The 57,671-nt window shown below is 29.1% G+C and carries 71 protein-coding genes, 1 pseudogene and 1 riboswitch (1 of these 73 running past the window's edge); of the genes and pseudogenes, 1 reads left to right on the top strand and 71 read right to left on the bottom strand.

Annotated elements, in window-relative coordinates:
* The 59 genes from recN to aroE all read right to left on the bottom strand — a co-directional run.
* Window positions 1-524: the 5' end (the start) of a DNA repair protein RecN gene (gene recN / locus KQI42_RS06050; protein ID WP_216517800.1), read on the bottom strand. It extends 1,177 nt beyond the left edge of the window; only the first 524 of its 1,701 coding nucleotides appear in the window; its start codon is at window positions 522-524; the stop codon falls past the left edge of the window.
* A gap of 27 nt (window positions 525-551) precedes the next feature.
* Window positions 552-1,358, bottom strand: a complete 807-nt coding sequence (locus KQI42_RS06045) for a TlyA family RNA methyltransferase (RefSeq protein ID WP_216517798.1) — start codon at window positions 1,356-1,358, stop codon at window positions 552-554.
* Window positions 1,359-1,373: 15 nt separating this feature from the next.
* Window positions 1,374-1,979 carry a hypothetical protein gene (locus tag KQI42_RS06040; protein WP_216517796.1) on the bottom strand — a complete coding sequence of 202 codons (606 nt, stop codon included), beginning with the start codon at window positions 1,977-1,979 and terminating at the stop codon, window positions 1,374-1,376.
* A gap of 740 nt (window positions 1,980-2,719) precedes the next feature.
* Entirely contained in the window at window positions 2,720-3,589 is an 870-nt protein-coding gene (locus tag KQI42_RS06035) for a polyprenyl synthetase family protein (RefSeq protein ID WP_216517795.1), read from the bottom strand.
* Window positions 3,590-3,592: 3 nt separating this feature from the next.
* Window positions 3,593-3,826 carry an exodeoxyribonuclease VII small subunit gene (xseB, locus tag KQI42_RS06030; protein ID WP_216517793.1) on the bottom strand — a complete coding sequence of 78 codons (234 nt, stop codon included), beginning with the start codon at window positions 3,824-3,826 and terminating at the stop codon, window positions 3,593-3,595.
* Window positions 3,827-5,038, bottom strand: coding sequence for an exodeoxyribonuclease VII large subunit (gene xseA, locus KQI42_RS06025; RefSeq protein ID WP_216517790.1), 1,212 nt, complete (start codon window positions 5,036-5,038; stop codon window positions 3,827-3,829). It abuts the gene before it with no gap.
* 48 nt (window positions 5,039-5,086) lie between these two features.
* The gene (locus KQI42_RS06020; RefSeq protein ID WP_216517788.1) at window positions 5,087-6,055 is read right to left on the bottom strand and encodes a tRNA (adenosine(37)-N6)-threonylcarbamoyltransferase complex transferase subunit TsaD; all 969 of its coding nucleotides are present in this window, start codon (window positions 6,053-6,055) and stop codon (window positions 5,087-5,089) included.
* Complete coding sequence (nusB, locus tag KQI42_RS06015; protein WP_216517786.1) at window positions 6,052-6,459, bottom strand: transcription antitermination factor NusB; 408 nt, start codon at window positions 6,457-6,459, stop codon at window positions 6,052-6,054. The genes KQI42_RS06020 and nusB overlap by 4 nt, the downstream gene beginning before the upstream one ends.
* A 43-nt stretch (window positions 6,460-6,502) precedes the next feature.
* Complete coding sequence (locus tag KQI42_RS06010) at window positions 6,503-6,739, bottom strand: DUF2273 domain-containing protein (RefSeq protein WP_343231651.1); 237 nt, start codon at window positions 6,737-6,739, stop codon at window positions 6,503-6,505.
* A gap of 18 nt (window positions 6,740-6,757) precedes the next feature.
* On the bottom strand, window positions 6,758-7,306 hold the full coding sequence (amaP, locus tag KQI42_RS06005; RefSeq protein WP_216517785.1) for an alkaline shock response membrane anchor protein AmaP: 549 nt from the start codon (window positions 7,304-7,306) through the stop codon (window positions 6,758-6,760).
* Window positions 7,307-7,368: 62 nt separating this feature from the next.
* Window positions 7,369-7,764, bottom strand: a complete 396-nt coding sequence (locus KQI42_RS06000) for an Asp23/Gls24 family envelope stress response protein (protein ID WP_216517784.1) — start codon at window positions 7,762-7,764, stop codon at window positions 7,369-7,371.
* 72 nt (window positions 7,765-7,836) lie between these two features.
* Window positions 7,837-8,526, bottom strand: coding sequence for a SpoIIIAH-like family protein (locus KQI42_RS05995; RefSeq protein WP_216517782.1), 690 nt, complete (start codon window positions 8,524-8,526; stop codon window positions 7,837-7,839).
* Between the two features lie 13 nt (window positions 8,527-8,539).
* Window positions 8,540-9,124, bottom strand: a complete 585-nt coding sequence (locus KQI42_RS05990; protein ID WP_216517780.1) for a sporulation stage III protein AG — start codon at window positions 9,122-9,124, stop codon at window positions 8,540-8,542.
* Between the two features lie 10 nt (window positions 9,125-9,134).
* Window positions 9,135-9,761 carry a stage III sporulation protein AF gene (gene spoIIIAF / locus KQI42_RS05985; RefSeq protein ID WP_216517778.1) on the bottom strand — a complete coding sequence of 209 codons (627 nt, stop codon included), beginning with the start codon at window positions 9,759-9,761 and terminating at the stop codon, window positions 9,135-9,137.
* A gap of 8 nt (window positions 9,762-9,769) precedes the next feature.
* Window positions 9,770-10,936: a stage III sporulation protein AE gene (spoIIIAE, locus tag KQI42_RS05980; RefSeq protein WP_216517777.1), complete on the bottom strand. Its 1,167-nt coding sequence runs from the start codon at window positions 10,934-10,936 to the stop codon at window positions 9,770-9,772.
* Window positions 10,937-10,947: 11 nt separating this feature from the next.
* Window positions 10,948-11,334, bottom strand: coding sequence for a stage III sporulation protein AD (gene spoIIIAD, locus KQI42_RS05975; protein ID WP_216517775.1), 387 nt, complete (start codon window positions 11,332-11,334; stop codon window positions 10,948-10,950).
* A 14-nt stretch (window positions 11,335-11,348) separates the two neighbouring features.
* Window positions 11,349-11,546, bottom strand: coding sequence for a stage III sporulation protein AC (gene spoIIIAC, locus KQI42_RS05970; RefSeq protein WP_216517773.1), 198 nt, complete (start codon window positions 11,544-11,546; stop codon window positions 11,349-11,351).
* 13 nt (window positions 11,547-11,559) lie between these two features.
* The gene (locus tag KQI42_RS05965) at window positions 11,560-12,084 is read right to left on the bottom strand and encodes a stage III sporulation protein AB (RefSeq protein WP_216517771.1); all 525 of its coding nucleotides are present in this window, start codon (window positions 12,082-12,084) and stop codon (window positions 11,560-11,562) included.
* A 14-nt stretch (window positions 12,085-12,098) separates the two neighbouring features.
* Window positions 12,099-13,079, bottom strand: a complete 981-nt coding sequence (gene spoIIIAA / locus KQI42_RS05960; RefSeq protein ID WP_216517769.1) for a stage III sporulation protein AA — start codon at window positions 13,077-13,079, stop codon at window positions 12,099-12,101.
* Between the two features lie 390 nt (window positions 13,080-13,469).
* Complete coding sequence (locus KQI42_RS05955) at window positions 13,470-14,873, bottom strand: aldehyde dehydrogenase family protein (RefSeq protein ID WP_216517767.1); 1,404 nt, start codon at window positions 14,871-14,873, stop codon at window positions 13,470-13,472.
* 1 nt (window position 14,874) lies between these two features.
* Entirely contained in the window at window positions 14,875-15,882 is a 1,008-nt protein-coding gene (locus tag KQI42_RS05950) for a cob(I)yrinic acid a,c-diamide adenosyltransferase (protein ID WP_216517765.1), read from the bottom strand.
* An 11-nt stretch (window positions 15,883-15,893) separates the two neighbouring features.
* Window positions 15,894-16,157: a EutN/CcmL family microcompartment protein gene (locus KQI42_RS05945; protein ID WP_281420321.1), complete on the bottom strand. Its 264-nt coding sequence runs from the start codon at window positions 16,155-16,157 to the stop codon at window positions 15,894-15,896.
* 19 nt (window positions 16,158-16,176) lie between these two features.
* On the bottom strand, window positions 16,177-16,986 hold the full coding sequence (locus tag KQI42_RS05940) for a flavoprotein (protein ID WP_216517761.1): 810 nt from the start codon (window positions 16,984-16,986) through the stop codon (window positions 16,177-16,179).
* 4 nt (window positions 16,987-16,990) lie between these two features.
* Window positions 16,991-17,818, bottom strand: coding sequence for an ethanolamine utilization protein EutJ (eutJ, locus tag KQI42_RS05935; protein WP_216517759.1), 828 nt, complete (start codon window positions 17,816-17,818; stop codon window positions 16,991-16,993).
* An 11-nt stretch (window positions 17,819-17,829) separates the two neighbouring features.
* Window positions 17,830-18,468 carry a phosphate propanoyltransferase gene (gene pduL, locus KQI42_RS05930; RefSeq protein ID WP_216517757.1) on the bottom strand — a complete coding sequence of 213 codons (639 nt, stop codon included), beginning with the start codon at window positions 18,466-18,468 and terminating at the stop codon, window positions 17,830-17,832.
* 20 nt (window positions 18,469-18,488) lie between these two features.
* Window positions 18,489-18,773 (bottom strand): BMC domain-containing protein, encoded by a 285-nt coding sequence (locus KQI42_RS05925; protein ID WP_216517755.1) that lies wholly within the window; start codon window positions 18,771-18,773, stop codon window positions 18,489-18,491.
* 4 nt (window positions 18,774-18,777) lie between these two features.
* Window positions 18,778-19,329, bottom strand: a complete 552-nt coding sequence (locus KQI42_RS21775) for a BMC domain-containing protein (protein ID WP_216517753.1) — start codon at window positions 19,327-19,329, stop codon at window positions 18,778-18,780.
* Window positions 19,330-19,356: 27 nt separating this feature from the next.
* Window positions 19,357-19,716 (bottom strand): glycerol dehydratase reactivase beta/small subunit family protein, encoded by a 360-nt coding sequence (locus tag KQI42_RS05915; protein WP_216517751.1) that lies wholly within the window; start codon window positions 19,714-19,716, stop codon window positions 19,357-19,359.
* A 1-nt stretch (window position 19,717) separates the two neighbouring features.
* Window positions 19,718-21,535, bottom strand: a complete 1,818-nt coding sequence (locus KQI42_RS05910) for a diol dehydratase reactivase subunit alpha (RefSeq protein WP_216517749.1) — start codon at window positions 21,533-21,535, stop codon at window positions 19,718-19,720.
* A 22-nt stretch (window positions 21,536-21,557) separates the two neighbouring features.
* Entirely contained in the window at window positions 21,558-22,088 is a 531-nt protein-coding gene (locus tag KQI42_RS05905) for a diol dehydratase small subunit (protein ID WP_216517747.1), read from the bottom strand.
* Window positions 22,089-22,104: 16 nt separating this feature from the next.
* Window positions 22,105-22,764 carry a propanediol/glycerol family dehydratase medium subunit gene (locus tag KQI42_RS05900; protein WP_216517745.1) on the bottom strand — a complete coding sequence of 220 codons (660 nt, stop codon included), beginning with the start codon at window positions 22,762-22,764 and terminating at the stop codon, window positions 22,105-22,107.
* 16 nt (window positions 22,765-22,780) lie between these two features.
* Window positions 22,781-24,442 (bottom strand): propanediol/glycerol family dehydratase large subunit, encoded by a 1,662-nt coding sequence (locus KQI42_RS05895; protein ID WP_216517743.1) that lies wholly within the window; start codon window positions 24,440-24,442, stop codon window positions 22,781-22,783.
* Window positions 24,443-24,473: 31 nt separating this feature from the next.
* Window positions 24,474-25,295: a propanediol utilization microcompartment protein PduB gene (gene pduB / locus KQI42_RS05890; protein WP_216517741.1), complete on the bottom strand. Its 822-nt coding sequence runs from the start codon at window positions 25,293-25,295 to the stop codon at window positions 24,474-24,476.
* Between the two features lie 27 nt (window positions 25,296-25,322).
* Complete coding sequence (gene pduA, locus KQI42_RS05885) at window positions 25,323-25,598, bottom strand: propanediol utilization microcompartment protein PduA (protein WP_216517739.1); 276 nt, start codon at window positions 25,596-25,598, stop codon at window positions 25,323-25,325.
* Between the two features lie 362 nt (window positions 25,599-25,960).
* Entirely contained in the window at window positions 25,961-27,091 is a 1,131-nt protein-coding gene (locus KQI42_RS05880) for a 1-propanol dehydrogenase PduQ (RefSeq protein ID WP_216517737.1), read from the bottom strand.
* 40 nt (window positions 27,092-27,131) lie between these two features.
* Complete coding sequence (locus KQI42_RS05875; protein WP_216517735.1) at window positions 27,132-28,178, bottom strand: response regulator transcription factor; 1,047 nt, start codon at window positions 28,176-28,178, stop codon at window positions 27,132-27,134.
* 46 nt (window positions 28,179-28,224) lie between these two features.
* The gene (locus tag KQI42_RS05870; RefSeq protein WP_216517733.1) at window positions 28,225-29,484 is read right to left on the bottom strand and encodes a sensor histidine kinase; all 1,260 of its coding nucleotides are present in this window, start codon (window positions 29,482-29,484) and stop codon (window positions 28,225-28,227) included.
* Between the two features lie 686 nt (window positions 29,485-30,170).
* Window positions 30,171-30,491 (bottom strand): CD1247 N-terminal domain-containing protein, encoded by a 321-nt coding sequence (locus KQI42_RS05865; protein ID WP_216517731.1) that lies wholly within the window; start codon window positions 30,489-30,491, stop codon window positions 30,171-30,173.
* A 39-nt stretch (window positions 30,492-30,530) separates the two neighbouring features.
* Entirely contained in the window at window positions 30,531-31,088 is a 558-nt protein-coding gene (gene efp, locus KQI42_RS05860; protein ID WP_216517729.1) for an elongation factor P, read from the bottom strand.
* A gap of 4 nt (window positions 31,089-31,092) precedes the next feature.
* Complete coding sequence (aroQ, locus tag KQI42_RS05855) at window positions 31,093-31,542, bottom strand: type II 3-dehydroquinate dehydratase (protein WP_216517727.1); 450 nt, start codon at window positions 31,540-31,542, stop codon at window positions 31,093-31,095.
* Window positions 31,543-31,583: 41 nt separating this feature from the next.
* Window positions 31,584-32,117, bottom strand: a complete 534-nt coding sequence (locus KQI42_RS05850; protein ID WP_216517725.1) for a shikimate kinase — start codon at window positions 32,115-32,117, stop codon at window positions 31,584-31,586.
* Window positions 32,118-32,130: 13 nt separating this feature from the next.
* Window positions 32,131-32,382, bottom strand: coding sequence for a late competence development ComFB family protein (locus KQI42_RS05845; protein WP_246566179.1), 252 nt, complete (start codon window positions 32,380-32,382; stop codon window positions 32,131-32,133).
* 34 nt (window positions 32,383-32,416) lie between these two features.
* Entirely contained in the window at window positions 32,417-33,451 is a 1,035-nt protein-coding gene (locus KQI42_RS05840; protein WP_216517723.1) for a hypothetical protein, read from the bottom strand.
* 17 nt (window positions 33,452-33,468) lie between these two features.
* The gene (locus KQI42_RS05835) at window positions 33,469-34,029 is read right to left on the bottom strand and encodes a prepilin-type N-terminal cleavage/methylation domain-containing protein (RefSeq protein ID WP_216517721.1); all 561 of its coding nucleotides are present in this window, start codon (window positions 34,027-34,029) and stop codon (window positions 33,469-33,471) included.
* Window positions 33,995-34,420: a hypothetical protein gene (locus tag KQI42_RS05830; RefSeq protein WP_216517719.1), complete on the bottom strand. Its 426-nt coding sequence runs from the start codon at window positions 34,418-34,420 to the stop codon at window positions 33,995-33,997. The genes KQI42_RS05835 and KQI42_RS05830 overlap by 35 nt, the downstream gene beginning before the upstream one ends.
* A gap of 17 nt (window positions 34,421-34,437) precedes the next feature.
* Complete coding sequence (gene comGD, locus KQI42_RS05825; RefSeq protein WP_216517717.1) at window positions 34,438-34,878, bottom strand: competence type IV pilus minor pilin ComGD; 441 nt, start codon at window positions 34,876-34,878, stop codon at window positions 34,438-34,440.
* 6 nt (window positions 34,879-34,884) lie between these two features.
* Window positions 34,885-36,900, bottom strand: coding sequence for an S-layer homology domain-containing protein (locus KQI42_RS05820; RefSeq protein WP_216517715.1), 2,016 nt, complete (start codon window positions 36,898-36,900; stop codon window positions 34,885-34,887).
* Window positions 36,901-36,914: 14 nt separating this feature from the next.
* Window positions 36,915-38,345: a LysM peptidoglycan-binding domain-containing protein gene (locus tag KQI42_RS05815; protein ID WP_216517713.1), complete on the bottom strand. Its 1,431-nt coding sequence runs from the start codon at window positions 38,343-38,345 to the stop codon at window positions 36,915-36,917.
* Window positions 38,287-38,895, bottom strand: coding sequence for a PilN domain-containing protein (locus KQI42_RS05810; RefSeq protein ID WP_216517711.1), 609 nt, complete (start codon window positions 38,893-38,895; stop codon window positions 38,287-38,289). Before KQI42_RS05810 ends, KQI42_RS05815 begins: the two co-directional genes overlap by 59 nt.
* A 2-nt stretch (window positions 38,896-38,897) precedes the next feature.
* Window positions 38,898-39,965: a pilus assembly protein PilM gene (pilM, locus tag KQI42_RS05805; protein WP_216517710.1), complete on the bottom strand. Its 1,068-nt coding sequence runs from the start codon at window positions 39,963-39,965 to the stop codon at window positions 38,898-38,900.
* A 46-nt stretch (window positions 39,966-40,011) separates the two neighbouring features.
* Window positions 40,012-40,524: a PilW family protein gene (locus KQI42_RS05800; protein WP_216517708.1), complete on the bottom strand. Its 513-nt coding sequence runs from the start codon at window positions 40,522-40,524 to the stop codon at window positions 40,012-40,014.
* 10 nt (window positions 40,525-40,534) lie between these two features.
* The gene (locus KQI42_RS05795; RefSeq protein ID WP_216517706.1) at window positions 40,535-40,843 is read right to left on the bottom strand and encodes a prepilin-type N-terminal cleavage/methylation domain-containing protein; all 309 of its coding nucleotides are present in this window, start codon (window positions 40,841-40,843) and stop codon (window positions 40,535-40,537) included.
* Between the two features lie 10 nt (window positions 40,844-40,853).
* Window positions 40,854-42,146, bottom strand: a complete 1,293-nt coding sequence (locus KQI42_RS05790; RefSeq protein WP_216517704.1) for a DUF2807 domain-containing protein — start codon at window positions 42,144-42,146, stop codon at window positions 40,854-40,856.
* A gap of 69 nt (window positions 42,147-42,215) precedes the next feature.
* The gene (locus KQI42_RS21275; protein ID WP_216517702.1) at window positions 42,216-42,977 is read right to left on the bottom strand and encodes a prepilin peptidase; all 762 of its coding nucleotides are present in this window, start codon (window positions 42,975-42,977) and stop codon (window positions 42,216-42,218) included.
* Between the two features lie 66 nt (window positions 42,978-43,043).
* Window positions 43,044-43,454, bottom strand: coding sequence for a type II secretion system protein (locus KQI42_RS21270; protein WP_216517699.1), 411 nt, complete (start codon window positions 43,452-43,454; stop codon window positions 43,044-43,046).
* 150 nt (window positions 43,455-43,604) lie between these two features.
* Window positions 43,605-43,666: riboswitch (cyclic di-GMP riboswitch) on the bottom strand.
* A gap of 75 nt (window positions 43,667-43,741) precedes the next feature.
* Window positions 43,742-44,947, bottom strand: a complete 1,206-nt coding sequence (locus tag KQI42_RS05775; protein WP_216517697.1) for a type II secretion system F family protein — start codon at window positions 44,945-44,947, stop codon at window positions 43,742-43,744.
* Between the two features lie 12 nt (window positions 44,948-44,959).
* Window positions 44,960-46,012, bottom strand: a complete 1,053-nt coding sequence (locus tag KQI42_RS05770) for a type IV pilus twitching motility protein PilT (RefSeq protein ID WP_216517694.1) — start codon at window positions 46,010-46,012, stop codon at window positions 44,960-44,962.
* 13 nt (window positions 46,013-46,025) lie between these two features.
* A complete protein-coding gene (locus KQI42_RS05765) occupies window positions 46,026-47,702 on the bottom strand; it encodes a GspE/PulE family protein (RefSeq protein ID WP_216517692.1) in 1,677 nt (558 codons plus the stop codon).
* A 42-nt stretch (window positions 47,703-47,744) separates the two neighbouring features.
* Window positions 47,745-48,611: a shikimate dehydrogenase gene (gene aroE, locus KQI42_RS05760; RefSeq protein WP_216517690.1), complete on the bottom strand. Its 867-nt coding sequence runs from the start codon at window positions 48,609-48,611 to the stop codon at window positions 47,745-47,747.
* 177 nt (window positions 48,612-48,788) lie between these two features.
* Here aroE and KQI42_RS05755 point away from each other — a divergent pair, with 177 nt between their 5' ends.
* Entirely contained in the window at window positions 48,789-49,517 is a 729-nt protein-coding gene (locus KQI42_RS05755; protein WP_216517688.1) for a YhcN/YlaJ family sporulation lipoprotein, read from the top strand.
* A gap of 163 nt (window positions 49,518-49,680) precedes the next feature.
* Here KQI42_RS05755 and KQI42_RS05750 read toward each other — a convergent pair whose 3' ends face one another.
* The 12 genes and pseudogenes from KQI42_RS05750 to KQI42_RS05695 form a co-directional block, all read right to left on the bottom strand.
* Window positions 49,681-49,884, bottom strand: coding sequence for a sigma factor-like helix-turn-helix DNA-binding protein (locus KQI42_RS05750; protein ID WP_281420320.1), 204 nt, complete (start codon window positions 49,882-49,884; stop codon window positions 49,681-49,683).
* 342 nt (window positions 49,885-50,226) lie between these two features.
* Window positions 50,227-51,784, bottom strand: a pseudogene (locus tag KQI42_RS21770) (IS3 family transposase).
* Window positions 51,785-51,913: 129 nt separating this feature from the next.
* The gene (locus KQI42_RS05725) at window positions 51,914-52,330 is read right to left on the bottom strand and encodes a hypothetical protein (protein ID WP_216517677.1); all 417 of its coding nucleotides are present in this window, start codon (window positions 52,328-52,330) and stop codon (window positions 51,914-51,916) included.
* A 193-nt stretch (window positions 52,331-52,523) separates the two neighbouring features.
* Window positions 52,524-53,021 carry a DUF1259 domain-containing protein gene (locus tag KQI42_RS05720; protein ID WP_216517675.1) on the bottom strand — a complete coding sequence of 166 codons (498 nt, stop codon included), beginning with the start codon at window positions 53,019-53,021 and terminating at the stop codon, window positions 52,524-52,526.
* A gap of 110 nt (window positions 53,022-53,131) precedes the next feature.
* A complete protein-coding gene (locus tag KQI42_RS05715) occupies window positions 53,132-53,344 on the bottom strand; it encodes a hypothetical protein (RefSeq protein WP_216517673.1) in 213 nt (70 codons plus the stop codon).
* A gap of 352 nt (window positions 53,345-53,696) precedes the next feature.
* On the bottom strand, window positions 53,697-54,251 hold the full coding sequence (locus tag KQI42_RS05710) for a GNAT family N-acetyltransferase (RefSeq protein ID WP_216517671.1): 555 nt from the start codon (window positions 54,249-54,251) through the stop codon (window positions 53,697-53,699).
* A gap of 541 nt (window positions 54,252-54,792) precedes the next feature.
* Window positions 54,793-55,155, bottom strand: coding sequence for a PH domain-containing protein (locus tag KQI42_RS05705; RefSeq protein WP_343231660.1), 363 nt, complete (start codon window positions 55,153-55,155; stop codon window positions 54,793-54,795).
* A gap of 125 nt (window positions 55,156-55,280) precedes the next feature.
* Entirely contained in the window at window positions 55,281-55,409 is a 129-nt protein-coding gene (locus KQI42_RS21265) for a hypothetical protein (protein ID WP_281420319.1), read from the bottom strand.
* 152 nt (window positions 55,410-55,561) lie between these two features.
* Entirely contained in the window at window positions 55,562-55,696 is a 135-nt protein-coding gene (locus tag KQI42_RS21260) for a hypothetical protein (protein ID WP_281420318.1), read from the bottom strand.
* Between the two features lie 620 nt (window positions 55,697-56,316).
* The gene (locus KQI42_RS05700; RefSeq protein ID WP_216517669.1) at window positions 56,317-56,640 is read right to left on the bottom strand and encodes a hypothetical protein; all 324 of its coding nucleotides are present in this window, start codon (window positions 56,638-56,640) and stop codon (window positions 56,317-56,319) included.
* 286 nt (window positions 56,641-56,926) lie between these two features.
* On the bottom strand, window positions 56,927-57,061 hold the full coding sequence (locus KQI42_RS21255; RefSeq protein ID WP_281420317.1) for a hypothetical protein: 135 nt from the start codon (window positions 57,059-57,061) through the stop codon (window positions 56,927-56,929).
* A gap of 121 nt (window positions 57,062-57,182) precedes the next feature.
* Window positions 57,183-57,512, bottom strand: coding sequence for a tRNA-binding protein (locus tag KQI42_RS05695; RefSeq protein ID WP_216517667.1), 330 nt, complete (start codon window positions 57,510-57,512; stop codon window positions 57,183-57,185).
* Window positions 57,513-57,671: the final 159 nt, after the last annotated feature.

The raw sequence follows: 57,671 nt of genomic DNA, 5'->3' as shown, positions 1-57,671 counted from the left end.
TTTTTCTCTTTCATCAAAGAATTAAGTTTTATTTCAATATCTTTTTTCAGAATTTCAAACTCAGTATCCCCAAAAGAATCTATCAACTTTATATGATTGGCTGTATCTAACAAAGACTGATGTTCATGTTGCCCATGTATATCAACTAAATAAGTAGTAATACTGTTTAACATACTGAGAGTTACAGTTCTACCATTTATTCTAGAAATACTAGGGCTATTAGAGTATACTTCTCTAGAAATAATAAGAAGATTATCAGCAGCTAAATCAATACCATACTCATCCAATAATGGCTTGATTCGACTTGAATCTTCTAAATAGAATACTCCTTCTAAAACTGCTTTTTGACAACCAGTCCTCACTAATTCTTTACTACTCCTACCTCCAAGGATAATTCCTATAGCTTCAATAATTATAGATTTACCAGACCCTGTTTCTCCAGTTAAAACATTAAGTCCTTTTGTAAAATTAACTTTTAAATTCTCTATAATTGCAAAATTACTTATATTTAACCCAACAAGCATATTATAACCCCCAAGTTAATTGAGTATTTAAATTTTGCCAAGAGTATTATGTGCCTCCTCAATTATTTCTAATATAGTGTCATTCTGAACATTATTAATTTCATTATTTTTTAAATGAATTAAAAATTCAATATTTCCTGTAGTACCCGTTATAGGAGAGTAGGTTAAATTTAAAGGCCCTAACCCTAAATTTTCACAAAACTCAACTACATTTTTTATTACTTCATAATGAGTATTTTTATCTCTAACAATACCTTTTTTCCCAACTTTCTCCCTACCTGCCTCAAACTGCGGCTTTATTAAAGCAATAATTTCTCCATCTTTTTGTAAAAGATTTTTAGCTATGGGTAAAACCAATTTTAAGGATATAAAAGATACATCAATAGAAACAAAGTCAATTGGTTCTTTAATGTCTCCTCTTGTAACATTTCTAATATTGGTTCGCTCCATTACTACAACTCGATTATCAGTCCTTAGTTTCCAATCCAATTGCCCATATCCTACATCTACAGCAAACACCTTTGTAGCCCCATTTCTAAGCATACAATCTGTAAATCCCCCTGTTGAAGCTCCAATATCCATAGCTATTTTATCTTTTAAAACAATATGAAAAACTTCTATAGCTTTCTCTAACTTTAATCCTCCACGGCTAACAAATATATTAGGATTGTCCCTTATTATTAATTCACTGTCCTCTTCCAATTTCTCTCCAGGTTTATCTATCCTTTTATCACCTATAAAAACAGATCCTTCCATTATGACTCGTCTTCCCTTTTCCCTAGATTCAACCAATCCTTTTTCAAACAATAATATATCTGCTCTCTTTTTTACCATACCATCTCTCCTATATTATTTATTAACTTTATTTTGTTTCTTTTTATTAGGGAAAATGTCTATACCAAAATTCTTTTCAATAAAATTAAATACTCTAGCTATCTGAAATATAATCTTTTCATAATTCAACATAGCTATAGATTTTCCAAAGGCTTTTCCACCAACAGTAAAAGAGGCTATTAATGAAGTTATAATAATACTTAAAATAGTCCCATTTTGAAAGTTATAAGTATTTATCAATTTATAGATTAGAGTAGTACCTACAGCTCCACTAATTATTCCACTAATATCGCCAATTACATCATTACAAAAATTTGATACCTGTCCTGCATTCCTCACTAATTTTATTGCATATTTAGCCTCTTCTACCTTATTCGCTGCCATAGCATGGAAAGGCTTTTCTTCAGAAGCAGTAACTGCAATTCCAATAATATCAAATATAATTCCAACAAAAATAATTAGTATCAATATTATAAATGCCATCAAAATGTCTAAATTTTCCACTAAATTTTCTGTAATAACACTAAAAACTATGGCCATAATAAAGGTCCATAGGCTTATTAATGAAACCCATCTTAAATTATATTTTTCGGAAAAACTTTCTTCTTCCTTCTTTCCCATTTACTTATATTACCTCCAAATAGAATATTATAATGTATTTTAAAATAATTTACCCTAAAACATCTTACTTTTTTATATTATAAAAGCTGATAGCTTATAAGCTATCAGCTCATTGAGTGGCAGTAAATTGAGTAAATCTTACGGCTTTAGGTCCAGCAGGATTTCCCTGATAGAAACTGTTTGTCGCCATAACAGCGGTTTCCCTTTCATTCTATCACTACCTTGTCGCCAAAAGTAGAACTGGATTGCCACTTAGTCCGCACTGTAATCCTCAAATTACCTCAATTAATGAACAGTCTAGGAGTTTTCCTCTACAACCAGTCTATTCCTTAGCCTCTTTTGCAAAACATGTTTCGATAACAAAACTTCTCTTATTTCGGGCCCTTACACAAGAAAAGTTGAACTTATCATCCGCATGTTTCACTCAAGGCAGGCTACTCTGCAATTGGTATCCAATACCTTGCAGGTTTATCATATAATACTTTTACTACATTAGTATTATACGTCTCCACGAAAGTAGGGTCAACGCCTGCATGCCATTGCAGATCGCCCCATCTTTCTTACTCCCAGCAACAGCCCACGACTGGGCGTCGCAAGCCGAAACAAGGAACTTCATCGATATGCCCTTCGACGGATTTTTAGCCCCGCCCTCGGGAATAGTTGTGCTGACTAGAATACTGTACCACTCCAAGCTAAGCTAATTATAACATAAAATTTTACTTATTTCAATTATATCACTTTTATTTTTTACGGCTAACTAACGCTTCTGTCAATGATTTAAAGAAACTAGTATCTCTATCTTCTAATTCATTTAGAATAGCTATAGCTTTATTGCTTAATACACTTATTTCCTGTTCTGCTTTTTCTTTATCATAATAGGCCAAATAAGTTAATTTGTTTATTTCACTATCATGTTCCATATCTAATATATCATCTCTAATTTGATATGCTAAACCTAAATAAAAACCATATTCTCTCATTATTTCTACTTCGGTTTTACTAGCATTTCCCACAATAGCACCAGAAACAAGAGCACTCTGTATTAAAGCAGCTGTCTTAGTTTTATACATAAATAATAGTTTATCTTTGTCCATAGTCTCATAATTAGACAATAAATCTACTACTTGACCGCCAATCATTCCATATATCCCAGAATACTTACTGATTTCATGAATGGCTTTCAAATATTTATCATAATCTTCTATTTTTTTAGAATCATTAACTGCATAATCCAACATAATTTCAAAAGCTAAATTTAGTAATCCATCACCAGAAAGAATTGCCATAGCCTCACCAAATATTTTATGATTTGTAGGTTTACCCCTCCTAAAATCATCATTATCCATCGATGGTAAATCATCATGGATTAAAGAATAAGTATGGATCATCTCAATTGCTAAGGCAAAAGGTATGGCAGCTTTAAAATCACTTGTAAACATTTCGCAGCTTTTAAGAGCCATTATGGGTCTTAATCTTTTACCGCCAGTAAACAAACTATAATTAATAGATTCAAAAATCCTTTCTTGATACCCGGTTTTACACTTCAATACTTTTTCTAATTCTAAATCAATTATCTTTCCAACTCTTTCTAACTCATCTTTAAAGATCATAGACTAATCCTCCATTTGGAAATCTACCTCTGATAAACTTCCTTCATCATCCTTTAGTAATATTTTTATTTCACCCTCAGCTTTATTTAATAGTTGAAGACAATATTTGTATAACTCTGTACCCTCTTTAAATTTCTCCAAGGATTTATCAAGGGTAAGGCTATCTCCTTCAAGTTCTTCTAGTATATTTTCAAGCTGTAATATGGCTTTTTCATAAGATAAATTATTCAAATCCACCTAATCCCCTCCTTTTTCAATATTAACAACTTTAGCTTTAATAATACCATCTTTAATCAAAATCTTTAATTCTTCATTTAAGTTTACTTCTTTAATAGACTTAATTAAATTTCCTTTTCCATCAGTTAAAACACCATAGCCCCTATCTAAAGAGGAGTTAGGGTTTAATAGTATTAGTTTCTGATTAAAAGCAGCTAATTTATTCTCTTCATCATTGATTTTTCTTTCTATTATATAACTTAGGTCTTTAAATAATCCATCTAATTCCTGTTTCTTATCTCTTAATTGGTTTATTGGATTATAATAAATTAAACTTGTATTTAAATATTTTAATTGGGAGTCCCAGCTTTTTTTCCACTGATAATATATTTTTAAAAGCCTATTATATTTACTATTTAACACATCTAATAAAAAACTTTGTTCAGGTACTGCTAATTCTGCTGCAGCAGAAGGAGTTGCTGCCCTTAAATCTGCTACAAAATCTGCTATAGTAAAATCCGTCTCATGACCAATAGCAGATATAACTGGAGTTTTCAAATTATATATTGTTCTTGCAACTTCCTCATCATTAAAAGCATAAAGTTCTTCAATAGACCCTCCTCCTCTGCCAGTAATTATAAGATCAATGTCTTCTCTACTATCTAAATATGCCAGACCCCTGCATATCTCTGTAGGAGCCTGAGATCCTTGAACTAATGTGGGATAAATTAAAAGCTCACAAGAGGAAAAGCGTCTTTTAATTATAGTTATAATATCTCTTATGGCTGCTCCCGTTGAAGAAGTTACAATTCCTATTTTATTTGGCATAAAAGGTATCTCTTTTTTGTTATCTTTATGAAATAATCCTTCCAACTCCAATTTTCTCTTTAATTCTTCAAAAGCTTTATATAAATCTCCAACTCCACTTTCTTCAATTGTTCTTACATAAAGCTGATAATCTCCTTCTTTTTCATAAATAGATATGTATCCTGTAACTACTACCTTCATTCCATCTTTCAATTTAAAATTAATCAGTTCATTATCTCCCTTAAACATCACGCATCTTATTTTTCCCTTATGGTCTTTCAAAGAAAAATACATATGACCACTGTAATGATGTTTAAAGTTAGAAATTTCTCCCTCTACACTAATATTAGATAAAATTAAATCACTCAAAAACACTCTTTTTATATAACTATTTACTTCACTAACCTTTAGAGGCTTTATGCTCATATAACCCCTCCACAATGTTCCATTTTTTATAACAAATAAGAATTTAATTTAAAATGCTTCAATAGAAATTTTTTTTATTTTACCTAAATATGCTACTCCTACCCCATTATCCGTACATAAGTTTTTAGGAGGAAAAATAGTCTCAATACCTTTTTTATCAAGTTTAGATGAAATACAATTTCTTATGTAAGAGTTTGAAGAAACTCCACCAGTAATAAGTATTCTCTCTACCCTTAAATGATCTAAACTATTTATAATTAGGTTTTCGACAATAATAGATATAGTGTGAAAAATCGTTAGAATAATATCTTCTATAGGATATTTATCTATTTTTATTAAATTTACAAAGTAATTTTCTAATCCAGATATATTAACCCAAGTAAGATCTTTAATACTCATAGGTACTCTAATATCTATAATATTACCTTCTTTAGATAATTGATCTAATTTTTTACCACAAGGAAATCTATATCCTAAATAAACTCCTATTCTATCAATCAATTGACCTATACTAATATCTAGAGAACCACCTATTAAATCGATTCTAAGATTATCTTCTTTATTTTCAACTAATAGTAGTTCCGTAGTACCTCCAGAAATATGAAAACTTAAGAACTTTTCACCAATCTTAAATTTGTTTCCTAGCATTCCTGCTGCTATATGACCTTCTTGATGACTAAATTCTTTATATTCAGTATTTAAAGCCTGAGAAAGTATAAGAGCCTGTCCTTTTCCAACTACAAAAACAGGCATATAAGATTTAGAAATATTTCTAGGTTTTGTACTAACAGAAATAGTATTTATTTCTGTTACATCTATATCTTTAAATAATTCTTTTCCTAAAATAGGAAAATTATTTATATGTTGAAAAACTGCATCTTGTTGCCTTAGCCCTTTTTGGTTCTCTTTGACTTCAAGAGTCTTTCGTAAATCCTTAATTATGTTATTATCTTCATCTATAAGGCTAATAGACGTAGTATATGCACTTGTGTCTATACCTAAATAATATTTCTTCATTTTATATCTCTGGATCTGACAAATCCACCTAAGACTCCATTAATGAATTTAAAAGATTCTTCTGTACTATATTTTTTAACAATTTCTATTGCTTCATTTATAGATACCTCTATAGGAATATCCTTTCTATAAAGAATTTCATATATAGCTATACGTAATACTGCTAAATCTACTTTAGCCAACCTATTTATACTCCATCCTTGCAAATGGGATATCATATTATTATCAATTTCTTCTAAATTATTTTTTATAGTTAATACTGCATCTTCTATATATTCTTTTTCACTTTCATCATATAAAAAGTTTTGAAAGAAAACTCTCATATTGTCATCAGAATAATCTTCATTTACCTCCATTTGATATAATAACTTCATAGTACCTTCTCTCGCTTGTTTTCTTCCCATTATTTATCCTCCTTAAAGAATTATATCTTTATTATATCCCATATTAATTGATTCTACCTGGAGGAAGTATTCTTTCTAATAATTCTTTTAAATTTATTTTATTATCAGACTTGCTTCCTAAAACATATCCTAAACTAGTGCATATAACAATAAACAAGGTTTTAAAAAAACCAATAGTAAGAACTAATATGGCAATTAGAAATCCGAGGAAAGATCCTAAAAATTTTCCTCTATTGTTATTTACAGATTGTAATAAATCAATTAACATTTGTTTAATCACAACAAACACCTCTATCTTTTATTTTACCACTCTAACAGGTGCAGCTACATTATGTACCTCTACTTTTACTTCATTAACACCTGCACCAGTACAAGCCTCTACATGATCTTTTACTTTTTCTTGTAGCTCTTTAGAAATTTCAGGAATATTAACTTCTGATGAAACTTCACCTTTCATAGAGATGTAAATTTGACCTTCTACTAGATCAACTTTAGTTTTAATATTTCTTATTCCAGTAAATCTATCTGCTATACTTTTTGCCAATCCTACTATTGTATCAGAAGTAATTATAACTTCTCCATGATCATTTCTCATTACCAAAAAAGAACCTGTAGGATTTTCTTTTTTTCCTTTAATTCCAGAAAATAAAAAACGAATACTTACTATAAAAAAAGCAAGTCCAATTATAGAATATAAATAATTATTCTTCATTCCTCTAACTACATTAAGAGCATCGCTTATCGAGAAGATCCCCTTGATATCAAAGGGAATTACAATAATTACTAGAGATACTACTGCTAAACATAAAGAATAAACAGCTAATATTAACCTATCAATTATTTTCATTTGTATATCATCCTCCTAAAAGTATTTAAAATTACCCCCTGAATTATCAGAGGGTAAATATACTATTTTACTCTTGGTTCTAATTCAACCTTTGACTCTTTAGGAATATTAACACCTTGGATGTTAACATTAACTTCTACTACATTAAGTCCAGTCATAGTTTCAACAGTAGTTTTTACATTTTGTTGTACTTCCTGACCAACTTCAGAAATTTTTGAACCATATTCTACTATAATAAATATGTCAATAGCAGCCTCTTTATCACCTACTTCTACTTTGACTCCTTTAGAAAGGTTCTTCATGCCAAGCATTTCAGTAATGCCACCAGTAATACCTCCACTCATTCCAGCAACACCACTTACCTCAGTAGCAGCTAATCCTGCAATTATGGCAACAACCTCGTTGGCAATTTTAACAGTACCATATTCAATCTTATCATCATTTAAGTGTTCATCCATCATAGACACCTCCAAGTATCTAAAAGTTCTTAAGGTTATTATACCAAAGGTATATGCCATTTACAAACATTTCTAATTCTTTTTCATAATTTTAATATCATTGGCATCTATACTAGTTTCACTTTTAACTATATCTAAAATTTTTACAACATCTTGCTCCGAGAGATTTTCAGAAGATACTACAACTTTTACATCTTTATCTGTTAAAAATACCAATACATCATCAAAACCTTTAGCCTTAATAAGCCCTTCAACCTGAAGCTCTTTTTCAGAAATGTTTCCTATTTTAATTATTTCCTTTTGAGCTTCGGTTCTCATTTCATCATTAGTATTATTGTTATTAACAATATTATTTAGCCTATCAACAAGTCCTGCCCTAAGTTTATCTCTAGATAGTCTATATTCTATAAAATAATTTTTAGCCTTTAGGCTATTCTCTTTACTTATGGTCTCATTGATCATTTCATTGGTACCATTTATTACTTCTTCTACATTATTATTGTCTTCACTTAGAGACTCTTCCACATTATCATTATTGACAGAATCAATGATTTCTATATCATCTTCTCCCTCTGATAAAGTTTCTACAAACCCTTCATCTTTACTTAAATTGTTTTTTACCATTTCTAACTCTTCATGTTTTTGATAATCGTTAGAAGACTTTAAAAGTGCTTGTTGTGTAAGCTGGTGATTTATATATCCCGTAAAAACTAATAATACAACTAACAACCCAATAATTGCTGGTCTTTTAATTTTAAACATTATTATACCCCCTTTATTTACTTGAATATATCTCTACTTTACTTCCTGAAATTCCTAACACGGTTTTAACAGCTTCATAAAGCTTTTCCTTAACTTCAGCATCATCAGCTCCTTCCGCTACAACTATTACCCCTTTAACAGTAGGCTTTATTTCCTTGACAACTAACAAGGAACCATCATTACCTTTAGTCACAATTTGAACTGTCATGTCCTCCCTAACAACTTCCCTAGTACCACCTTGAGAGTCAACTTCATTTGTATTTTCAGAAGTTTTAGTTGTATTAGTTGCTGCTATTTTTTCTGTACTATCCTCTAATGTGACCATTACATTAACCTTCCCTACACCCTTTAATTGACTTAATATATTAATCAGCTTTTTTTCTAAGATATTGCTATAATCTGATTCAGTTCCACTAACATGATTAATTGATTTCTCAGTTTCAGTATAAGGTGTGTCCTCTTTTTTGGTGTCAAGGAATATATTGGCTACAATTAAAAGTATGATTGATACTAGTAATATTATGAATAAATTATTAATAAACTTTTTATTATTTATTTCCTCAAAGTATTTCTTGATCTTTTGAATAATTTGATTCATCCTATTCATCCTATTCACCTTCCCCTTCAGTTTTTATAAAAACTAAAATGTTTTCTTTTTCTAAATTGTATTTTTGTGATATTAACTCTTTTATTTCTTCATCATTATCGGATTTCTTATAATCTTTTTTATGAACTGACTTTTCACCTATAATAATTGGCTTTACTTCTTTAATTACTATCTTATTTTTATCTTCTATAGTTTCCTGCTTTTCTTCTATAACTAGTTCTAATAAGGCAATGTTTCCATAATCATCTTCATCTGTATTAATATCTATATTCATCTCTGATATTTTAAAAGTTGTATTTACTTCCACTAACTCAATTATTTCTCTTCTTATTTTCTCTTCATATAGCATAGCAACTTGTTTTTCTTGATTTAATAGAAATTCTTTATCTTCATTTATGGCTATATCCTGCTGTGATATTTGATTAAAAACTGCCTTATCTAAATTTAAATCTATATTAAAAAGCTTTATAAAAGGATTTATAATTGTAAATATAATCAATAAACCAACTATCATATTAATATACTTTTTCATGTTTCCATTAGGTAGCACCAACTCAACAATAGATATAAAAATAAACATAATAACTATATCTATTATCCAAGTTCTAATAAAATCAACTATAACCATATTATCACCTACCTTAGCATTAACGCAGCATTACCTGCTTCAACAATTATAGTAATCGTTATAAAAAACATAGTAGCGGTAGATAATACACTTACTAAAATTAAGAGTAGAGATTTACTAACTTGACTAAAGCATTCAACAATATTAGAGCTTGCAACTGGTTGGATTACTGCTGCAATCAGTTTATATACAAATAGTAATACTACTATTTTAATTATTGGTGCTATACATATAAAAAATAAAGTTAACAATCCTACAGCTCCAATGCCATTTTTAAGTATGGCAGAACATCCTACCACGGTCTCAACAGCATCTGATAGAAAGCTCCCTATAATAGGTATAAATTTATCCACAGCAAATTTTGCAGTTCTTATGGTTATGCCATCAATTTTAGAAGTAATTCCATACATTGTTATTATTCCTATAAAGATTGTCAAAGAAGCACTTATGGCAAAAGTTATTACTTGTCTACTTAGTTCTGATAATTTATTAAATTCCAATCGTTGTGATAAGTTGCTTATCATACCTATAATAAAGGAAAAAAATATTAATGGAAAAATCAAGTCTTTAATCAAAGCTCCAATAATATTTACTGTAGCTATTACAATAGGATGAAACAATAGTTTAGTATTTGGACCTCCAGTAGCCGTTAACAAAGTTAATAAAATTGGAAGAATAATTTGCATAAAGTTAACCATTCTTTCTGTTGTTTGCTTTCCTAAACTTATTACTTGAGAATAGCTATTAATAACCAACATAATTATTAATATATATGTAACATAATTAGCTATTTGAGCTATAGACTCATTATCAAAAGTATTTTGAAGATTTGTAAGTAAGGAGGATATTAGAGTAATAATTAGTATCTTTGATATTAACGATAAGTTATTTATTATTTCATTAAAAAATAATAGACTGACTCCTCTTCCAATGCTTTTGCCATCTAAAGATACTTTTCCCTTTATTAATGAACCTAAAAAATCTTTTACATCTATTTTAGGCAATATTTCATTAGTGTTTATAATATCTTGAAGTAACTCTTCCAATTCCGAAATATTTAAGGATTCCATTTGCTGATCTATAATAGATTCAGATAAATTTTCTTCATCAGCAATACAGCTATTTGAAAATAAAATAATAATAATTATTAAAATTAATATACAGGTCTTTTTCATAATATCCACCTTTAAGGAAGTATTTTAACTATTAAATCCATTAAAGCTAGAAGAATTGGTATAGCAAGTACCATAATGATTACCTTCCCACCTAACTCTATTTTTATGGCAATAGAATCTTCACCTGCATCCCTTGATATTTGAGCTCCAAATTCGGCTACATATGCTATACCAATAATTTTCAATATAGTAGAGAAATATGTGAAATCTATATTTGCTCTCCTAGATAACGTATTTAATGTTTCTATTACATAGCCTAATTTGCCAATAATCATAGAAAATATAATTAATCCTGTAACTAAACTTATATATATAGCAAACTCTGGCTTAGTATTTTTTAGTATAACAATAAGGACAGTTGAAACTATACCTATTCCTACAATTTGTAATATTTCCATAAGTTTGTGCTCCTTTAATACAATTTAAAAAGAACTCTAACATTATCAAAAAGCTTGCTTATTAAGTTAATCACCACTCCTAGTACTATTACTACTCCGACTAAAGTAGCTAAAAAGGCGTACTCTTCTTTTCCAGATTTAGCTAGTACAGTATGGAGTACTGCGGATAATATTCCTATTCCAGCAATTTTAAATATCAAATCTACATTCATGTTTTTCTCTCCCTTATATTAAAATGATTACAATGGCAAGACCCGTTAAAACCCCTAAGTTCCTAAACATCTTCTCATTTTTATCTTTTTCAATCTTAGCTTCTCTTGTTAGTTCTCTCATTTGATTTAATATAATAACAAAATTTTTTTGCTGGTCTTGTCTATCAGAAGAACCTAATACTCTACCTAAAGATATAAAGTTTTCTATATCTTCATCTTTTAATTGGAGTTTAGTAGCTAGTACATCTTTAATGGATATAAAACTATCTAATACTTCCCCTCTTTTATTGCTAATTAAATCTTCTCTTATATATTCAAATATAAAGGAGATTTTTTTATTTCCCTTAAGATATACATTATATAGTGCTTCTGGCAATGGTGTAGCTCCATAAACTATTTCTGTTTCTAACATTTTTATACACTGTTCTAAATAAATTAAATGGTTTACTCTATCTGAATACTTTTTTCCGTATAAGAAGCCTAAAAAAGTACAAGAACAGATTATTATTATTGAAGAAACTATTTTTATTAAAGCCATTTGAATCCCTCTTTCTAGGATAAATATATAGGTGTAGACTTGCCTACATCTATGATTTCTTTTATAGTACCCACGCCTTTTGATCTATCTAGAAATATATATCTTTTAAAAATCTTCTCATTCAATAATTCCTTCATACTGCTTCTACTCATTATTTCGTCTAAGGTACTACCATGAACTGTAGCAATTAATTTTATTCCAGCTTTTAATGCTTCTTGAATAGCTTCTGCATCTCTCTTACCTCCAATTTCATCTACAACTATTATTTCTGGAGACATGGATCTAATTAACATCATTATGCCATCACTTTTTAAACATCCATCTAAAACATCTGTTCTAATTCCTATATCATTTTGAGGAATACCATTATATACTCCCGCAATTTCAGACCTTTCGTCAACAACACCTATCTTAAATCCTTTACCATTATCTAAGTAAATTCCATCACTTAAGTTTCTAACTATATCTCTTAACAAAGTGGTTTTACCACATTGTGGCGGTGATATAATTAATGTATTATGAATAGTAAATGGAGTATCTATTAGATATTTAATGATATGATTAGAAACTCCTATTTTTTCTCTTGCAATCCTAATATTTAGAGAAGAAATATTTCTTATGGTTTCAATACCATTATTTCCATAAATTACTTTTCCACCAATTCCAACTCTGTGTCCCCCTTTAATAGTAATAAATCCATTTTTTATCTCTTCTTCAAAGGCATATACAGAGTAATTACTAATTAATTGAAAGGTCTTATTTATATGACTTTTTTCAATCTTTATCCCCTCCTCTAGTTTAGTTGATAATTTTCCTTCTTTAGTAACAAAATAATCTTTTCCACCACTATATATGGTTAAGAAGCTTCCATTTCTAATCCTTATTTCCTCAACTTTTTCTTTATAGCTGGTGGGTATATTTAATAAGGGTCTATTAAGATCAATACAAATATTTTCCAATACAGTGTCATAAATATTTGCTCCTTTATTTTCCATAACCTGTCCCTCCTTTATATATTTGTATGAATCTATGACTAAAATATTCCTTAAAAAAATAAAAATAGCGTTTATGATACGTTAAAAAAGTTTGATGGTTAATACTTGCTTTTTAAAACATCACTTCTTGCTACTTTTAATGTATTTATTATTTTCTGCTATAACTATAGTAGCAAATCCTTTAATATTCTAATGTTTTCTTATTTTTCTCACTAACTTGTTTAACAACTTGAACTTTAAATTCTTTACTATACTTTTTTCTACACATAAAATACCCCTCCTAATAGAAATATTGATTAAATCTGCTAATCTATACGTCTATTAGAAGGGGTCTAGTCCACATGATAGTCTAATTAATTCTGTTAAATTTTTTGAGAATACTAGCCTCTATTATTTTATATGAAATCCACCTACAAGTACACATCTTCTTCTTCTTGCAAATGATTTAGGGGAAGTAAGCCCTTCTCCTGTTGGCCCTGCTATTGTAAAAGTGGAATATCCTTCTCCTCCTACTCCTATTCCAGCGTATGATGGACCATTCTTAACAAATATAGTTGTTTGAATTAATTTTGCCATTTTAGTAAGTTTTTCAACATTAGTTGAATGCATCATTGCAGTATGTCTATTTCCATGTTCTACTTCCACTGCAATATTTATAGCTTCATCTACATCGTTGGCCCTTACTATAGGTAGTATAGGCATCATTAATTCATGTTGTACTAATGGATGTTCTTTAGCTGTTTCAGCGATTATTACCTTTATATCTTTATCTGCCTCTATCCCTATTTTGTTCAATATATATATTGCACTTTTACCTACTAAATCCTTATTAGGTGCACCATTTTCATCAACTACAAGACTGGTTAACTTGTCCAATACATCTTTATCCTGTATTTCATAGGCTCCTGATTTTTTCATATTAAAAATTAAATAATCTGTAATACTATCTACTGATATTACTTCTTTTTCAGCTATACAAGGTAAATTGTTATCAAAGCTGCAACCATTGATTATATCTACTGCTGCTTTTTCTATATTAGCAGTTTCATCTACTACTACTGGAGGGTTTCCTGCCCCAGCTCCTATGGCCTTTTTACCTGTAGACATAGCTTTTTTTACTATTGCTGGTCCTCCTGTAGTCACTATCATATTTATCTTAGGATGACTCATTAAAATATTGGTATTCTCTATAGAAGGTTCTTCCACCATAACAACTAAATTTCTCGGAGCACCTTCTACTTTCAATGCCTTATTTATCATCTTTATAATATCAATACAAACTCTTTTAGATTTTGGATGCGGACTAAATACTACAGAATTTCCAGCTGCTAACATTCCTATAGAATTACTTATAATAGTTTCCGTAGGATTTGTTGTAGGTGTTATGGATCCAATTACTCCAAATGGAGACAGTTCAATTAAAGTAAGTCCATCATCACCAGCCATTGCTTCTGTTACTAAATCTTCAGTACCTGGTGTTTTTTCTGCCGCTAATTTATTTTTTATATATTTATGTTCATATTTTCCCATTCCAGTTTCTTCCACAGCAAGTCTGGATAAATATTCTAAATTTTCTTCTTTCAAGATAACTTCTCTAATAGCCTTTATATATCTTTCTCTATCTGAAATTGAACATCTTAAATATTCTTTTTGTGCTAAGTATGCAGCATCTATGGCCTCATCCATAGTACCAAAAATCCCATAATTATCAGATGTTCTTACTTGTTCTATACCATTAAATTCTTTCATAACTTTTCTTACAACTTCTTCTACTAAAGATACATCAATATTCATGTTATGATCTTCCCTTCTTAATTCTTTCTAAGACATACATTCCAACCTCCATATCTTCCTCTACAGTTCCACCACTGATTCCTATACCTCCAACAACTTTTCCATTATAGTTATATGGAAAACCGCCCCCGATAGCTACAATTCTTCCATTATTGGTAGTTTGAATTCCGTATAGAGGATTATTAGGACTAGATATCTGAACTAGGTCATGGGTTGCTGTTTTTAATGCACTTGCTGTAAATGCCTTATTTATAGATATATCAATACTAGCAAGAAGAGAATCTTCCATTCTATGAAATAATATTAGATTTCCACCAGAATCAACTGCTGAAAATACAATTGATAAATTCATTTCCCTTGCCTTTTCTTGAGCAAATTCTGCCATTTTCTTTATATTATCTAAATTAAATTCCATGCTATCTTTTTCTCCTTCTCCAAGCTGAAAGTTTTCTCTTATAATTTCAATAGCTTTCTTCTTAATACTTTCTATCTGGAAATAGGTCTCCTCTAATCTTGCTAAAGCATATATAGCATCAGATAATCTATTTATATATTTTAATAATTCTGGTCTTACACTATCTTGATCCCTAAGTTGAATAATCCTTCTTTCGGCTCTTCTTATTATGGTTCTAGCCATATGCATAGCAGATGAAGCTTCATTAACTCCAGGAACTATAAATTTAGTCTGTTTACCCACAACATTCACACATTTATCTATTATATTTTCTAAGTAAACTATGTCTTCCTCTGTGATTTTTCCTTCTAGCATGTGGATCCCTTTTTGGTCACTTGCTAGCTCAGCTCCTACTACAAATAGCTTTTCTTGAATCTTTCTTATATCTTCTTTTATATCCTTTATGGAAGTTTTAGAACAGGCTAGTCCAAGTGTTGAATTAGCCTCATCTATCGTTCCATAGCAATCTACTCTTAAACTATTTTTTTGAACCCTAGTTCCTCCAAATAGACTAGTATCTCCTTTATCACCCGTTTTAGTATATATATTAGCCATTAAACCACATCCTAAATATTCACTTCTACAGTATCTACTATTCCTACTATTGCAGCATCTATAGGAGCATCATGTTTATCTAATATGTTTCTAGCTGAACTACCTTTTGAAACTATAACTATCTCTCCAGCTCCGGCTCCCACAGAGTCTACAGCTATTTCTACATCTCCTTGAGGTATTAACTTTTCTGTAATTCGTTGAACTATTAAGAGTTTTGTACTTACTAACCTTGAATCCTTACTAGTAGATACAACACTTCCTATTACCTTTGCCAAATACAAATTTACCACCTACTTACATTTTAATTAACCTAATATTTCGTTTTTCAGCTTCTTCCTTAGCTAAATCAGTTATTATTACATCTTTCCTTAAATTTATTACATTATATATTGAATTATCTAGAATAGTACTTCTAGTTATTACCTTAGATTCTATGTTTATAACCTTGTTATCCTTAATAGACAACTTTTTCGACTCCCCTAATTGAGGAATTCCATAAGTCCTAAAAAACATTTCGTTGGTTTTCTTATCTAGGTTTTCTGATATAGTAAGGCTAACTCCATAGCTTTTTATTGCCTCTATGTTTTCTCTCAACTTTATCTTGTAACTTTCTGTAGGTGAAAATCCAAATTTATTTCTTTCTTCATTATCTGGACAGCATCCATTAATTGATGCTATAACGGGTCTTCCGTTCATTATAAATCTAGATATTATGCTTGTAGTCGGATTATCTATTATACAATTCGCAATCTTAGATGTTGTTTTAACAGTCAAGGTAGGAACTATTATAAAATTATTTTCCTCTAAGAGCTTTTCCATATTAAAACTAAAGTCCTCTGTTATAACATTATCTACTGATAACAATTCTTTTATCAAATTTACTGTAAGAGCTCGTTCTGCACCTTTTGACATTACTATCTCAAAGTCCCATCCATCTCTTTTTAAAGATTGTAAAGATTTTATTGATTGATTAAAGCCTATGGAAGCTCCAGTAAATATTACTATGGCTCTTTTCTTTCTCTCAATCAGTTTTTCTATTACTTTTTCAGCTATATATTCTACTAGAACTTCTTCCACTATTTTCTTTATATCAAGTTTATTCATATTATCACCTATTAAAAACGCATTTCATAGCTACCCCTAAGGGTGTCACTAGTAAAGGCTTGCACGGCTTAACAACTTTGACATCCAACTCTTTTTCAAACACCTTTTCGAAATCAGTAAAGGAAGTACTTCCGCCTACTAAATATACCTCATTTATATCATAGTTCCTAAGATGCTCTTTTACTATAGAAGCCATTTTTTCTACAACAGGTCTAATAATAGAAAAAACCTCTTGTTCTCTAGCTTTGTCCTTTTTATATATCTCTGCTTCTTCTACAGATATTTTGTTAGAACCAGCTAAAACTAAAGTCATATGGTTTCCTCCAGTAGGCTCGTCTCCTGTAAATACAACTTTACTATTCTTTATTATACTTATCCCTGTGGTTCCCCCACCTATATCTACTATGGCTCCATCGGTTATATTTAATATGCTAGATGCTGCTGTAGGTTCATCTACTACATTTATAACTTCCATATCTGCAGATTCTACTACATTGGTCATTATTTTAGCATTCCCTTCTATTATTCCTGGAGGTATTGCCGTTGCTGCATATCTAAATTCAGTAGATAAACGCTCCTCTAATCTCAATTTCAATTCTCTTACTATTGTTGTAGCTCCTATATAATCTACTACTATACCATCTCTAACCACTGAAGATGGATATAATTCTCCGGCTATTGGTCTATTGTTAGAATCAACAATAGCTAAAACTATATTAGCGGTGCCCAAGTCTACCCCCACTTTTAGTTCTCCTTCAAAAGGGTTATATCTTTTTTCTTCAATTAGTTGAGAAAACTCTTTTATGATTTTGTTACAATTATTTAAATCCAAAATATCACCATTTAAACTATTTTTACTTTGTCATTATTTCTTAAATTATAGGCATTTGATTCGTCAGTATCTATATGCATTTCTAATTCATATTTATCAGATACTCTAATCAATACATTGCCTAAAATCCCTCTCCTTATTCCGGGTACTTCTACATCTACTATATCTTTATCTTTAAGGTTTAATTTTTCAGCTATTCCCGGTGACATATGAATATGTCTTAATGCGGCAATAACACCATTAGACTTTCTAATGCTTCCCTTTGGTCCTATAATCTCAATTGGACATGAATCGTCTAAATTACCCGATTCTCTAATAGGAGGTTTTATACCTAATTGAAATCCATCCGTTATAGAAACTTCTATTTGAGTTTTATTCCTTAAGGGACCAAGGATTCGAATATTCTTTATTTCTCCTTTCGGACCTTTAATAGTTACAAATTCATCAGTTGCATATTGACCTGGTTGCTTTAAATCTTTTACTTTATTTAATTGATATCCAGTGCCAAAAAGAATATCTAAATCTTCCCTACTTAAATGGGCATGTCTATTAGAAACACCTATTGGAATTAGAATTTCTTCCTTTTTATTCATTTCTTCTATAACTAATTTAGTTATTAAAGATATTAATTCTTCATTAGACGTATTCATGTTTTCTCCTCACCTTAATATTATTCTGCTTTTCCTACCTTTGGCAATATCTTCTCAACATCAACATGAGGTCTTGGAATTATATGTTTAGATATAAGTTCACCAACTTTTTCTGCTGCTGCTGCTCCTGCATCAACTGAAGCTTTTACTGCACCAACATCTCCTCTTACCATTACAGTCACTAATCCTGAACCGATTTTTTCATACCCTATTAAGTTTACATTTGCCGATTTAGTCATTGCATCAGCAGCTTCTATGGCTCCAACTAATCCTTTTGTTTCAATTAATCCTAAAGCTTCTCCCATTTCTTTAGTCCTCCTTTATTTTATTCTTTTTATAATGTATACAAGTACTTACTAGTTCTCCTTTTTTCCTTGTACACTTTGAATCCTTACAAATATTACAACTATATTTTTTTTGGTTTATAGCTAATTGGTCATCAGAGTTTTTAAATGTTTTTTTTACATTATCCTTTATTAATTCCATTTCTTCTTCAGTTTCCTTTATGGTTTCTATTTCTTTTAAATCTTTAACTATATCTTCCTCTTCAGATTTATCTTCCATTCGATCTTCTACAGATTTAAGCCCTATAGTTTCTTTATTTCTAACTAACATTTCTATTTCTCTGTTGGGTCTTGCTATAACCTTACTAAAAAGAACTTTATCTATAGAAGTCGCTGCATCTACTGCTGCTTTAACAGCTCCCACATCCCCTTCTATTTTAACTACAGTCATACCAGAACCTTTTGTAAATTCATATCCTATTAACTCTACATTTGCAGATTTAACACATACATCCGCTACTTCTATAGCAGTTGCAAGTCCTAAAGTTTCAATTATTCCAAGGCTAAATCGGGACATATAAGCACCTCCTTTTCAGGAAATCATTTATATTTTCTTAAAAGACATCCTCTTTACAAGTCTTGCAGCATTAGCTCCCAGTGATCTAAGCAGATGACTATCACTTTGTAATTTGATTCTAAATAGAGGAGATAATTTATCTAACCTTTCATAATGAAGTGCTATTTCTTCTTTATTTATCCCTAAACCAACTCCTAACCTAGAATCTTTAGAAGCATTGTAACTTAAAGTTGTTACATCATCTATATTCATAGAATGTACTTCATATGGTATACCTTCTTCTTCTATTCCATATAATAAAAATTTAAATTCATCTTTATTAATACTATCTTTTTCATAATAAACCTTTATTGTTGGTTTAATCTCTAAGTTCACTTGGACACCCATATTATTCATCCTTTTCAACCATAGACAATACAAGTCCTGTGGCCACTGCATTTCGAGGTCCCTCTATCCCCCGTATATTAGCTCTTCCTGCTACTACATTATAATGGGATAATGCATCTGTAATTAGTTGAGGTATCTCAAAATCCAAAGCAGAGCCTCCCACCATAACTACAAATTCTATATCTCTTAAATTGTTTGTAGGGCTTACTTTCCTTAAAGCCCTTATAGCATTAGTAACAAATACTTTCTCTTTAGAAGTCCTTCTCACACTTATAATCTTTTCTAAAGAAAGATTTTCTTCTATGGGAATCATTCCACCTTTTTTTAATAAAACTACCTTAGAAAAAATTTCTGGCTTTAATGGTTTTTCAAAAAATTCTACAGAGCCATCTTCATGTCTTATGTGAAAAAGGCTTTCTACTTTTGCTAAAGGATGTCTTTTTATATCTTCCGCTAACTCTAAATCTTCAAGTCCTAATTCTGTTTTTATAAGCAATGTTACCATATCACCAGCTCCTGCTAAATGAATGGATTTTATTTCTCCATTTTTATCTATTACAGATGCATCTGTAGACCCTGCTCCCATATCTAAAATTGCTAAAGGTTTATTAGTTCCTGGAGTTGTAAGAGCCCCCTTAATAGCCATATCAGCCTCTACTCCTCCAACTTTTACTTCTACTCCTATTTTCGTTGATAGTTCTTTTGCTATCATTTCCATCTGCAACTTGTCAGATTTTACCATCGCAGCAACTCCCACGGCATTCTCCAAGAAAAATTCATTGGCAAGTCCGCCTTTTACCTTCTGAGGTATAAAAGTATCTACCGCAAGTAAATCCTGAATTTTTATAGCCTTGGGATGCTGTTCTGTTAAATTAGACATGACTTGTCTAACTTTTTCTAACATACCTCCAGCATTAGTTCCTGGTTCTCCCTTGATATCTTCAATACTATCTATAGAATTTATTGCCGACATTATCATTTCGGCACCTTCATCTACATTTATCTTTGCTTTCTTTTTAAAACTTATAACCTCTATACAGCCTGCTGGTATTCTTCTTTCCTTCACATCACCTTTAGGAGTTTTTATTACAACAGCTGACCTATTTCCTATCAAGGCTCTAGCAATAGGAACTACCTGTTTTGCCTCGTCAGAATTAAGATTAAATACAGTAGCTATACCATAAGGATTTGATAAAACTTCTACAGTTCCACCTACTTCTGCTACTTCTACTGCAGACAACATTCCGATAGGTACTTTATCTATTAATTCAACTTCATCTACTATTGGAATCTTTTTATCCAATCTATTATTTATAAGAACTCCATCATCATTTTTAACTATGGCACCTCTTATATTAACTTTAGACTGATAAAAATTTATAATCTTAGCGGCCAAATTAAAGCTCACTTCTGGAGGAATAACGACTATATAATCTTTATTATCCTTAATTTCACTTAATTTCTCAATTCTGATAGTTTCTCCAACTCCTATTCCCACTCCTCCAGGAGTAGAAGGGTTGTGCCCTATCATAGTAGATTCTGTTATTATAGTTTCCGTTATAGTTTCCATAGCTACATCACCTATGACAGGAGCTGCTTCATTTATTCCGATTTTGTTTAAATCCTCCACTGTCAACCCTGCTTTTTTTAGAGCCTCCGTTATAGACTTAAACAATCCGTTTATATTTTGTTTTGTGCCTTTAATCCCTGTTGTAGAAACTATATTGCTAGATAAAAATTCAACTTTACCATCATAAGCTCTAGCTAAAGCCACTTCCGTACTTGCATTTCCGATATCTACACCAGCAATTATTTCCATAACACACCTCCACCTTAGGATTTTATAAATCTTTCCTAAGTCTTCCTCTCACCTCATATACATCTGCTGCTTCTCTTATGAAATTTGCATTAATTCTGCAATTATATTTTTCTTCTAATTCTTTTGCTATATCATATAATTCATCTTTTGAAGATCTATATGGTCTCAATGCATTATATATCTCAAGTAATCTATCGTCAGGTACTGATATTAACTCTGATGCTCTTCTTAAATTGTTAGCAAAAGCATGCCTATTTACAGATTCAGCTACTTGTGCCTGCATCTCTAAGGTTTCTGAAGCTATTCTAATATCAGAAGAATTAATTTCTTCGTTTATTACTTTATCCAATGTAATTTCCGTAAGTAACTTTCCTGTAGGAGTTTTTATTTTTTCTGGTATCTTTTCCCCTAAAGGATAGCTGGAAGCATCAATCTCACTTGAATTGTTAGCTAGAGTTTTTATATCATTGGAAATTTTAGCTGTATCATCTCCATTGTTAATATTCTTCATAACTTCTTCAATAATTTGTTTTAATAATCTTTCTTGATCCATCTTTTCACCTCCCATATTATTTAAACTCTACATTAAGTTCCTGAGGTTTTTTATTTCCATCTACATATTGAGTCTCTTTAATATGCAATAAAGCTGCTATTGCTTGATATTTTGGCCTAGCCATTTGATCATTTCTAACTGGAACAGGGTTCGGTGATTCTCCTTTAGCGTACTTTGCAGCATTTCTACCTATCTCTCTAAATGTCTCTAAGTCTAACAATGGTGCTTGAGGAAATAACTCTAAATTACTAAGTGGAAATAAATCTTTCTGATGTATTACTGTTGTACCTTTAGATTGTATTCCAATTCCAATTCCAGAACCACTTAATTTAGCTGAATCATGGGCAACAAATGCAACATCTGATGATCTATACACTCTTATAATCCTATAGTTTAAACCTTCTTCTTCTATACCTGCTATAATTTCTCTTAGAACTTTATAGTGAGGAATTCCAGTAATTGTCTTAGTCTGATGTACTCCAAAAGCTGGCGCCACTCCTATAACAACTTCATTAGGAAGTGTCCCTTTCTTAACATCTCCAATTTCCTTAATTTCCATATTTGATATTTCTTCTGGAATAAATTCCTTTTTATTGGAATCAATCGTATTATCTAAGTTCATTTCCTTCAATACTTCTTCTACAATATTTCTCAATAATTTTTCATCAATAGCCATACTCTCATCACCCCCACTAAAAATCTTCTGGGCTTACTGCATTGCGTATGTTACTTATTTCAGCCCATTTTTCATCACTTATTTGATATCCTGTTTGAGGTCCTGCATAGTCATTAGGATAGTTAACAGCACTAATAACTCTGAAATCCTTATTTACAATAGCAGATGTATGAAGATAATCACCAGCTACTCTTTCTTTAAGCATGTTCAGTACACTTTCTGCAATATCCTCAAATCCAGCGCTATATAGAGCCTTAACTATATCAACACCAGTAACTCCTCTGTTCATTATTTCCTGAGCGGCTTTTAAATCCTCAACTACATTTCTCTCTGGCATATCCTTGCTTCCATTAGCATATGTAGCAGCTTCAACTTCTTCATCTGTAATTTCTGGTAATCCTAACTCTCTAAATAATCCTTGAATAACTTTTGCCGCTTTATTTCTAACTTTAACAACTTCTTCTTCGGTAACTGGTACTAAGCCACCATCTATCTTTAAATCTCTTTGTATAATATTCCAATCATCATAGTCTTCAGCATCCCAATTAGAGCCAGCAAACATATTATCATAGTTTGGAGTAGCACTATATCCAGAACATATAAAATCTGTTCCAGGTACTAATTGCATCAAAGTTCTAGCTACTCTTCTTAGATCTGAATGAGTAAATGTTTGATCATTACTTGAAGCACACTCTAAATCCAACATCATAGCAATTAGATTTTCAGCTAGTATAGCTCTTATTCCACCTGGAACTCCTGCTGGAACTCCCACACAACTTACTGCACCATTTTGAGTTCCCTGAACTCCAGCTCCTTTTGTTACATAAAGGCATCTCGCTTCAAGGTATAACATGGATTTTCCTTCTGAGTATCCCATTTGAACTTCTGAACCTGTTCCAGAAGTAAATCTCATCTTTAACCCTCTAGAAGCATAACAAGATGCTAAAAATGCTTTAGACCAAGGAGTATCATCTCCATCCATAAATACAGCTTCTGTTCCATAAACAGAAACAGTTTCCGCATATGAAGTAAAGCCCCTCATTCCTAAATTTAATTCTGTAGCTTCTTCTACTGCACATTGAGTAAGAACTCCAGGTCTTCCTACCTGAGCACCTACCAATATTCCTAAAGCATTAAATGGAGCATATCTAACTATACCTACAGTTGTTTCTTGCTCATCAAAACCCCTTATAGCTGCTTCCGCTGCATCTGCTGCAATTTGTATAGGATTGTCTCTTAAATTAGTAACATGACATTGGTTAGTAGGTATCTTTCTAGCTCTCATCTTCGTAACAGCCATCATCATCTCTAGCACGTTCATTTTACTAACTACTTCCACTATTTTTGCAGGAGTCATAGATAATGTTAGGTTTAGAATTTCTTTTCTACTTACATTTATATCTACTAATTTTTTAGCCAATTCTACTGAATCCATTGCCATAACTTTCTCTGCATTATCTATTTTTATCGCATAATCTGCAATAAAAGAATCCAGCATATCAAAGTCTTTTCTCTTCTTACCATCTAACTCTACTATTTTCCCATTTTCTATCTTTATACTAGGCCTAGGATCATTAGGACTATCCATAGCTATTAATCCAACTTCTGCCCATTCTTTAATATAGCCGTCTTGATTTACGGGTCTCTTTGCTAATATTTCAAACCTCTTAGATTTCAATATTTTACACTCCTTTCATCCCTATACATTTCTATATATAAGGCACTGTAGAAGATTTTATCTCTTCATCATTCAATGTTCCAAGCAACTGTTTCCCAACATCTCTAGCTGCCACTATAGCTTGTCTTACTGCACCAGAATCTCCTGAGAAAGTACATATTACCTCATTAGAATAGCTAGTTCCTCCATTTCCTGGAGTAGCATATCCCACAACATCTACAGTAGCTGCTTTTACTGCTGTATCTGCTAAAACTACACCTATAGCTGCTGGTCCTCCAACTGTTATTCCAAAGGATTTTCCAATAGGTGCTCCAAAAGCTTTATTTAATGCATAACTAGCTCTAGCTGTATATTGGAATTCTAAATGACCAGCAGAGGTTGCGTACACATCTCCAAAAGTTCTTTCTAATTCATTTAAAGTTACCTCAACTGCCCTTCTAGCATCTGAAACATCTTCTGCTCCAAATATTATCAAAGATCCATGACCTGCTCCACCTTCAGTATCTCTTGGTAATTCTATTAATAATATTTCAGTATTAGTAGCCTTTACAGCCTCATCTGCTGCAAATATATGAGGTCCCGCACCTGTTCTACCGCCAACTATACCTATTGACTTGTATTTTTTATCAATCTTCATTAATTCATGTAACTGATAGTCAACATTTGCAATTACCAAACCAATAGTATTTCCTATAGCAGTTCCTACAAATTCTGTTACCTTACATTCTTTTTTATTGCATGAGTTCACTTTTTTATTATCATCTTCTACAGAAATAGTTTTACAAGTATTTTCTTCTGTTCCCATTTTCCTCATCACTTCATCCATTATTTTAGTTATGAATTCATCCTTCATAAACTATCTCCCTCCATTATAATTTTATTATTCTTTCGGTAAAATTTTTTCTATGTCAGTATGAGGCCTTGGTATTACATGAACAGATACTACTTGTCCTACCTTTTCTGCTGCAGCAACGCCTGCATCTGTAGCAGCTTTTACTGCACCTACATCACCTCTTACCATTACTGTGACTAAACCTGAGCCAATTTTTTCATAGCTTATTAAGTGCACATTTGCAGACTTAACCATGGCATCTGCCGCTTCAATTGCTCCAACTAATCCCCTAGTTTCAATCATTCCTAAAGCTTCTTTTTGCATGGTATTCCTCCTAATTCTTCATAATTTCCTCTAAGAATGCAAAGATTTATAATGGTCTTTGCTTCTTAAATATAAGTTATAATATTAATTATTTATAATTTTACTTTATAATATTTCTTTGAAAATCACTTGACTATTATATGTAAATTATTGAATCACAGTCTATTTAAATGTAATTTTTTTATCATTGTATGGCATAAATTTATCATTTTTAAAAATAAGAAAAGCATCTATTGATGCATTATTAAGGTAGATTTTCTTGAAACTCATTGACGGAAAGTTCCTATATTGAAAAAGAAAAAGTAGAACTTTCCTATTCGTTATAAAAAAACAACTTCCTTCGTGGAAGCTGCTTTTTTGTTTTATATTAATTTATCAATTATTTTATCTATATCTTGTGCTGTAGGTTTTTTAGGATTAGTCTGAGTACATACATCAGCTAATGTGGTTTTTATCAACTCTTCTTTTAACTCCTTTACTATCTCTTCTGATATACCTAGTTCTGTTAACGTTCTAGGGATTTTTAACATTCTTTTTAAATTATTTATCTCATGGATAAGATTGTTTACTCCTATTCTCACATTTTGTGCTGGTAAATTTAATATTTTAGCTATATCATAGTATTTTTTTGCTGTTTCGCTGTATTTATTTATACTGCCATTGCTTAAATCCGCATTATACTCTATTACTAATGGAAGCAACATCCCATTTATTCTACCATGAGGAATCTTGAACTTTCCTCCAACAGCATGGGCAATTCCATGATTTAATCCTAAAGAAGCTACATTGAAAGCTAGTCCTGCCATACAAGAAGCATTATGCATTTTCTCTCTAGCAACTAAATAATTTCCTTGTTTATAAGCTATAGGTAGATATTCAAAAGAAAGTTTTAGTGTTTTTTCTGCGAAGGCATCTGTAAAATCTGTAGCATTAGTGGATACATAGGCTTCTATTGCATGAGTTATAACATCCATTCCAGTATCTGCAGTAATAGTTTGAGGGGCAGAAGCTACCAATTCAGGATCTAGTATAGCTATATGTGGTGTCATGTTTTTTGACACAAGTGGATATTTTTTATTATTGTTTCTATTGGTAATAACCGAAAACATAGTAACCTCTGAGCCAGTTCCACTGGTTGTTGGAATTGCTATTAGCTCTGGACTTCCATAATCTCCTATTTTATTAGATAATTCTTTAATTGCCTTTCCTGCATCTATAGGAGAACCTCCACCTATGGCAATTATTACTTCAGGTTTTGACTTCGTTAATTTTTTAATACCTTCTGCTATGGTTTCTACAGGAGGATCTGGTTTTATATCGCTAAAGATATGAATATTGCAATTTTCCAATTTACTACTAATTTTATCTACAATACCAAACTTCACCATAAACTCATCTGTAACGATAAGCACATTTTTGTTTCTAATTTCTTCAAGCTTGTCTAATGATCCTTGTCCAAAATAAATATCTGTATTTATATTAAAATTATTCATCTAAAAAATCCTCCTGTAAAATAAATTTCACTTGTTTCTTTTATTTCTTTTTTAAAGCTTCTTCTCTATATTTTGAAGGAGTAATGCCTACATTCTTTCTAAATACTTTACTAAAATAGTTTGGTTCATTATAGCCTAATTCCATAGATATATTTTTCATAGTCATATCAGTATCAGATAACATTTCCTTGGCTATTTCAATCTTTCTATTAGTTAAATAATCTATAAAATTTATTCCCATCTCTTTTTTAAATAGCTTGCTTAAATAGTATACATTTCTATTTGAATAGTTCGCCACATCTTCCAATGTAACTCCTTTTTTTATATTAATCTCAATGTAGTTGATAATCGATTTTGTACTTTTTTCAGAATTTTCTCTCTTATTATCTAAATCCAAAAATATTATATCTATCATTTTTTTTAAGTCATTGTATAGCCTATACTTCTTTTTATTGTAAATATTAGAATCTATTATTTTGTTTAACTCAATATTTAGTTCGTCTATGGCACTTACTCCCATGCTTTTTGCCACATCTATTATTCCCATGCCAAATAATTCTAAGGACTTTGATATTAGATTATTGTAATATACTGACTGATAAACTTCATCTATATAATTTTTTACTATCTTTATAGATTCAATATAGGATTGATTATAGATTTCTTCTTTTAGTTTTAAAATATATTGATTATATTCAGATATAACCTTATTGTCATCTAAGCTATTTAGATGTTTTTCTACAGACTCTATTAAAACTGAAGGTCTCACGGGTTTAAGTAAATAATCATCTACTCTAAGTTTTATAGCAGCATGAGCCATTTCAAATTTATCATAAGCTGTAATTATTATTACATTTGATTTTGGATGTTTAGTTCTTAAATACTGTACTACCTCTAATCCATTTATACCAGGTATATTTATATCCATAAAAGCTAAATCTATTGTTTTATTATCTATAATCTCTATAGCTTCATAACCATTTTTAGCTTCTCCTACTATTTGAACATTCTTTATATTGTCTAGTATCATAGATTTTAATGCAAATTTCTCTATTTCTTCATCTTCAACTATCAATATATTATACATTTTCCTGCCTCCTTTTATTATTGTAGGAAAGCAAAGAATATTATAATTACAGCAAGTTTGGAGTACCTTTTAAAGGAATTTTTATCTTTATAACAGTTCCAGCTTCAACTTTATTAGGACTGATAATTTCTAATCCATATTCATTTCCAAAAAAGTGAATCAATCTTTTATTGACATTAGATATTCCTATAGATTCTTTTGATATATTTTTTTGATTAATATTCGAACCGTTCATAGATAATAATTCTTTTATTTTTTCTTCTGGTATTCCATCGCCATCATCCTCTATTGTTATTATTAAATCTTTATCATCATCATAACCTTTAACTTTAATATTTCCACCTGTCACTCTTACTTCTACCACATATTTTACACTGTTCTCAATTAGAGGTTGCAATATCATAAAAGGACATTCTACATTATTGTATTTTTCAGGAATATCTATACTATAACTCAATCTTTCCCCTAATCTTATTTTTTGTATTTTAAAATAATTATTACTATGAGTCATTTCATCTTTTATCTTTATAAGCTGAGAGTTGTTTTTTTTAAGAACATATCTCATCATCTCAGAAAAAGCATATCCTATTTCTTCAGTTTTCTCTGCTTTTTCTATATATGCAAGTCTACATATTGTATTTAAGGCATTAAATAAAAAATGAGGATTAATTTGATACTGTAACGCTTTAAGTTCTGATTCTTTCAAAGATTTTTCTAATTCAATTCGTTTTTTCTGTTCTTCCATTTGCTTCATATATTTATTGTTCAGCTTTTCTTTTGCAATATTTATATATTCCTTTTCAACTATATATTTAGACATTTCATGTAAAGTATATGCTGTTGAAGATATTTTATCAAAAGGAACTTCAGGTATTTCATCATAGGCATTTTTCAATTCTAAGTTACATTCCCAGCCATTAGTTTGAGATAATATCAAATCCAACTCTTTTTTACGATTTTCCTCAACTTTAACTTGCCCTGACAAAACTGCACCTAAATACTTTCCCTTTATCATAATAGGAATAGCAAAATCCAGTAAACCAGTATGACATATATAAAAATATGGTTTTCCAGTAATCGCTGCTTTGATCCCTCCATATTCATCACATTTATAACATCGTTTCTTATATTCTTCAAAATTTCTCAGTTTGTCACAAAAATTAGTAAATCCACTATACCTAGTAACAGGGTTTCCTTTATGGTCTACAGTAACAAAAGAAAGATCTGTAGCTTTTGCAAAATGATCTAATATATTTTGCATCATTTTTAAATCAATAAGGTCATATATTTCCATGAAATTTTCCAATTAATCACCTTCTTCCATAAGTTCTTTACACGAACACCTTTTTATATTATATCAAAAACTTGTTAAATAATTAGCTTGAAATTCTCCACCCACTATTGCTTTGAAATTAAATCCTATTTATTCTAAAGCAATTTGTTAGATTTAATCCTTTACTCATTGCTAATTACTTTTTTAATATCCTTTAGTATAATACAAAAAGTGGGATGATTAGGTATAATTGAGAAATATATTTATTATATGTCTTTTGTAATTTTTTACGAAGAACATAAAATAGGTTGTTAAATATTTTTTAAGTGTTGTAATTATTATAATCTTCCTTTCTAGAGATTCCCTTGTGTAGTGTTTAACATGCTGCTAGAAAATGGGCGACTTTTTTATTAATGATTTTAGTTATTAAACAACCTAATAAATATGTAATACTAATTTAGTACTATCCCTAAAAGCAAAGTATGTATGATGAATCTTATGTTAATTTACCTTTTTAACTTTATTATTAATAATTTTTTGTTTCTTATCAAGGTTATTTTTTGTTAATATATGTTGAATTTTTGACATTTCATTTTCTTATACAATATTGCTAATATACTTAAGGTAATAAAATATAGAACGGGTTCATTAGAATCCGTTCTATATTTTAACAATTTCTATTCTTTAATTATTACTTCAGTTAATTTAAAAATAGTTTCTTATTCTTCTTCACAACAACTACAACCTAAATCAACACATTCATCATAATCATCATAGTCTTCATAGTCATCGAAATCATAATCATCATCTTCGTCTGTTCCATATAGTTCATCTTCAACATCAGCTAAATCTTCATCAATAAAAGTAACATATTCTTCTAAATCTACTTGATTATCTATTACTTCATCAAGAACATCTGCAAATTCTTCTAAGGTATCTACTATATGTAGAAGTAATTTACCTTCTTTGCTATCTTCTTCAATACCTAATCCTTCAGCTAATCCTTTTAGATAAGATACTTTTTGCATTAAATAATCCATTAGTTATCCCTCCTAATTTTATTTTAAAAATATTATTGCCTATACTCTAGATAAATAATCACCAGTTCTTGTATCAATTTTAATTCTATCTCCAATATTTATAAATAATGGTACATTTATAGTAGCACCAGTTTCCACAGTAGCTGGCTTAGTAGCGCCACTAGCAGTATCACCTTTAACTCCTGGTTCAGTACTAGTTATAAGTAATTCAACAAAATTTGGTGGCAATACTTCAAATGCCTTTCCTTTGTAAAATCGTATAGTTGCATTGTCATTTTCTTTAATATATACCATTGCTTCTTCTACTGCTTCTTTATTTAAAGGTAATTGCTCATAAGTTTCTAAATCCATGAAATAATATAGTTCACCATCATTATATAAATATTGCATTTCTTTAGTTTCAATAAGAGCTTTTTCAAATTTTTCACTTGGATTAAAAGTTACTTCTTTAGTTCCACCAGTCATAACACTTTTAATTTTAGTTCTAACGAAAGCCGCTCCCTTTCCAGGTTTTACATGTTGGAAATCTATAATTTGATATACATCTCCATCCATTTCAAAAGTTAATCCTTTTCTAAAATCACTTGCTGATATCATTTATTTACCTCCTATCAATATTCCTATCTAATAATTTTAGTGCTTCCAATGCTAGTATATAGCTGGAAATTCCAAATCCACTTATCTGCCCCCTACAAAGAGGTGCAATAACAGATTTACTTCTAAAATCCTCTCTGCTATAAATGTTTGATAAGTGAACTTCTATTACAGGTACTTTTAGAATTTCGACAGCATCTCTAATGGCAATGCTATAGTGAGTAAATGCACCAGGATTAATGACTACACCACTAACTTCATTCTCTAATGTTTCCTGTAATTTATCAATTATTTCTCCTTCATGGTTAGACTGAAATATTTCAACATTCATACCTAATTCTTTGGCCCTTTGTTTTAATAATCTGTTTATACCTTCTAGAGAAGTCCCACCATAAATATATTTATCTCTTTTTTCTAGTAAATTTAAATTGGGACCATGAATAATGAGTATTTTCATATATTATATCTCCTCATCTATCAGTTTTATTATACCAATCTCTATAATTTACCACAAGACATAAGTTTATTAAAAATCTTGATAATTTCATCTCCTATTTCCTCGACAGATTTATCATCTACTAAAATAATATAATCAGCAGAAGAAAAATATAGATTTTTTCTATTATTATATAAACTTGTAGTTTTTTCATATAAATTAGAAGTGGATTTAAGTAACGGTCTGCTGACACTAGACTTCTTTATATTGCTCACAATAATATCAATTGATCCATCTAGAAGAAAAACTATACCTTTTTTCTTTAGGTCTGTTATATTTTTATGATTCAATATAATTCCTCCACCAGTGGAAATAACCAGATCTTCCTTAGAAGAAATCTTTTTTACAACTTCTCTTTCCAAGTTTCTAAAATGTTTTTCTCCAAACTTTAGAAATATATCTTCTATAGATAATTTCATATTATTGCTTATTAAATTATCCGTATCCGTAAAATCTTTTTTTAACTTATAAGAAATATACTCTCCTATAGTTGTCTTTCCTATTCCACTCATTCCAATCAAAACAATGTTTTTCAAAAAAATCACCTATTTATTCATGTTTAGGATTTTTGCTCACTATATCCATAGCCTTTGCAACAACCATAATAATATCTGTTTCAAACTGATAGTTTAAATTTTTTACCCTTCCATATAAGCCACCGGCTTCAGTAACTACATATTTAGGTGGTAAACTATTCAAAGCAACTGCAGCGATATCAAATTTACATTTATTACATTTACAGATATCTTCCCTTTCATCCATAAGTTTATTTACTCCATACAATACACTATCTTCTAGCAAATTACGAAGTTCTATATTAAGTCCCTCCTTAAAATTAAAAAATTTTTATTACATCTATCTTAGGCTCAATAAATCCTGGTAAATATGTACCATATTTATAGATTATTTTACTATCATATAGTATATCGATTTTATTTTCTAAAACATCATGATCTAAACAATCTTTTAGTAAGATAATTCCTTTCATATTAGGTTTTTCTTTCGATTCTACCGTAATAATACCATTATTGACAATAAGTATACCGTTAAAATTAAAGGCACTAGAAATAATAATATCACCTTCCACATAGATAATACCATTCATATCTATTTTATCCTCTACGGCATCCTGTGAACCAATAATTAGATTAATAGGCTTATTTATTTGATTCTTTATAACGATAAATACCTCATTATTAGAAAAATTTTCAATACGAGGAACCAGTAAATCATTCCTAAAACATTGAATTTGATAATTTTTTTTATCTACTTTATTTAAAACAATAGTTTCATAATCTATAGTTTCTAATCCAAAAATTCTTAAAGATCTACCACAATTATTTATATCAATATTTTTAATTATATTATCTAACAACTCATTAAAATCATGAAGCGACTCTTCTATTAAAAAATGTTCTCCAAGTATAGGCAATTTCATTTCAAAAAAATGATTTACTAAAGTCCCATAGGAAGTAACTTTTGTATAAATTTCTTTCCATTTACTTTCAGCAACAATTTGAAAATTCTTTCTCATATCTCGATCTACAAAATCAATGGATATCTTATTATAAGTATCACCGTTTTCTAGATCCTTTTTATTTAATATAACTTTTCTCGATAAAGGTTTTATAGATTCTTTTCTAAATTCGTCTAATATTATAGGATACAACTGATTTATATAGTATTCATCTTTATATAAACACATATAAATTTTTCCTTCACTTAAATAGTAAGATTGAGTATTATTATTGTTATAAGTTAGTATTAAATAATCTAGTTCAAAAATATAAATTAAGTAAAGAGAAATCATTATTGTTATAGTCATCACTATTAAAGCAATAATATAAATAAATCCCTGTTGCTTTAACATGGCAACACCCCATTAAATTAATATTCAACAGGACAGCGAATGAAAATATTTGTTTTAAACTCTAGGACTTTTCTATTATTATAACTCATAGTAATATTTAAATAAATCATATTTTTACTAAAATCAACGTTTGTCCTCTCTATGGTATCTACATATTCACATATTTCATTGAATCCACTAAAAGTATTAATGGAAGGATATTTTTTCGTTACTCTTTTATCTGTAATTCTTATTAATTTATCATTAGATAGATAGTATGTAATATATTGATATTCATTAGAATTGTATCTTAAAATAACAAAACCAATATTGTTTGGATAAGTAAAATTAAAATCATCTATTTTATTAGAAGATATGATTTTATCAGCAGTTTTGATTTCGGTTTTAATAAACTCTATTCCATATCTCCCGTTTAGTATTATTTCATCCTTTCTATTTCCGTCTTCCCACGCACTAACACAAAAATTAAGAACTGAATATAGAGAAATGATTATTAAAGAGATTAAAGATAAAATTAAAAGAATTTCAATCAGAGTGAATCCCCTACTTTTTTGGTAAATAGACTTTATATTCCACATTCTTCAATCTACTCTCCTCTTCTTTAGGGTAGACAGTAACATAAAGTTCCCATATATCAGAATGATCTCCATTTTTTAAAACTGTACAGTAATAGTCAAACTCTTTGTCTTCTCTAGGAAGAGTTATCTTTACTGAATCATTTAGCCTTAGTTCTTCAATTAAATGATGTAATTTCATATCAAAAATATAATCGTCTTCTAAATAGTCATCATTAAAAGCTTTAATCTTTTCAACAATCATTTCTCCTATATAGATCATTTCCATTTTATCTTTTAAAATATTAAAATTATTATATACAGAACTTATTGTAGGTAAAGCAGTAACTGCTATAATACCTAGCAAAAATACGCCTATTAAGACTTTAAAGAATAAAAAGCCTTTTCTTTTCATAATAACCAACCTACTTTTTAGTTAATATAAAAATTTATCTTACCAGTAGCAGGAGTTATAGTTATTTTAATAGATTCTTTTTTACTATTAGTTAAATAAATTGTACCTCCCACACTGGGAGATCCTGTAGGATAAAAATTAATTGAATTATTAAAATTATTTCTAAGTACAATTGTACCGTATTTAAAGGACACGTCTTTAACTATAACAGGTATTTTATCTGCCTTAATTATAATATACCCGTTATTCTTCTGATCAATAGTCAAATTGTATATTTTGCGTTGAACTATAGCATTATTTCTGGCATAGGCTATATCCCTTTTAAATTCTCTAAGTTCTTGTTTTTCTTTCATATAAGTTATATATTTTATATTAGGCAATCCAATAACTAGGAAAAGAGATAACAAGGCTAATACTAATATTAACTCAATTAAGGTAAAACCTTTTATTCCATTCAATTTAAACTAATATTTCCATTCATTTAATATATACAGCATATAAGTAACTTCAGCCCTTGTTATTTCCTTATCCATACTATCATAACTTTTACATCGAATTTGTTTATCATACAACATTTTTGTAGCAACATTATACCATTTAAAATCTTCAGAATTTAATACTCTATTCATTATTATTTCTACTTCTCTATATGAAATAGCCTTATTAGGTTTAAATGTTTTATCAGAATAACCAGAAATATATCCCTTTTCAATAGAATAACTTATAACCTTATCCATAGGTTCAAAAGATTTAAAATCTTTAAATACTTTAACGTTATCTAAATTAGTAGGTAATTCCCAACCATATACCTTACTTAAAATAGTTAAAAATTCTCCTCTAGTTATATTTTTATCTGGTTTAAACAACTTATTACCATAGCCGCTTATTATATTTCTTTTTACATAAGTAATTATCTCATCTTTAGCCCAATGATTTCTAATATCTTGAAGAGATATGTTGTTATTGTCAATTAGAACAACATAAACATTTCCATCCTTCTTAATAGAACTTGGTTTAATTCTAGCTTTAATAAAACCATCTTCAATAACAGAAGGAATATAATACCATTTTCCATCTACTAGTTTGTATATCCCCCCATTAAAATTTCCATAGTATTCAAACCTTACCTCAACCAGTTTTTTATCATTTAAATTCTTAGATTTATTAGAAACTTTAAGTTTATAGAAATTTGATGCTTTAATATATTTATCTTCCAATGAAAAGTTATTATCTGATATTGTATCTATAGATAAAGCAACAGGATTATAGTAAGTTCCTTTTTCAATCTTTACTCTTAAAGAAGTATCTAAACTATCCACTTCTCCACCAGATATAGGTATAGTGCTAGACACTATCTTTTTAGAAGATTCATTTTTACTTAATTCTAAATAAGTAGTATTGTAGCCTTCAGAAAAACCATCCCAATATCCACTAATGAATCCTTGCCTATAATCTGAAGAATACAAAACTAAATTATATTCTTTAATAATTTCTGTTGAAATACTTTTATGTTTTTTCCAGTTATTGGGATCTTCATTTAAATAATCAGTATGGGCAAAAGCTTTTCCCCTTACTATCCCTACTTCCTTACCGTTTTCATAAGCTCCTTTAGACTCTCTTTCCTTTTCATTAACATTTGCAGTCCTAAAAGAAGCATTATAACTTTTTTCATAGGCTTTTCTAAAACCTACTAAAAATCCATCTTTATATTCTGTGGAATCTTTATTTAGGGAATAATTCCTTTGAATTTCATAATCAGAAGGAATATCTCTAGTATAAACACTAGTCTTATTCTCATAATAATCTTTAGCTCCATATATATTGCCTAAAATTTCTCCAAGATTATCTCCATCTTTAATACCAGCGTCATAAGATTCTTTTATAGGATCCATATTCCCTTTAGCATATCCTATTTCATATCCTTCTCTAAATTTCTCTTTAAAAATTCTAATAAAGTTATTTTTATAACTACTAACCTCCATGTTTAAGTTAAACATATCTATTATATCCTTCTCAGTAGGCATAGCTTTATAGTAATTAGATTTAGTCTTATTATAAAAATCTCTATAACCATAGATTTCTCCTAGGATTAAACCTAAGACATCAGCATAGTTTATTTTTTCTTGTTTTGAGTAAATTGTATTTGGATTTGATGTTATAGTCTCATTGTAGCCTCTTGCAAAACCTTCATAAAATCCAAGTAAAAAATAATTTTTATAAATACTATCTTTCCCCACTAAATAACTTTCATAATTCTTTAAGATTTCTGTATCTTTAGGTCTCGCTTCATAATCTGAAATAGTAACTTTACTGGAGGAATTTTGTAAACCTTTTATCCTACCTCCATAATAACCTAATTGATCCCCTTCTGTTCTTCCCTGAACATATTTTTCTTCAAGAGTTTCAGAAAAAGCTATTTTACTGGTTGAAGTTAAGATAATCAATATTAAAATATATATTATTCTATATTTCTTTATCATTTTCATCATCACCTTTACTTTCTTGGCAATACAAGAATCTTTCCTTCATTTAAAATATCTCCCTGTTTTATATCATTAATCTTCATTATTTTTTTTCTGTAGTCTTGGTTTCCGAATAATTTCATACTTATTTTTTCTATGGTATCTCCTTTTTCCACTATATAAAAGGAATAAAAAGATTTATCTAAATTTTTATTAGCTGGATAATATGCTTCTAATTTATCAAATAATAATACTCCGTAATCTTCTCTATTATAAGATATTTCCAAATAAATTTTATCTAGCTTCAAAGGATATAAACTTAAATCTGCAGGTGGTACTATTTCTATGTATTGCCATCCAATCCAGCTAACTCCTTTGGATAGCTCTACATCTAACATTTCTCCAACTTGTCCTTTAAATCTTATTCCCAAAGTTCCTGGTGAATAGCCATAAGCATAAACCCAAATGCCTATAGAATTAGGTGGATATTTAATCTCAACATCACTCTTAGATAAATCAACATAAGCTCTATTTTCTTCTTCTAAGGCTAATATATTATATTCAAATCTTAAAGAGGATTTCTTAGATTTAGCTACAGTTGATTGTCCAACACTTCCTTTTACCAATGGATGAGAAGGAATAAAATGAAAACTTTCATTTTCAAAGTCTATTAAAGTTTCACTAGCATGATCTTTTGACTCTGAAATTCCACCTCTAATTTCTTCAGAATAGTCATTCATGTTTTCTTCTCTATCAAATATCTCTTCACTATTATCTATGATAGTTTTTCCACTATAGTCTTTATAAGGAGAAAAAGGTGTTTCCCTCTCAATACTCTCTACAGTATCAGCAATAGAAGCTATATTATCAATTCCATTTGATATTCCTTCTAAACTATATATTTTTAAAGATAAATTTCCCGAAAGCTGGTCTATTTCTCCTTTATCCATAGTTAAGCCATCAACAAGTATTTTTCTAGGACTCTTATTAATAGCCTCCACTACATTCATAACCCCTTCATACTCACCTTTAAAGGGAATAGAAACATCCATATAATTTACTACCATTTCTTCTATTTTTTCTTCACTTGGTCTACTAAAATTTATATCTGCTACAGAAAGTTTATCATCTTCTATTAGGTCATTGAGTAGATATATTATTTGAGGCTGATCTAACTTAGAAAAATACCTTCCTAGTATTTGATCTCTTTCTTTATGTAACATTTCCAAATCCTTATTTATTTGATCTTCTTTTTTAAAAATTTTATTGATTTCCACTATTCTATCTTTATATTCATCTTTTTGTTGACTCAAAACATCTAATTTATTCTTCTGAGGTACTATGATAAATCTAAATACTGCCCAAAACAATATTACAATTCCAAGTAACATTAAAAGTATTTTTTCATTCTTGGTCATTTTCCTCATTTTGTTCTTCGGATTTAGTGGTAGTTTCTTCTCCATTTATACTCACATCCTTAAGAGTTACATTTATAGTGAAATTATAATAATCTTCTTGTGATGAAATATTTGATACAAATATCTCTTTAAAGTCTTCTATAGTCTCTAATCCTTTTTCTAATTCTGCTATAGATATTTTATCCTTAGATATTCCTACAATTTGAATACTATTATTGTATAAACTCATAGAGGTAAAAAATAAATCTTCTGGAATTTTAGATGTAATTGTATTTAATAGATAATTATCAACTATATTACTATCTTCTATAGTTCTATCAAAATTTTTTATCTTATCTACTGTTTCTCTAAAAACACTAACTTTCTCATTTTTATTTTTGATTTCTTCTACTTTTTTTATTATTTTTTTATCTTCAACCGTAGTTTTAAGAATTTCGACTTCTCTCGTTAACTGCTTTATTCTAATTTGATTGTAAGCTATATTAAAAATTAAAAAAAGTACTAGAATCACAACACCAGCATAATAGATTATTTGTTTATTAGCTTTAAAATCTATTTTTTCTATGTATAATTCAAAGAAATTTAGATCTTTCATATTTACACCTCATCCATCCTAATTAATCCACCAATACAATTAGCATATTTTAATAAATTATCATTAAAATCAATTTTATCTAAAAGTGACATATTAATACATGGGATATTAAAATAATTAGAAAACAGATTGTCCACTTCTTTAATATTAGATAAACCACCATGAAGAAGCACTAAGTTTATCTCATTACCTATTTCTCTAGTCTTATAATATCTAAAAACTATTTCTATTCTTTCCATTAAAGACTCTAGTGAATTTCTTGTAATATTTACAAGTCTATTATAGTCCGTACATTCTTCATTTTGTTCATTAATATCCACAATACTTTTTTTCTTTTCTTCAAGTTCATCTATAGAACAATCAAGTATGTTTATTATATTCTGATCTATATATTTTCCTCCAATTTCAACTACCCTGCTTACCTGCAGTAGAGAATTTTTTCCAATAGTAATCTTTGTATTGTTAAATCCCATATCTATACAAGCTATAGTCATATCTTTAATTGGATAAGTTTCATTTATCTTAGTATTAAACCCTAAAAGTTTACTAACAGCGTTTCCTTGATAATCTAATATTATAGGTTTTAATCCAATTTCTTTTAATAAATTAAAATGATTTTCAACAATAGTTTTTGGGATACCTATTAAAAGTAAATGTAGTTTTTCTACATTATCTTCATAAAAAGTACTAAGAAATTTATATTTAACTACATAGCTTTCAGGATTAACAGGTATATAATCATTTATCTGGAAACTTAGTATACCTTCTATTTCTTCATCTGAAACCTTTGGTATAATTATTTCTCTAGTAATTATAGAGGAACTATTCACTATTCCATAAACTAATTCTGTTGAAACCTTATTTTCTTTTAATACATTTTTAATAATATAAGATAGTTGTTCATTATCTAATATTTCTCCATTTAAATAAAGTCCTTCTGGAATTTTAATAGATAAATTCTTATATATAGTTATATTTTTTTTAGAAAATTTTCCTTCCACTACTTTCATTTCATAAGCTCCAAAATCTATGGATAAAACTTTTTTACTAATAGATATAGGTAATTTCAAAGATTTTCTCTCCTTTTAATTCAATTATAAATTTCAATATAATCTACTATTCATATTTAGAATAATAGATTATATTTTGATCAATCGGGTTATCATAGCGTGGTAAATTCTCTAAAAGAACATTAAACTTCAAACTATATGCTTCTCCATTTTCTTCTGCTTCAATCATTACTGTTATAATTCCTTTAACATCTCCATGAACATAATTAAATTTAATTCCATTTAGTGTTCCAGATAATAGTATACTTACTTCCGAAATCTCTCCATTAAACGTTGTTTTAACTAATTTACCTTCTTCTACACTTAGTGAGTAATATTTTTCTCCTAAAACATTCTGATCCTTTGCTATATCCTTCACTATTCTTAGTTCTCTATTAATAAAATCTGCTGCTATTCGTACATCTTGCTGTATAAACCCTTTATTTTTACTCATATTATAAGATTTGTTTCCTACAAAAAAAATAGAGTATATAGTCTGAGTAACAATTCCAAAAATAGCTAATGCAATTAGAAGTTCTACTAATGTAATACCCCTTCTATTAAATTGCAGTTTCTTCATAGTATCACTCCTAATTATTGGGTATAAATGTAGATATTTTTATCTTACCTTCCTCAATATCAACTTTCCTACCTTTTACTTTTTTATTAATATCTACAATGGGAATAGTCACTTCTATAATATCTTCTCCTGTATTATTATTTTGAATAATTTCATTAATTTCACCTTGAACTCTAAACACAGCTTCTATTCTTTCTCTCGAATTTTTAATATTTCTTAATGCTGTGTCAAATACCATAAAAACTAAAGCAGCTATAATTCCAACTATAGCAATTGTAATAATAAGTTCTACTAAGGTTAAACCCTCTCTATTTTTCATATTATCACCTTCATTTAAAGTAACCTGATCTAAATTTTAAAGTAGAGTCAGAAATCGAATCAATTAGTGAAGTATCAATATTTTGAGGATCGAAAATTACTTCACCTCCACCTGTTAAATCTACTATTTTACCAATAATAGCGCCATAAGCTTTTCCACTACCACTAAAACTAATATTGGCATTTGGGGCATAGATTAATCCTTTAGTTATGTCAGAATTGCCAGCTAGCGAAATACTACTGCCGTTAGAAAGTACATTTCCTAATATGCTCCCGCTTCCGCTCATATTTAGTTTTGCTTTTTCTATGTACAGATTTCCTGCGATCTTTACGTTTCCTGAAATATTTAATGCAGATGTTCCATTATGGTATATACTTATTTGACTGGGGTTTCCTGCTAAATTAAAATAATTTATGCTAGAACCTGCACCTATAATCATTTCTCCTACATAGAAAGTCAATTTGTTTGATCCTAGTACCACTATATGTCCATTATTTAAATGAAAGTTTTTAATATTAAGGACAATATCATTTTTAGTAGTATCTATATAAACAATAGTATTAGAATTTACTTCGAATTTATTATAATCTTTATTTTCTTTTATTGTCGTTTTATCAGAACCTCCTTGAATGAAATCCACAGTCGAATTATTTATTGGATACTGAGGAAATTTAATGAGCTCATAAGTTCTTTTATTTTCTAATTTCTTTATTGAATAATTAATCCACTTATTCTTCCACCAATCTGGTGTTGAAAAGTTATTTTCATTCAAAAGATAGGCATTTCCCTCTAAAGTGGGATTTCCAGTTATATCAATTGAATCATTAGTACCAATATCCCCTTTAATAAGTCCATTGCTTAAATTAATTTTTTCTAAAGAAAAAATAGCGTGTTCAATGTTTATTTCACTAGTACTTTGTTCCCCTATCATTATTTTTATAATAGCATCTTCTACTTTTCCTATTTTTCCTCTAGATTCTATGATCAGATTATCTCCATCTTTATCTAATACTACATTTGCTTTACCTTCACCAACTATTATCTCATCAACTTGTACTATTCCCTTATCTAATTCTTCATTTAACTTTTTCAACTCCACTTCATTCATTTTCAATATAGCTGATTCAACTGATGTGACTCCCGACCTAGCTACATAATAGGCTTGTACCTTCCTTTGATAACGTAATGATGCTCTATTTTCATTCATCATAAAATTAAGTATAAAAGTTCCAAGTATTATTAATACTACAAATATTAATAATGTTAGTATAAGAGTTGAACCTTTTCTATTTTTCATCTTCATAAAAATTCCGTCCTCTAAATTTAATTATCAAAAATCTTACCCAACCTTTTCATAATGCTATTCTTTAGATTAACTAAAGAATTTATTGGTATACCAGAATAAAATATTATCTCCCCAAAACAATACTATAAAAAATGCCAATATAATAAATGGAGCAAATGGAATGGGATCTTTTTTATTTTTTATCTTTGTAATTAGTAATATAATAGATATAATTGCGCCTAATATAAATGATAAAAATATAGTAAGAAATATATTTTTAATCCCTAAAATAAATCCTAGTGAACCGATTAACGTAACGTCCCCAGTTCCCATTCCACCTTTGGATACTAAGATGATCATAATAAAAAGTATAGAACTAAAAATTAGTCCTCCAATACTATTTAATAGTTCAGGTGATTTATTATATAATATGTATGAAGCAAATTTGTGAAGAATCGTAAATGATATAATTAGAACAATTAGAATATCGGGAATAATCATATGCTCTAAATCAATGAAAGTAATAACAATTAAAACACTGAATATTATTGAATAAAAAAAGAATTCTATAGTAAATCCAAATTTAAGATAAATAATTAGATATAGTATTCCATTTAAAATTTCTATTACAGGATACTGCAGAGAAATCGCCTCTCTACAGTATCTGCATTTGCCTCTTCCTGTTATAAAGCTAAAAACAGGTATAAGATCATACCATTTTAAAGGAGTACTACATTTCGGACAATGAGAACGAGGAAATACTACAGACTCTCCTCTAGGTGTTCTATATATACATACGTTTAAAAATGAGCCTATAATAGTTCCATATAGAAAAATAAGTATAGCCACAGTAACCTCCCTCGTTATTTTTATTATAAGTAGCCAAAATAGTCATACTTATGCTTTATATGTGATTTATGGTGTTGTTATTTCTTTATTTATTACTTCTATATCTCCAGTTTTACTTATAGTTACTACATAATCTTTTCCATTAATATCGTCCTTACCTTCTTCAATTTCTACGCCTGTAGGTGCTTTAGGCCATTCTTGAAGATAGGGTCCCCACCCATTCTCTGCTTTTTCATCAGATTTTGTCCATTCAATATCTTGTGTTGGTACACCTTTGTCAGCAATATACATAGTTGCTGCACTAGTTAACACTTTAATATTAGATTCATGTGCTGTTTTTGCTGCTACTTTTCTAGATGCACCTAATTTGGGTACAGCTATACCTGCCAAAATACCTAAAATTGCTACAACTACTACTAATTCAGCTAAAGTAAATCCTTGCCTATTCTTCTTTTTCTTTAAATTAGATTTTAACATCTTTCTCCCCCTTTATATATTTTTTAATTACTATTTCATATAATATTCTATCTCTAAGACCACCTCCCTAAATCAAATTAGAACTTTATATTCTTACGTCTATATCTATATTGCTCATTTTTTATTAAACAAAAAAACTTACCTTATTTTTTAGGTAACTTTAGACTCTGGCTTTGCGTCACTATCTTTCGATAGTTTTGCCTTTTAACTAAATATATATTTTATCATTCATATTATATTAGATACCAATATCTATTAACATAAAAGAATTATATTTTAAACACTTATTATATCTCAATGGTATTCACCATATCAAACATTGGCATTGCCATAGCTATAACTATAAATCCTATAACAATGGCCATAAAGACCAACAATAATGGTTCTAATAAAGTAGTCATCTTTTGTAAAGCAACCTCTACTTCATCGTCATAAAAATCAGCAGTTTTATAAAGAATTTCATCTAAAGAACCAGACTCTTCACCAATTTTTATCATAGAATCTACCATAGGTGGAAATATATCTATATCTTTTATAGTTTTAGATAGTGATACACCTTTACTAATATCCTCTGCTGCTAAATTTAGCCTATCTTGTACCACTTTGTTTCCAACTATTCTTCCTACCACTTCTATTGATTGAATTAATGGTATCCCACTAGATAGTAAAGTTGATAAAGTCCTTGAGAATCTAGCAGTTATTATCTTGACATTAGTTTTCTTTACTCCAGGAATTCTTATTTTCAGTGAATCTAGAAACCTCCTGCCATCATCAGTTTTTTTAAAGGTTAAAAATGCTACTATTAAGATAATAGTCATACTAACAAAAAGATACCAATATTGAGTAAGACTATTACTTATAGTAAGTAAAGCTTGTGTAGGTCCCGGTAAAGCTAATCCACTACTTTCAAACATATTTATAAAAGTTGGCATTACTACAGTAAGTAAAAATATTACAACAGCTAATGCAACGATACTTAAAGCTACAGGATATACTAAAGCTGTTTTAATCTTATTTTCTAATTTATTTTCTTTTTCAAAATGAACTGCCATTCTTTCCATAATTACATCTAGACTACCACTTACTTCTCCTGCCTCTACCATATTTACTAATAAAGATGGAAATATTTTTTCATGTTTCTTCATGGCTTCTGATAAAGTAAATCCTTTTTGTACATCCTCATATAATGCAGCAATACCTTTTTTAAGAGTCTTATTTTCTGTTTGTTTTTCTAAAATGTCTAAAGATTTAACTATGCCTATACCTGCATTTATCATTGTATAAAATTGTCTACAAAATACTGCTATATCCTTTTTATTTACTTTTTTCGAAAATATGTCCAATTTAACATCAGTATTTAAATCTTCTTCTATATATACAGGTAAGTAGCTATTACTTTTAAGCATAGTTAATACATCTGTCTGACTTTCGGCTTCGAAATAACCTTCCAGTACTTGTCCATTTTCAGAAACTGCTTTATATTTATATATCATAGGTACCACTTCCTATAAAATATATTTCTTAATATTATCTTGGTTTACAGCTTGCATCAAAGCTGTCTCTTTAGTAATCATACCTTTTATATATAGTTCTAGCAGAGAAGAGTCCATAGTTTGCATACCAAACTTTGCTCCTGTTTGAATTGCTGTATCTATTTGATGAACTTTTTCTTCTCGAATTAAGTTTCTTATAGCCGGATTTGCTACCATTATTTCAAAAGCTGCTACTCTGCCTTCACCATTAGCTTTAGGTAATAATTGCTGAGATATAATGGATTGAATTACAGAAGAGAATTGTACCCTTACTTGCTGTTGTTGATGAGGTGGAAATACATCTATTATCCTATCTATAGTTTTAGCTGCTCCTATAGTATGAAGAGTAGATAATACTAAATGTCCAGTTTCTGCTGCAGTTAAGGCTATGCTAATAGTTTCTAAATCTCTCATTTCCCCTACAAGAATTACATCTGGATCTTGTCTTAAAGCTGCTCTTAATCCATTACTAAAACTACGAGAATCAGAACCAATCTCTCTCTGATTTACAATACTTTTATTATGCTTATGCAGATATTCAATAGGATCTTCTAAAGTTAATATATGGCATTTTTTCTCTTGATTTATTAAATTGATCATAGAAGCTAATGTAGTAGATTTTCCACTACCTGTAGGTCCTGTTACTAATATAAGTCCTCTAGGAAGGTTAGATAAATCTTTAACTATAGTAGGTAATCCTAAATCTTCTATAGTTGGTATTTCCAAAGGAATAATTCTTAAAGCCATTCCATAACTTCCTCTTTGCTTATATGCATTAATTCTAAATCTTCCAACTCCAGGACTTGAAAAAGATGTATCTACTTCTCCTTTTTCTTCCAACTCATTCCATTGAGTATTACTCAACGCTTGGCTAATTAAGTCTTTTGTATCGTCAGGATTTAATATAATATCTTCAAAGGTTACTAATTCTCCACTTATTCTCATTACAGGTGGCATCCCAACAGTTATATGAATATCAGATGCATATTTTTCTATACCAAGTTTAACCAATTCTAATAAATCCACTATAATCCTCCTATCACAATGTAAATCCTACTCTTATAACTTCGTCAAAGGAGGTTATTCCTTTTAAAACCAAAGATACCCCACTTTGGAATAAGGTACTCATACCTTCCTCTAAAGCTTTACTCCTTATTTCATCAATATTTGCTCCATCATCTATTAGTCCTCTAAGATTCTTACTAATAGGCATTATTTCATGGACTGCTTTTCTTCCTTTATACCCTCCATTACAAGAATTACAACTTCCTGCCTTAAATAAAATTAATTTTTCTTCTTCATCAATACCTAAAGCCTTTTTTTCAGAATAAGAGGCCTCATAAGATATCTTGCAATTATTACATAATATTTTCACAAGTCTTTGAGATACTACTCCTATAATAGCAGAAGATACTAAATAAGGTTCTATTCCCATATCAATCAACCTTGCTATAGCAGAAGGACTGTCATTTGTATGAAGAGTAGATAATACTAAATGTCCTGTTATTGCAGCCCTAATAGCTATATTAGCTGTTTCCGAATCCCTAATTTCTCCTATCATAATAATATCAGGGTCTTGTCTAAGGATTGATCTTAAACCATTTGCAAAAGTTAGTCCTGCTTTTGTATTTAATTGCACCTGATTTACACCAATAAGTTTATATTCCACAGGATCTTCTATTGTTATAATATTTTTTTCAATTTGATTCAATTCTTTAAGAACTGTATATAACGTTGTAGTTTTTCCACTGCCCGTAGGTCCTGTAACTAAAATCATTCCATGAGGCTGAGAAAGAATTCTATCAAAAATTTCTAAACTTTGTTCATTAAATCCTAAAGCTTCTTTTGAAAACATAAAATTACTTCTATCTAATAGTCTTAATACAACTTTTTCTCCATAAACCGTTGGAAGAGTAGATATCCTCATATCTATTTCCCTATCTTGAATCTTTATTTCTACTCTACCATCCTGCGGAATTCTTTTTTCTGCAATATTCATTTTACCAATAATTTTTATTCTAGTAATTATTGCAGATAAGCTGTTCTTTGATAATGTCATTATTTCATGTAAATCTCCATCTATTCGAAAACGAACCCTTATATCCTCTGTATAGGGTTCTATATGTATGTCACTAGCTCTCATGTGGACAGCTTGATCTATAATAGAATTTATAAGTTTAACTATAGGTGCCGTTGTTACTTCTAAAAGTTCTACATCATCAATATCACTATTAATAGGTTCATAATTCTCAGCAAATTCTTCTAAGACTTTTTTTGTGGATTGTTCTCTGTAATATTTATTTATAGCTTTCAGTACATTTTCTCTAGTTGAAATTACAGGTTGTATTTCAAAACTTGTAAAAAGTTTAATATCGTCTAAAGCAAATATATTAAGCGGATCTGCCATAGCTACTACTAAATAGTCGTCCTTTCTATCTATAGATATTAATTCATATCGTCTAACAAGATTTTCAGGAATAATAGTAGCAACCTTAGGATTTATATTATACTTATTTAAATCAACATGAGGAATACCAAGTTGAAATTCTAAAACTTCAATAATATCATTTTGAGTAATCCATCCTTTACTAGCTAAAATCTCTCCTATCTTTTTATTGGTTTTACCTTGTTCTTCTAACGCTATTTGCAACTGTTCATTATTAATTTTTCCTGCATATAGCAATAATTCTCCCAATTTAAGATTTGTTCTAATCATATTTTCACCTTAACATTTAAATATTATTTTAGTATATTAAAGTTATTCTACATGATAAGTCAATATTCCTTCTAACTCTTTAACATATCTTTGTATTTCTTCAAGTTCAAATCCATTCCAAATCTTTTGGCTATATAAAGCTTGATTTATAAGCATGGATAATCCGCTTATAGTTCTATATCCTTCCATTTCTGCCTCTATTAGTAATTTAGTCTTATTAGGTTTATATATTATATCATAAACTAAAATATTTTGTGAAAATCCACTTATTTCTATTGGTACCATTTCTATCTTAGGATACATTCCTATAGAAGTGGTATTAATAATAATATCAACGTCTAATTTATTTATATTATTTAGAGATAGATCTCCTACTTCTAAGTATACATTTTTATTTAGCGATTTAATTTTTTTTGCTAAATTATTGGAATTTTCTATACTGCGATTATTAATATAAATTTTACTAGCTCCTTCTAAAGAAAGAGTTACACCAATTGCGTAAGCTGCACCACCAGCACCTAATAACAATATTGTTTTATCTTTGATTTTTATATTATTATCTGTTAAAGATTTTAAAAACCCTATACCATCAGTATTATATCCAACTAATTGTCCGTTTTCATTTTTAACTGTATTTACTGCTCCAATTAACTTAGCTTCTTCAGATATACTATCTAAATAATCCATTATTTCTATTTTATGTGGAATAGTAACATTAAAACCTTTTACATTCATGGCTTTAAAAGTTTTTAGAACATCAAATAAATTATCTTTTTCTATATCAAAAGCTAAATAAATACTATTTTTATTAATTAATTCAAAAAATTTATTGTGAATAATCGGTGATAAAGTTTTAGAAACCGGATGTCCAATTAAACAAAAAAGGTCAGTATTCCAATTTATTACCATAAACATTACCTCCTAATCTTATTTAATATTATAGCAGTAAAAGTTAAGGAATTAAATGTTATCATTTATGATAATATTTATTATGAGTATTATATGGCTACTTTATACAAATAGATTAAAATTTAGCTTAAATAAAAAATCTTATATGTGTAAGACTATTTGTAGGAGGTGGATGATTTGAAAAAAAATAAATTGATGGTTTTAGTTATCACTTTAGCTTTATTAATAGTAACAGCTGGTTGTCAACCTGCAAATCCTAGAATGAGAAATTTAACTACACAAACTAGAGTAAGAAATCAAGCCTTAGATAGCCGTAGGATGACTAATAATGCGCCTTTAAACCGAAACATGAATGCTCTTCCTTACGATACCAATAATGGTATCAATAATGGTATCAATAATGATACTAATAATGGTATCAATAATGGTATCAATAATGGTATCAATAATGATACTAATAATGGTCTAGTAACAAGGACTGAACCTTATACTCGTGATATGCTGGATACTAACATGAATACCAATTTAAATAATGGTATGGCTAGACGAAACACTAATCTTTCTACCAATGTTAGTGAAGCAAACAGAGCAGATATAATAGCTCGTAAAGTCGCCGATTTACCTGAAGTAGATAATGCTTCTGTTGTATTAAGTGACAATACTGCTATAGTTGGTTGTAATATAAAAAATAATGTAAAAGGTTCCATGACTACAGATTTAAAACGAAAAATAGATAGAACTGTAAGAGATGCAGACAAAAATATTCAAAATGTATCTGTTACAGCTGACCCAGACTTATATACTAGAATCCGAACTATGGCTAGAGATATAGGAGCTGGTAGACCTATCCAAGGTTTTGCTACTGAAATACAAGAAATGTTAAGAAGAATAACTCCTGTAAAATAAATCCGGGATTTCCCCGGATTTATTTATATATCTAATATTTTATTTTTATTTCATTAGTTTTATTTTTAGATGCTAATATTAATAAATAAATTTGATTCACTTAATAATTAAGTAATCAATAAATTCAATTTTAGTGGGCTTCATTGATTATTTAGTGTTTTGTTTAACTTTTTATTGCTCTTTTTTCAATTCTAGATACATAAGATCTAGATATTCCTAGCATATTAGCAATTTCTCGTTGAGTTTTACATCCTCTACCTATAAGTCCATATCTTAATTCAATTATAGATTTTTCTCTATCTTTAAGCACTTGATTTATAGCTTTATATAAATTTTTAACTTGTAATTTTAAATGTACTTCTAACATCATGTTTATAAATTTATTTTTATTAAATTTTTCTTTAAACTTTCCATTACCTCACACCCTACATACCATATTTACCTATTATTTCTATAAAAAAGATATAATTCCTGCTAAAATATAGTAAAATATTTAATATCTGTTTTAAGGCTTGTATAAGCTTATAGAAAGGTTTTGTGTATGTAGTATAGAATTTCTATCAATAGACATGTTAAAGCTTGTCTAAGGTTGAAATATTGGGTGGGTTTTATACAGGTTTTAGAATTGAAGCTGGAATAAAGAAAAAAGAACAAAATTATATTTTGAACAGCACCCTGTCAAGTAAACAGTGAAAATAATAAAAACAACTTAAGCAGCCAGAGCTCGATATTCCATCGGACTGAGGCTGTTTAATCTTTTTTGTAATCTTTTATAATTGTAAAAGTAAATATATTCCTCAAAATTATTTTTGAGCTCTTCAAATGTACTATATTTGTTTAAGTAGTATCTTTCGCTCTTTAATATGCCCCAATATCCTTCCATTGGACAGTTATCAATGCATCTACCTACTCGGGACATGCTCTGTGTCATTCCTACGGATTCTAATCTTTTTCTAAATCCATAAGATGTATATTGAAATCTTCTATCGCTATGAATCATTGGACTGGCTCAAGAATTTGCTTTTAAAGCTAAATCCAAAGTCTTAAACACTAACTGATTATCATTTCTATGTCCAATTGCATAAGCTACTATACTGTTGTCATATAGGTCTAATATAGCACTTAGATATGCTTTCTTCCCGTATCCATATTTAAACTCTGTAACATCTGTAACCCATTTTTCATTTGGTCTTGATGCTGTAAATTCTCGGTTCAAGATGTTTTCCACAACAAATTGTGGTTTTGATTTTACGTATCTTTTCTTCTTTTTACGAATTACAGATTTTAATCTAATCAGCCTCATCAAGCGATATATTCGTTTATGATTATAGCTTTTATTCAACTTGTGATTAAGATTCATGGTTATTCTTCTATAGCCGTAGATTCCATTTACTTCTTCATAAAAATTTATCATTTCTTTTATTAGTACTTCATTCTCTTTTTCCCTCTCAGTTTTTTCTCTATTTAGCCATTTGTAATATGAACAACGAGCAATATTTGCAACTCTACATAGTAATGATATAGAGTAATTATTTGTTTCATGGAGTTCTTGTATTGCAAGATATTTATTTTCTTGCCTAATACTGTTTAATATCGCCTCCCTTCTAGTTCCTGCAACTTTTTTAAAAATGCATTCTCCGCCCTTAATCTTTCGTTTTCCTTCTCCATCTTTTTCATAGTAAGTCTAATCTTATCTTCTTCTGTAAGCTCTGATTCTACTTTATTTCTTCCTCTTTTATCTATTAGAGCATCTTCTCCGTCCGCTTCGAATTTTCTAACCCATCCATAAACTTGTTGATAGGAAACATCAAATATTTCCGCAGTGAGTTGATAATTTTTATTGTTGTCAATGCAATATTTAACAATTTCAATTCTTTCTTCTAATTTGGTAGATCTTCCCTTAGTCATAGATTGCTCATTCCTTTCCTAGTACCCTTTAGTTCTCTATGACTATACCTATTTACCCATCTCTCCAAAACACTAACTGAAGATATTTCATATTTATCAATAATATCTCGCAATGAATAGTTCCCAGATAAATAATCTAAAACCGCTGCTTCCTTTAACCTTTTTGAATATTTTTTCCATGTTCTAGATTCTCTTAATCCTTCAATACCTTGTTTTTCATATTGTTTTTTCCATTTATAAAAAGTAGTATAATAAATTTCATAAATCCCGCATAGTTCAACAATCGAAATATAGTTATTTTGATATTCCATTAATATTTTAAGTTTTTCTTCTGCTGTATATTTAGTTCTTTTAGACATAACAATACTCCTCCTAAGATATCAGATTTTTATTTTTTGATCTGTCTAACTTAAGGGGAGCATATCATGTATTTGTTCTACTTTAACTTATTTTAATATGTATAGTAGCTTTTGTTTATTTTTTAATCTTTACATACTTTTTCTTTTCATTTTAAGTCTTTTATATGTTAGACCACATCCCATAAATAAAGATGGTAGCAAATTTGTACATAATGATAATAATGGGGATGTTGTAGTTATGCCTAAAAGAAAATAAATCATTGTAAATGGAGTATAATAAAAATTAAATAATATCCAATATTCACTTAACTCTATAGGTACTTCTAATAAATTCTTACCGGACTTTAGAAATGTATATATCCATAATCCAATGCCAATAATAGTAACAATACTATCCACAGAAAAATCACATCTTTTATTTTTATTAATATCTAAAAATGTACCCATATAAGCATAAAAAATTATTAGTACTATTGCTAAAAATAATCTACTTACTATATTAACTGTATACTTACCAAGTGTAGGCGCAGTTACGACAAAGATCACTAATAAAATATATCCCTACAGCAATTAAATGTAATACTAATGCTTTAATATTATTTCTCACTATTAAATTCTCCTTACACTTAATTTATTAATCTATAATCCGCATAGTTCTAATTCTTTTATTTATAGATTATATCATAACCTAAATAAAAAAAGCTAGGAAATTAACCCTAGCCTAATTCAATCTATTTAACTAATCTCTCAATACTCTAAGAGCTTCAGAAACTTTTCTTGCAAAAGTTATAGGATCTTCTATGGAAAAGAAGTGGATATAAAATAATCTTGGTCTATCAAATAACCAATGGTTGTGCAAAGCAGTTACTTCTATTCCTCTTTCTCTCAAAGCACTTATAAATGGATTTATTTCTTTTTGAAGTATTACTGTTTCACCTAAATTTAAAGTTCTACCTCTTTTATCCATAGATTCAAAGGAAAATAATGCTGCTAATGCAAGAGGGCTTATTGTACGTCTTCCATCAATTTCAGCTTCAATTCTTCTATTAAATGTTACAACACATAGATCATCTGTTGAAGTTAATATTGAAGCATTTAGTATACGTGCAAATCTTTGGCAAAGACTTTTGTCTCTCCTTCCGTCAAAAGACCTCTCTCTATCTTCTATATCTTTTATATCATCATAGTTATAATGGTGTAAATTATCACTATAAATATTTGCATGAATTTCATCCATACATGATCCCTCCTTTCGATAAATATATATGCCAGTCTAAAAGATTAGGTTCTTTTTATTTTTTGTTAATTTTGGGCATAAAAAAAGACCAGGAATTAATCCTAGTCTTATTAATAAGGATATGGTTGGAAATGTCCTACTTTATTATTTCTTTTTATCCATTTTGAGGTATTTATTAATGCTATATTAATAGCTATTAGTACAGTTCCTATAGAAAGAAGGGTAAAGCTTATTTGTGCATTTTTAGCAAGAGCAAACATGTTTTGGTATTTAACATCACCTGTCGTCTTACTCCATACTACAAGTATATTCCAGGCTGACAAAAGTGTTACTATAATATAAGATTTAAACTTAAATTTAACCTACTTACTTATCCTATCTAACATACTCCATAAAGCCCAATTTGGAATACTATTTCCCCTAATTTCAATATCTAAAGTTAATATATTAGGTAGTTTTGATGCAAGTTTAGTTTTGGAATTGCAAAAAGAAAAAGACTAGAATTAAATTTCCTAGTCTTTATTTACGCCTTATAGGTAGTCTTGTAACCCATTCAATATCTTGATATTATTATACTCTAGCTTTTTTGTCAATTCTATATTTATATCTTTATTTGTTATATATTTCATTACTATAATTTACTTATCAACAAGTAGATTTTCATATTATTCAGATTTACTCATTCTCAAAATTCACAAAATAGTCATCATATATCATGAATTTCCTATTAATCGGTTTATATCTTTTTTGTACTAATGAAGTAATTCGCTCAGTAGCTTCTGGGATAGCTTTTGTAAGAATAGCTTTAACATCAAATACTTTATAGAAATTTTCACTAACAATTTCTAAAACCTCATCAATAATTGGTCTGGTCTCGTATTTGCTTTGTAAGTCAATTCGTAATACCCCATAGTGATTAAATTCATCATCTGAAATCCTATGAAACATTTCAATTGTGCCAATTTTTTCGTCTGTATCATTCAAAATTACTGTCCATCTTACAAAATACTTACTCTTATAAGAAAAGTTCCAAAAGTCAATTGCTTGTTTCATCCTTTCTATTGTTTCATAATAAAAATTATCTCCGTTGCAATTATCCGAATTAAAAAATTGCACTGCTTTTTTGTCAGAATAGCATTTTAATAATTCTTGTGCATCTTCCATCTTTGTCTTTCTAAATGTAATAAGTTTCTTTTTATATATTGGACATTCTTCATAAATATCTTTCATTATTGAATTCTCCCCATTAATAGATTTCAAATTTTATTTAATTTTTGTATCTAAAATATTTATTTCTTAAATAAAATCTTTACTTCATAACATTCAACATTTCTTCATGGGTATTATTGCAGATTCGCCCACATCTTTAACTACTTCTGATATACTTTCTATTCCATCTAATTTATTTAGAACTCTCTGAGAAACATCTAATTGAGTTTGAATAATATCATAAGTTTGATTTATTGACTTAACTATTCTTCTTTTATCTTCCTTGATTACTTATACTGCTTTTCATCTACTTTTTCCTCATGTTTATCTAGCCATCTTTTCACTGCCATAGCTGATAATTTAACGTTATCTTCTTTTATAACGATTCTACTATTTCGTTATACGTTTTATCGTTATTTCTTAATTTCAATATTTTATCTTCTATCCCATGTTGTTCTATCTTGCTTAGTCTTGCCATATTATCACTCTTGAACGTTATTTCTAACTATATAACGTTATTTTGGTTTTTGTATATTAAAAAAAGAGCTTATTGGCTCTTATGTTATTTTAATATATAACTCGCTAATACAGATTGCAATTCATATATGTTAAGATTCTTGTTGAATTGTTTCTGAATTGGTGCTTGTGTTCCAGAAATCCATATTTTTAGCTCTGCATCCAAATCGAAATTTCCTGCTGTCTCAATGCTAAAATGAGTTATGCTCCTATAAGGAATTGAATGGTACTCTATTTTCTTTCCTGTCATTCCTTGTTTGTCTACAAGAATCAGTCTCTTGCTAGTAAATATAAATATATCTCTTATTAATTTATAAGCCTTTTCTACCTGCTCATTTTCTGCTAATACATTTGCATATTCATTTTGCATATCCTGAATATTAACCTCAGAAGCATTTCTCCCATTAATCCGTCTAATAAGCCCATTGTGGTATTCCTCCTCTCTTCTCTAAAACTATATTTCTACAAGAAAGGAGAAAAACCTTCATAAATATATCGCAAGTTTCGACATTTTTAATTATATCATTTAAGTTACTATGACAAATATTTTTTAAGTGAGCATATAACTAAAACCATAACATATAAAAGCAGCAATTTAATTATAGGATTTAGTATCATGTCTATCATTGATATAAAAGTAATTACATTTGTTAATACGTTCATTCAATCCCCTCCTCTTCTACAATACTTCTCTAGAAAAGGAAGAAAATCCTTCTATAATCGTGTTACTTTATTCGACAAGTAGGTATAAGCAATAGGGAAAGAGTTACATATCTTTATAAGTAAAGTGTACATCTATCACAATTACAATGTTTTTATACTACTCCATCTAGAAAATCTAATACGGGTACCGCTATATAATCAGGTATCCATTCATGTTTAAATAAAAAAGCTCCTGCACGTTGATATAAGTCTGCTGATATAGTAACTATTGGTTTTCTACATTTCATACAATCACCACCATATAAGTTTAGATTTTTATATTATACCATATCACTTGATTAGATAATTTTAATTCTTGCATAATTTTATAAAATCCTTTTAATATTTATTCTATTTTATCTGCTTCATCTTACCTTTATCTCTTTTATAACTACTATGACCCATGCATTCCTTTATAGATTCATAAGCCCCAGTTACAACTATATAACCTGTCCTCAATAAGAACAGGTTATATAGTTGCCTTGATTTTCATTATATTTCACATGTTCTATAGGCAATATGAAGCTACAACCGCAAATCTTACATTTATATGTTACATACTCTTTTATTATCCTCATCCTTTATAAGTTCTACGTAAGTATTTGTTATCATTTATGATCAAATCTGTTATGATTACTAATTTGTTATAATAAAAAATCCCACCTAAGCAATTAGGTAAGCTGCTTGTAAATCCTTTTATTAAGTTTACTTTTTTAACACATGATTTTAGTAAAACTTTCCATGATACTATAATAGCACATCTAAAACGGACATAACGGACAACTTTATTTTAAATATCTTTCAGATACTTTTCTTACACTATCTGCTGTATTGTTTCCACCTATGTGCATAGCCACTCCTTCCCATGTTAGTCCATTATATATCTTAAGGTTAATATCTGTCTTATTAAACTATCATCTACATTACTTATATAATCATTCATCTCTTCAACTAAATAAATCAATTCTTCTACTCTTCTGTTCAACTTTCTCTGTAGCCTTTCTATTTTATCATTATAACTTTTATAATCTATTCCTCTTATTTTTATACTATGCTCTACATAAGGAAAATAAGGGCTAGATCCTTTTACTGTATCAGTTGTCATAGTAAAATCAATGTCTTCTATTTGCTTTTTTAGTATTTCTATTTCATTTTTTAGGTACCTTAATTGTGATAATTGCTCTTTATTCATTATCTTACTCCCCTTTCCTTTCTACTTCAATTTGTTTCATTACTATGTCTATATTTAGCTTGGTACTGTATATAAATTGCATATTTGATTCATATAGAGTTTCAACTATATCTGTTCTTCTATTTTCTCACTTCCTCTACATAGGTCTGATATAATTGTGACTGGCATACCTTCCGATCTTAATTTTATAATTGCAGTAGCTCTATTAAGATCACTTCTAAGATCATTTAATTCTCTTTATAGATCCTGCATATCCTCCCTTCTCAAAAAAGAATAACCCAAGGATCTAATCTCCTTGGGCTTCTTGAGCCTCTACTGTATTAAATTTATTTATCTTTTTACATCTAGGGCATTTTATTTCTGCTATTCCTTCTATTTCTCCTAACTTTTTTCCACAATATTTACATTTAACTTCTTCCATATTTGCCTCCTTGTTCTCTTAATTTCAACATAAAAATACCGTAAAATTCGTTTCTGAATAATACGGTATTTTAAGAAATTATTTGATCTTGTAGTTGTCACATATTATAAGAACTAACATATTAACCTAATTTATCACCTTTTTTAACAGATTGTTCTGGCTGAATTAATACCACTCCTTGTTCAGCATAAACTCCTAATACTAATACCTCTGACATAAAATCAGCAATTTGCCTTGGTGGAAAGTTTACCACTCCTAAAACTTGCTTACCTATAAGTTCTTCTTTTTTATAACATTCAGTAATCTGAGCACTAGATTTCTTTATACCAATTTCATTTCCAAAATCAACCCATAATTTATACGCAGGTTTTTTAGCCTTTTCAAAAAATTCTACTTCGGTAATTTCTCCAACTCGTATGTCTAACTTCATAAAATCATCAAAAGTAACCATAATAACACCTTCCTATGCAATATTATAATAATTCAACTTATTTCTTTAAAAGATCCATAATTCTTTTCCTCCTTTGCTTTCTCAATTGCATCTTTAATGCTTATATTCTCACTAAAATATATTCTTTCAACTTCTTTAGCTATAACTGTTATTTCTTTG

The sequence above is a fragment of the Tissierella simiarum genome, from assembly GCF_018917865.1.
Lineage (GTDB): Bacteria > Bacillota > Clostridia > Tissierellales > Tissierellaceae > Tissierella_C > Tissierella_C simiarum.
Note: the sequence above shows the minus strand (reverse complement) of the source record. Positions and strands in the feature narration are given on the sequence as shown.

Bases quoted from the DNA above. Each gene is read 5' to 3' on its own strand.
- KQI42_RS05710 (WP_216517671.1), bottom strand. From the start codon at position 54,251: ATGAAAGATATTTATGAAGAATGTCCAATATATAAAAAGAAACTTATT.
- pduA (WP_216517739.1), bottom strand. From the start codon at position 25,598: ATGCAAAAAGAAGCTTTAGGAATGATTGAAACTAGGGGATTAGTTGGA.
- KQI42_RS05990 (WP_216517780.1), bottom strand. From the start codon at position 9,124: ATGAATCAAATTATTCAAAAGATCAAGAAATACTTTGAGGAAATAAAT.
- KQI42_RS05955 (WP_216517767.1), bottom strand. From the start codon at position 14,873: ATGAATATTGATGTATCTTTAGTAGAAGAAGTTGTAAGAAAAGTTATG.
- KQI42_RS05875 (WP_216517735.1), bottom strand. From the start codon at position 28,178: ATGTATAATATATTGATAGTTGAAGATGAAGAAATAGAGAAATTTGCA.
- KQI42_RS05835 (WP_216517721.1), bottom strand. From the start codon at position 34,029: ATGTGGAATATAAAGTCTATTTACCAAAAAAGTAGGGGATTCACTCTG.
- efp (WP_216517729.1), bottom strand. From the start codon at position 31,088: ATGATATCAGCAAGTGATTTTAGAAAAGGATTAACTTTTGAAATGGAT.
- xseA (WP_216517790.1), bottom strand. From the start codon at position 5,038: ATGAGCATAAAGCCTCTAAAGGTTAGTGAAGTAAATAGTTATATAAAA.
- KQI42_RS21265 (WP_281420319.1), bottom strand. From the start codon at position 55,409: ATGAACGTATTAACAAATGTAATTACTTTTATATCAATGATAGACATG.
- KQI42_RS05880 (WP_216517737.1), bottom strand. From the start codon at position 27,091: ATGAATAATTTTAATATAAATACAGATATTTATTTTGGACAAGGATCA.
- spoIIIAE (WP_216517777.1), bottom strand. From the start codon at position 10,936: ATGAAAAAGACCTGTATATTAATTTTAATAATTATTATTATTTTATTT.
- spoIIIAD (WP_216517775.1), bottom strand. From the start codon at position 11,334: ATGGAAATATTACAAATTGTAGGAATAGGTATAGTTTCAACTGTCCTT.
- KQI42_RS05700 (WP_216517669.1), bottom strand. From the start codon at position 56,640: ATGAATAAAGAGCAATTATCACAATTAAGGTACCTAAAAAATGAAATA.
- KQI42_RS05815 (WP_216517713.1), bottom strand. From the start codon at position 38,345: ATGGAGAAGAAACTACCACTAAATCCGAAGAACAAAATGAGGAAAATG.
- aroE (WP_216517690.1), bottom strand. From the start codon at position 48,611: ATGGTAATAAATTGGAATACTGACCTTTTTTGTTTAATTGGACATCCG.
- pduB (WP_216517741.1), bottom strand. From the start codon at position 25,295: ATGAAGGATGAATTCATAACTAAAATAATGGATGAAGTGATGAGGAAA.
- KQI42_RS06045 (WP_216517798.1), bottom strand. From the start codon at position 1,358: ATGGTAAAAAAGAGAGCAGATATATTATTGTTTGAAAAAGGATTGGTT.
- pduL (WP_216517757.1), bottom strand. From the start codon at position 18,468: ATGAATACGTCTAATGAAGAATTAATATCTTTAATAACTAAATTAGTT.
- KQI42_RS05915 (WP_216517751.1), bottom strand. From the start codon at position 19,716: ATGGGTGTCCAAGTGAACTTAGAGATTAAACCAACAATAAAGGTTTAT.
- KQI42_RS05900 (WP_216517745.1), bottom strand. From the start codon at position 22,764: ATGGCTATTGATGAAAAATTATTGAGAAATATTGTAGAAGAAGTATTG.
- KQI42_RS05965 (WP_216517771.1), bottom strand. From the start codon at position 12,084: ATGGCTTTAATAAAAATAGTTTCTTCAATAATAATAATCTGTTCTTGT.
- KQI42_RS05905 (WP_216517747.1), bottom strand. From the start codon at position 22,088: ATGGATCAAGAAAGATTATTAAAACAAATTATTGAAGAAGTTATGAAG.
- KQI42_RS05995 (WP_216517782.1), bottom strand. From the start codon at position 8,526: ATGTTTAAAATTAAAAGACCAGCAATTATTGGGTTGTTAGTTGTATTA.
- KQI42_RS06020 (WP_216517788.1), bottom strand. From the start codon at position 6,055: ATGAAGAAATATTATTTAGGTATAGACACAAGTGCATATACTACGTCT.
- KQI42_RS06000 (WP_216517784.1), bottom strand. From the start codon at position 7,764: ATGGATGAACACTTAAATGATGATAAGATTGAATATGGTACTGTTAAA.
- KQI42_RS06040 (WP_216517796.1), bottom strand. From the start codon at position 1,979: ATGGGAAAGAAGGAAGAAGAAAGTTTTTCCGAAAAATATAATTTAAGA.
- KQI42_RS05840 (WP_216517723.1), bottom strand. From the start codon at position 33,451: ATGTTAAAGCAACAGGGATTTATTTATATTATTGCTTTAATAGTGATG.
- KQI42_RS05795 (WP_216517706.1), bottom strand. From the start codon at position 40,843: ATGAAAAATAGAGAGGGTTTAACCTTAGTAGAACTTATTATTACAATT.
- KQI42_RS05820 (WP_216517715.1), bottom strand. From the start codon at position 36,900: ATGATAAAGAAATATAGAATAATATATATTTTAATATTGATTATCTTA.
- KQI42_RS05765 (WP_216517692.1), bottom strand. From the start codon at position 47,702: ATGATTAGAACAAATCTTAAATTGGGAGAATTATTGCTATATGCAGGA.
- amaP (WP_216517785.1), bottom strand. From the start codon at position 7,306: ATGAAAATAATTGATAGGTTAATATTAGCTGTTTATTCTTTATGTTTA.
- spoIIIAA (WP_216517769.1), bottom strand. From the start codon at position 13,079: ATGGAAAATAAAGGAGCAAATATTTATGACACTGTATTGGAAAATATT.
- aroQ (WP_216517727.1), bottom strand. From the start codon at position 31,542: ATGAAAATACTCATTATTCATGGTCCCAATTTAAATTTACTAGAAAAA.
- spoIIIAC (WP_216517773.1), bottom strand. From the start codon at position 11,546: ATGAATGTAGATTTGATATTTAAAATTGCTGGAATAGGAATATTATCC.
- KQI42_RS21270 (WP_216517699.1), bottom strand. From the start codon at position 43,454: ATGTTAAAATCTAATTTAAAGAAAAAGAAGAATAGGCAAGGATTTACT.
- KQI42_RS05775 (WP_216517697.1), bottom strand. From the start codon at position 44,947: ATGATATATAAATATAAAGCAGTTTCTGAAAATGGACAAGTACTGGAA.
- KQI42_RS05810 (WP_216517711.1), bottom strand. From the start codon at position 38,895: ATGAAAGATCTAAATTTCTTTGAATTATACATAGAAAAAATAGATTTT.
- KQI42_RS05790 (WP_216517704.1), bottom strand. From the start codon at position 42,146: ATGAAGATGAAAAATAGAAAAGGTTCAACTCTTATACTAACATTATTA.
- KQI42_RS05950 (WP_216517765.1), bottom strand. From the start codon at position 15,882: ATGGCTAATATATATACTAAAACGGGTGATAAAGGAGATACTAGTCTA.
- KQI42_RS05750 (WP_281420320.1), bottom strand. From the start codon at position 49,884: ATGTTAGAAGTACATTTAAAATTACAAGTTAAAAATTTATATAAAGCT.
- KQI42_RS21260 (WP_281420318.1), bottom strand. From the start codon at position 55,696: ATGAAATGTAGAAAACCAATAGTTACTATATCAGCAGACTTATATCAA.
- spoIIIAF (WP_216517778.1), bottom strand. From the start codon at position 9,761: ATGGTTATAGTTGATTTTATTAGAACTTGGATAATAGATATAGTTATT.
- KQI42_RS05925 (WP_216517755.1), bottom strand. From the start codon at position 18,773: ATGGGAGAAGCTTTAGGATTAATTGAAACAAAAGGATTAGTTGGAGCC.
- KQI42_RS21255 (WP_281420317.1), bottom strand. From the start codon at position 57,061: ATGGAAGAAGTTAAATGTAAATATTGTGGAAAAAAGTTAGGAGAAATA.
- KQI42_RS05695 (WP_216517667.1), bottom strand. From the start codon at position 57,512: ATGGTTACTTTTGATGATTTTATGAAGTTAGACATACGAGTTGGAGAA.
- KQI42_RS05800 (WP_216517708.1), bottom strand. From the start codon at position 40,524: ATGAAGAAACTGCAATTTAATAGAAGGGGTATTACATTAGTAGAACTT.
- nusB (WP_216517786.1), bottom strand. From the start codon at position 6,459: ATGGGAAGAAAACAAGCGAGAGAAGGTACTATGAAGTTATTATATCAA.
- KQI42_RS05910 (WP_216517749.1), bottom strand. From the start codon at position 21,535: ATGGAAATAATTGCTGGTGTAGATATCGGAAATGCAAGTACGGAAGTG.
- KQI42_RS05720 (WP_216517675.1), bottom strand. From the start codon at position 53,021: ATGGATGAAATTCATGCAAATATTTATAGTGATAATTTACACCATTAT.
- KQI42_RS05865 (WP_216517731.1), bottom strand. From the start codon at position 30,491: ATGGATTATTTAATGCAAAAAGTATCTTATCTAAAAGGATTAGCTGAA.
- KQI42_RS05940 (WP_216517761.1), bottom strand. From the start codon at position 16,986: ATGAATAAACTTGATATAAAGAAAATAGTGGAAGAAGTTCTAGTAGAA.
- KQI42_RS05830 (WP_216517719.1), bottom strand. From the start codon at position 34,420: ATGAAAAGAAAAGGCTTTTTATTCTTTAAAGTCTTAATAGGCGTATTT.
- KQI42_RS06035 (WP_216517795.1), bottom strand. From the start codon at position 3,589: ATGATCTTTAAAGATGAGTTAGAAAGAGTTGGAAAGATAATTGATTTA.
- KQI42_RS21775 (WP_216517753.1), bottom strand. From the start codon at position 19,329: ATGTCCCGATTTAGCCTTGGAATAATTGAAACTTTAGGACTTGCAACT.